Raw genomic sequence first — 54,667 nt, 5'->3', positions numbered from 1 at the left:
AACTGGTGAACAGGAAGCACTTCCTCCACCCCGCGCTCTCGCTGGCCGAACACGAGTCGACCGAACACCTGTTCGTCAGGCGCGTCGACGCGGTCGACGATCGGGCGCTCGATCGGTTCGTCGACCTCGGCGAGCGGCTGGCCGACGACTGGATCGAGCCCGACGAGGAGCACTTCTCGACGGAGTTCACCTTCGTCGCGGTCGCTCCGTCGATCCCCGACGAAATCCGCGACCGCGTCGCCGGATACGACGGTCGAACCCTGCTGAAGTGGGGGTATCACGGCCACTACGAGATCAACCTGGCCGTCGTCGCGCCCGACGCCGAGGAACTGGTCGCGAGCGAGAACGCCGACGTCGCGACCGCCTTCCGACTCTGGGATCCGATCGAGACCGACGAGAGGGGGCTCCTCGGACTGCTTTCTCGGCGGCTGCAGCTGTAGCCCCGATCGTCGGCTTCGGTACTCGAGCGCGCGGCGAGGTGAAGCGAGACGGGCGAAACGGCCGCTGATCGAGTACACTTCTCCTGGTCTCGAGTCGCCGGAAAAGGAGCGTCCGCCGCGAAATCGCCGACCGCGGTCGCGGTCGGACTCAGTCGTCGTCCGAGATGGCGTCGGCTGCGACCCCGTCGCCCGTGCGACGGGCCGTCCGCATGTTATCGTAGCCGATCTTGAACAGCGACAGCGCCAGCCCGATGAGGACCGCGATGATGGCGATCTGCACGACGGCCGACGCCTGGCCGAGCAGCGTCGTCTCGGCGTCGGCGGTGATGCCGAGCAGCCGACCGCCGAGGATCTGGTAGAGGCCGGTCCAGGTGAGGCCGATGACGGTGATAAAGCCCATCAGCGCCATCGGGCCGCCCGTGGAGATCAGCTGCTTGGACTCGCTCCAGTTGGCCAGCCAGACGGTGCCGGTCAGCAGCGCCAGCGACGCCAGCAGCTGGTTCGCGCCGCCGAACAGCGTCCAGAGGTCCTCCCAGCGGCCGCTGCCGAGCAGGAAGAACGCGACGACCGCGATGATCGACGTGTTGACGTAGCGGTTGGCCGCGTACTCCTCGACCGGCGTCTCCGGCGTGCCGACGATCTCCTCTAACATGTACCGGCCCAGTCGAACGGCCGTGTCCATGCTCGTCAGCAGGAAGCTCGCGAGCACGAGCGCCATGAACGGTGCGGCGAACTCGAACGGAATGCCGAGGGCGGTGAGGATGGCGCCGCCGCCGGTCGCGAAGTTCGGCAGTGCGAGTCCGATCCCGCCGCTACTGGCCGGGATCGCGACGACCGTCACTGCACACAGCGCGACCGCCGCCAGGAGCCCCTCCGCGAGCATGCCGCCGTAGCCGATCAGTCTGGCGTCGGTCTCCTTGTTCAACTGCTTGGCCGTCGTCCCCGAGGACACCAGCGAGTGGAAGCCGCTGATCGTCCCGCACGCGATGGTCAGGAACAACAGCGGGAACAGCGGCATGAGCGGAAGCATCTCGGCGAGCGGACCGCCCTGTCCGAGGAAGCCGTACCAGGCTCCCGTCGTGATGTCGAGCGTCAGTTGCGCGCCGGTCTCGGGGTGGACGGCGTCGGTACCCATCCCGGTGATGAGCGTGCCGACGATGACCGCGAGCAGGCTCCCGCCGACCCCCGCGTACAGGAGGAACGACGAGAGGTAGTCTCGAGGCTGCAACAGCATCCACACCGGCAGGATGCTCGCCGCCGCGCCGTAGACGAGCATCACCAGTACCCACGCACCGATGTTCGCGCTCCCGAGCAGCGACGGGACGAAAAACGGCGTCGACTCGAACAGCACGGTCGTCCCGGCTGGGTAGTCGCCGGGGACGATCGCGAGCGGGTACTGGATACCGACCCAGACCGACGCGAAGACGCCACCGACGAAGACGACCGTCCCGACCGAGAACGGGAGGTTCAGCTGGTAGAGCCAGACCCCGAAGACGAACGCGAGCGTGACGTAGAGGAGGCTCGCGGTCGCCGCCGACGGGTAGGCGTTCAGCACGACGCCGATGACCAGCGCGAACACCGCGACGACGAGAATCGTCAGCAGGAACGCGAACCACAGCAGCATGTCCTTGCCGCGCTCCCCGACGTACTCGCCGATGATGTAACCGATCGACTTCCCCTCGTGTCGGAGGCTGCTCGACAGCGAGACGAAGTCGTGTACCGCACCCAACAGCGGATTACCGATCGCGACCCACAGCACGGCCGGGACCCAACCCCAGACCAGCGCGGCCGTGATCGGGCCGACGACGGGTGCGCCGCCCGCGATACTCGAGTAGTGATGCCCCAGTAGTACCGGCTTCTTCGCCGGGACGTACTCCTGACCGTCTTGGTACTTGTGTGCCGGCGTCTCTCGACTGTCGTCTAACCCCACGAACTGCGAGAGATACCGTCCGTACGCGACGTACGAGACGGAAAACGTCACCAGCACCAGTGCCACGATCCATATTACACCTGCCATGGTACCCTCTCTCTAGCCCGGGAGGGACGGGAAGAACATAAATATAATTCATTGTGGATCGCGGTAGGTCTGTGTATTATGACAGATCGATCCCGTAACGACGGGATAACGGAAAGTTCCGGTTCGGGAGGCGTTCTGTCAGCGTCGATAACGAAACGGTAAGCGCAGCGGCCGAATACGACCGGGCGCCGTCACTCGGTTTCGACGGCGATCTCGAGGTCGCTCGCGACGTCCTCGAGCAGGCTCCCGCGCACTTCCTCGACGCGCGTCTCGATCGTCGCCACGACGGGCGGTTCGAACTCCCGTTCGATGCGCTCGAGGCGGTCGCGCTCGGTCTCGACGCGTTCACGGAGATACCGGGCGCCGCGGCCCTCCTCGTGGGGTTCCGGCTCGGGCGTCAGCCGGTTGACGACCAGTCCGCGCACCGGCAGGTCGGCCTCGGCTAACGTCTCGAGCGAGCGGGCCGTCTCCCGGATCGAGAGTTCGTCCGGGTTCATCACCAGGTAGAAGGCGGCGTCCTCGCGTAACACCTCGCCGGCGAACTCGAAGCGCTCCTTGCGTCCCTGCAGGCGCGCGAGGATCGGATCGCCCTCCATCACGCGGCGGGGTTCCTGGTTCCCGATCGCGGCCTTCTCGTAGAGGTCGATGCTGCGCTCGCGTTTGTCCATCAAGCGATCGATCCAGCGCTCGAGCAGGTCCGGCAAGGCGAGCAGCCGCAGCGTCGAGCCGGTCGGCGAGGTGTCGAAGACGACTCGATCGTAGTCGTCTGCCGTGCGCATCACCTCGACGAAGCGGTCGAACAGCGCGGCCTCGTAGGCCCCCGGCGTCTGGTGGGCCATCTCGAGTTGCAGTTCGACCTCGTTGACCATCGCCGCCGAGAGCTGGGCGTTCAGTTGCCGGCGCAGCTCCTGGAGGTGATCCTGGACCTCCCGTTCGGGATCGATCTCCATCGCCGAGAGCCCGTCGTACCCCTCGACGGGACGCGGGTCGTCGCCGAACTCCTGGTCGAAGACGTCGGCCGTGCTGTGGGCCGGGTCCGTCGAGACCACGAGCGTCTCCAGCCCCGCGTCGATACACTCGAGCGCGTAGGCGCTCGAGACGGTCGTCTTGCCGACGCCGCCCTTGCCGCCGAAGAACGTGAAGGTCGTCATTGGCTCAGAAGTGATACTGGTGGCCCTTGCGTTCGATGACGGACTGGCGGTCCCACATGCGGCGCTCCCAGGCCTCGTACTCGTCCTCGAGGTAGGGAAGCAGTTCGGCCGTGTAGTAGGAGACGGGACTGGGGATCCCGAATGCGTCGGGGAAGCAGGCGAGCATGAACGCGTCCTCCGTGTCCTCGGCTTCGGCCTCGATCTTCTCGTAGGCGGGGTGGGTGAACATCCCGTGGTAGAGCCCGCGGAGCCACTCTTCGACGGTGGCCCGGAACGCGGCGATCCGCTCGGCGAGTGTCATCGTCGGTCATGCTCGGGCCCGGAGACAAAAAGCTGTCGCGGCGGGCGATTGCGCGCGAACGAGACCGGCGAACGCATCCCGACCGCCGGGCCCGCGACAGCGATGTATTTCGTTAGGTGAATGTCTGCCAAACAATTACATAGATCGGCGTGAAACGACAGATCGCCCGTTGCCCGCTCCGACGGAGTCACGGCTCTCCGGTCACTTGCGCCGTGAAAACGGGAGCGGGTGGTGTGTCTTACTGCGACGCAGCTCCCGTAATAAACAGTCGAAACTGGACGCTAATAATGGCATCGAATCGAGATGAATCGCCGGGATCGAACGGCGCCGATACGACGGTTCTTGGCCCTCGAGTCACAATAACACCCTATGCACTCGGATTCGAACGGCGTTCCCGTCACCGTGCTCTCGGGGGGACTCGGCGCGGGGAAGACGACGCTGCTGAACCACCTCCTGCGAACGGTAGACGACCGCGACCTGGCCGTGCTCGTCAACGACATGGGCGACGTGAACGTCGACGCCGAACTCGTCGCCGAGGGATCGGACCTCGACGTCGAGGGCGGCGTCGCCGAGCTCTCGAACGGCTGTATCTGCTGTGAGCTGCGGGACGACCTCGAGACGGCGGTCGTCCGACTGGCCCGCGAGCGCGAGTTCGACCACCTGCTCGTCGAGGCTTCGGGGATCTCCGAGCCGGAACCGGTCGCGCGGCTCTTTACGACCAGTTCGCGGGTCGCCGCCAGCTACGACCTCGACGCGCTCGTGACCGTCCTCGACACCCGGCTCTTCCTCGATACCTTCGCCGGCGAGGACGTGCCGGAGCGCCGCGGTCGACGCGACTCGGCGGACGACGACGCCGACGACACGCGTCCCCTCTCGGATCTACTGATCGAGCAACTCGAGGTCGCGAACCTCGTCGTGCTCAACAAGACCGATCTCTGCGAGCCCGCGGAACTCGAGGAGGCCGAGGCGCTCGTCCGGGCGCTCCGACCCGAGGCCGAGACGATCCGGACGGAATTCAGCGCGGTTGATCCCGACCGCCTCCTCGGCGTCGGGCTGTTCGATCCCGGCCGCATGGCGGAGGCGGCGGGCTGGCAGCGCGCGCTGGCCGACGACGGGGCCGAATCCGATCCCGTGCACGGTCACGGCGGCGACCGCGGACACGGCGGGCACGACGACCACCACCGCCACCGCCATCCCGACGAGGTCTACGGCGTCGACTCGTTCGTCTACCGAGCGCGCCGTCCCTTCCACCCCGAGCGGTTCGCCGCGGTGTTACGCGACCTCCCCGACGGCATCGTGCGCTCGAAGGGCGTCGCGTGGATCGCCGGCCGGGACGTCAAAGTCGACGTCGCGCAGGCGGGCCCGTCCGTCCGCGCGAGCGTCCGCGGGCCCTGGATCGCCGCGCTCCCGGAGGTTCGCCGCGACCTGTACCGCTCGAACCGGCCCGATCTGGAGTGGCACGACGAGCACGGCGACCGCCGGACGGAACTGGTCTTCATCGGCACCGACACGCGGGAAGCGAGGCTCCGGTCGGCCCTCGAGGACTGTCTGGTCACCGACGCGGAGTGGGAGCGAGCGGACGCCCTCGAGAACCCGTTCCCGGACGAGGAGGAGGAAGCGGTCGCGCTGCGCGAGCCCTGAGCAGTCGGCCGCGGCCGCTGGGTGCGGAACGCCTGAGTCAGTCGAACGCGTCCGCGAGCGCCTCGAGCAGCCGCGAACACTCGCCCTTCCGCTTCCAGGCGGCGATCCGGTCGCCGAAGGGCAGCGGGGCCGACAGCGAGACCGACGAGCGGACCGCGACTCGAGTGCCGTCAGCGGCGTCCTCGAGTTCGATCCACGTTTCCATGTGGGAGAACGGGCCCTGCTCGCCCTCCTGGGTGTAGTAGATCGCGCCGTCGCGGTCCTCGAACCGCAGCGGGAGGGCCATTCCGGGGCCGCTGGCGAGGACGACTACCGCGTCGTCCCGGTCCTCGACCGCCTCGACGTCGAAACTCCCCTCCGCGCGGACGATCGTCGGCGGATCGAGCCACTCCGAGAGCTCCGCGGGCGTCGCGTCGACGACTCGAGAGACCGTCACCTCGCGCATACCAGCCACGTTCGCGCCGACTGGGATAAATACTGGTGACGGCGGCCGAGGCGGCGCCGCGGTGGCCGTCCTGCCGCGCAGGCGCCGTCGCGACGACGGGCCTCGCCGGAGGAAACGACTAAGTGAGCGTCGCCCCCGTGTTCGGGCATGTCCGCCGGCTCCGACGACGAACGGGACGGGTTCGAGGAAGGTCTCGAGTCCTCCCGCGGCGATCCGCGCGTGCTGCTCGCGTTGAACGCCGTGCTGTCGACGCTGTTCGCCGTGCTGATCGTCTGGGGGGCGTCGATCGTGGGAACCCTCGAGTTCGGCCCCGCGACGGTCGTCCCCGCCGCGATCGGGCTGTTCGTGCTCGCCCTCGTGATGACGCGGCCCTGAGCGCGACGACTCCCGCGGGTCGTCGTCGAGGCGACAAGTTCTCGTCGTCGGGCCCCAATCTCGAAACGAATGACTGCGCGGACCGCGCTCTCCTATCGACCCGCGAAACCCGAACTCGCCGTCTTCGTCTCGGGGATCACGAGCATGGGGATCGAAATCCTCGCCCTCCGGATCGTCGCGCCGCAGTTCGGGAGCCACATCTACACCGTCGGCGGCATCATGACGGTCTGTCTCGCGGCCCTGAGCCTGGGTTACTGGCAGGGCGGCAAGCGGGCGTCCGACGCGACCAACCGGGAGATGACCTGGCTGTTACTCGGAACGGCGGTCTACATGGCGGTCGTCATCTACGCCAGCGACATGCTGTTGAGCCAGACCGCCGCGCTGGCGTTACCGGCGCGGTACGCGGCTCTCCCGTCCTCGATCATCCTGTTCGGGCCGCCGACCTACCTGCTCGGCTTCATCAGCCCCTACGCGGCCGAACTCTCCAGAAAGGAGGGCACCGGCGAGGCGTCGGGGCACGTCTACGCGCTGGGGACGATCGGCAGCATCCTCGGCTCGGCCGCGACGACGTTCGTCCTCATCCCCGCGCTGACCGTCGACACCATCGGTCTCGTCTTCGGCATCACCCTCGTCGCGACGGCGGTGGCCATCGAGGCGCCGTCGCTGCCCCGGAAGCCGACCTTCGCGAGCGTCGGCATCGCGGTCCTGCTCGTCGTCGCGACCGGCGCCGGGCCGGTCGCGCTCGACCACCGCGGCGACGTCGTCTACCACACTCAGACCGCCTACCAGGAACTCGAGGTCGTCGACGACGGCGACGTTCGGACGATGTACTTAGACGGCGCCCGCCACAGCGCGATGGACCTGGAGGAGCCCGAGCGCCACGTCTTCGAGTACACGAAGTACTTCCACCTGCCGATGCTGCTGACCGACGACGTCGAAGACGTCGATAACGTGTTGTTCATCGGCGGGGGCGGGTACACCGGACCGAAGGACTTCGAGCGGCGCTACGACGTCGACGTGGACGTCGTCGAGATCGATCCCGAAGTGACCGAGACCGCCGAGGAGCACTTCGGCCTCGAGCACGGCGAGAACATGACGACCCACACCATCGACGGCCGACAGTACCTCCAGAACACCAACGAGACCTACGACGTGATCGTCCTCGACGCCTACAAGAAGGATCAGGTCCCCTTCCACCTGACCACCGTCGAGTTCATGGAACTCGCCTCCGATCGGCTGGCCGACGACGGGGTCTTCCACGCCAACGTCATCGCCGCGCCGAGCGGCGCCGCCGGCGAGTTCTACCGCGCTCAGTGGAAGACGATGGACGAGGCCTTCGCCGACACGTACGCGTTCCGGACCTCGAACACGGACGAGATCCAGAACATCGAAATCGCGGCGACCAACGCCGAGACCGACTTCTCCGAGTCGGACCTCGCCGAGCGAAACGACGAGCGCGACCTCGGGATCGACCTCGCCGACGAGGTCGACCACTACATGGACGAGCCGGACACCTCGGACGCGCCCGTCCTCCGGGACGACCGCGGCGAGGTCGACAGCCTGCTCGATCCGATGCTCGGCCAGCGCTACGTCATCGAGGAGACCGAGGACGACTCGAGCGCCGGCGGCGATGGCGGCGAACCGGCCGCACCCGCAGTCGCGCTCGGCACGGCCCCGCTCGTGGTCGCGGCCGCGCCGAAGAAGCGAACGCCGGTCGAACGGTAGCTACCCGTTCCTCACGCCGGTCGCTGATAGTCCGGATCGAACAACTGCACCGAACCGGGCTCCGGGTCGCCCTCGGTGAGGTTGTACCGCGAGAAGTCCTCGAGCCCTGCCTCGCGCAATAGTTCCTCGTCGTAGACCGCGTTCCCGGTGAACGACGCGGGATCCCGGGAGAGGATCTCGAGGACCGCATCGGCGACGATATCCGGACTGCGCCAGTCGTCTTCGGTCCCCATCCCGAAGTGTCGGGTCGCGCGCGTATCGATCGCCGTGACGGGCCAGAAGGCGTTACAGCCGACGTCGTCGGCCGCGAGTTCGCTCGCCATCGAGAGCGTGAGGAAGGTCATGCCGAGCTTCGACCACGCGTAGGGCGCCAGCTCCGGCGCGCGATCGATCGTCACCGGCGGCGCGTTCGCGAGCAGCCACGAGTCGTCGGCCTCGCGGAGGTGGTCCGCGAACGCCCGCGAGACGAGGTACGTCCCGCGCACGTTGACGTCGGTCAGGAGGTCGAACCGCTTCGCCGGGAGTTCCGCGACGGCCGCGAACTGAATCGCGCTCGCGTTGTTGACGACGATCTCGACGGTTCCGAACTCGTCGATGGCCCGCTCCGCGGCCGCCTCGACGGCCGCCTCGTCGCGGACGTCCAACTGGATCGGCAGCGCCTCGACGCCGCGCTCCCGGACCTCGCGGGCCGTCCGTTCGATCGTCCCCTCGAGGTCGCTCTCCGCGTAGTCGTCGTCCGCCTCGCTCGTTTTGCCGGTCGAGACGATATTGCAGCCGCGCTCGGCCAGCGCGAGCGCGATCGCCTTGCCGATACCGCGGGTCGTGCCCGTGATGAACGCCGTCTTGCCGGAGAGATCGGGTCGATCGAGAGCCATGTGCTACCGTTGCTCGAGCGCGTGATAAATCCCGGCGACGGCCCGGAGTCCGGGTCGGTTCGGACGGTCTCTCACTCCTCCCGCTGGCCGCCGGTGACGACGACCGGGCGGTCGCTGGTCAGGATCACCGACTGGGTGAGGCTCCCGAATACGGCCTTTCCAACGGGCGATCGCTTCCGGCCGCCGAGGACGATGGCGTCGGCGTCGCGCTCGTCGGCCGCCTCGAGGACGTCGTCCGCTTCGATCTCGCCGCTGCCCTCGAGGACGGTGACGTCGACGCCGGCCGCCTCGAGACGCTCTCGCGCGCGCCGGACGGACGCGACCCGCGAAGCGGACTTGTAGCGTTCGATCTCCTCCGGGAGGTCCTCGCTCTCGTCCGTGAAGACGAACAGGATCGAGGCCGCGACGGACTCGGCGGCGTCGGGGAGCGACGCGACGTACTCGGCCTGCGCGATCGCTCGGCTCTCGTTCGTGTCGACGGGCATCAGAACGCGGTACATGGCCGATTATTCACTCGACTGAGTGATAAAACCGACTTCACCCGTCGCGGGTCCGGAAGCGTTCCGGCGCCGAGCGACCGCTCCGTGAGCGAATCGACCGCTAAAAACGATGGTCACTGAGCGTCCACTGCGAACCGATCGCGGCCTACTCCTCCTCGTCTTCGCCGTCGTCGGCTTCCGCCTCGCTTTCCTCGTCTTCGTCGGCCTCCTCCTCGCCTTCGACCTCGATCTCCGCCTCGACCTCGATCGTCAGTCCGTCCGTCTCGAACTCGCCCTCGAACTCGCGGCGGTCCTCGGCCTCGAGTTCGAGTTCCTCGCTGTCGACTTCGACCTCTACCTCGACATCGACGGTGACGTCGGAATCGTCCATACGCGACCCTTCGTTCGAGACACCTAAAGTGGTGTCGCGGATTTTCGCCGCCAGAAATCGTCGAGGTCGGCGGCGGCGCGGCCGCGCCGCGGGATATCGTTATGTGGCCGGAGACAGAGGCTCGAGGTATGGCAGGAGACGCCGTAGAGCGCGCCGTTCTCGAGCGAGCGCCCGACGATCGGATCCGAGTGCTCGACGCCGACGGGACGATCGTCGCGCCGGAACTGGAACCCGACCTCGCCGACGAGACGCTGCGGTCGATATACCGGGATATGCGCTTCTCCCGGCGGTTCGACGAGCGGATGATCAGCCTCCAGCGGCAGGGTCGGCTGGGAACTTACGCCTCGCTCGCGGGCCAGGAGGGCTCGCAGATCGGCTCGACGTACGCGCTCGCGGACGACGACATGCTCTCCTTCCAGTACCGGGAACACGGGGCCGTCGTCTCGCGGGACCTCCCGTGGGAATACCTGCTGTACTGGATGGGCCACGAGGACGGCAACGCGGCGCTGGCCGAGATCGACGTCTTCCCGCTGAACATCTCGATCGGCGGCCACCTCCCCCACGCGGTCGGCTGGTCGTGGGCCGCGAAGCTGAACGGCGACGAGCGCGCGAGCGTCGTCCACTTCGGCGACGGGGCCACCTCGGAGGGCGATTTCCACGAGGCGATGAACTTCGCGGGCGTCTTCGACACCCCCACGGTATTCTTCTGTAACAACAACCAGTGGGCCATCTCGATCGCGCGGGAGAACCAGACCGCGAGCGCTACCATCGCCCAGAAGGCCGCCGCCTACGGGTTCGAGGGCGTGCAGGTCGACGGGATGGATCCGCTGGCGAGCTACGTCGTCACGCGGGCCGCGCGAGAGAAGGCGATCGCGGCTCGTTCCGGCGACGACGGCCGGCCGCGGCCGACGCTGATCGAGGCCGTCCAGTACCGCTACGGCGCGCACACGACCGCCGACGATCCCTCGGCCTACCGCGACGAGGCCGAAGTCGAGCGCTGGCGCGAGCGAGACCCCATCGACCGGTTCGAGACCTACCTCCGGAACCGCGGCGTCCTCGACGACGACGGGATCGAGACGATCGACGCCGAGATCGAGGCCACCCTCGAGGAACTGGTCGATCGCGCCGAATCCGCCGAGGCCGATCCGCGCGACCTGTTCGAGCACACGTACGCCGACCCGACGCCGCGACTCGAGGCCCAGCGCGAGGAGCTCGAGGCCCTCCGCGAACGACACGGCGACGGTGAATTACTCGATTACGAGTAACGATCGCACCATAAAGCCGGAACTGGGACAGGACAACGGCTACCGGGACGTCGTCCCCATCCGCGAGTACCATGCAACTCGAGCAGCCGACGCAGGTCGAGCAGTCGACGCAGGAGTCGGGCTGGAGCGGGACGGTTCCCAGCGCGGTCGACGCCCGGATCCTCGGCCTCGTCGTCGTCGTGGGCGGACTGGCCGCGTCAGTGAACATCCCCTACGGCGGCGTGCCGACGGCCCTCGCCGCGTTCGCCGTGCTGGTCGGCGGCGGCGTCGGCGCCCACGTGCTCGGCGAGCGACGACTCCGCCGGATCACCGACGGCCTCGTCGAGCGGTGGGTCGACGCCGGCGCCCACATCGAGGACGTCACCCGGTCGTCCGACGGCATGCGAACCGAGTGGACGGTCCACACCCCCGACGGCGAGATCCGTATCGGCGGCCTCGCGCTGGTCCCGATCAGCCGCTTCTCGGTCGAGTGGCAGGGCGTCGGCGACACCATGGACGCGAGCGAAGCGGAGGAGAACCTCGACGCCCTCGCGAAGGGGCTCTACGCCGAGTTCTTCGACATCGGTTCGGCGACCCAACGCTCGTAGTTCGGCTCGCGGCTCGCGGCTCGCGACCTCGTTCTCGGCTCTCGTGCGCGACGACCCATACGGTAAACTATCGGGGCGACGAGGACACCGTATGCGACTCGATGGCGTTCGCGTGCTCGACTGCTCGCGGCTGCTGCCCGGCCCCTACGCGACGCAGCTGCTGGCCGACTGCGGCGCCGAGGTGGTGAAGGTGGAGGACACCGACGCCGGCGACTACGCTCGAGCGATGGAGCCCGTCACGGCCGACGGCGTCGGCGCGATTTTCGAGACGGTCAACCGCGGCAAGCGCAGCGTCGCGATCGACCTGAAAACCGACGGCGGGCGGACGGCGTTCTACCGACTCGTCGAGGACGCCGACGTCGTCCTCGAGGGGTTCCGGCCGGGCGTCGTCGACCGACTGGGGATCGACTACGAGACGCTGGCCGAGCACAACGACGAACTGATCTACTGCTCGCTCACCGGCTACGGCCAGGACGGCCCGTGGGCGGATCGGGTCGGCCACGACTTAAACTACGTCGCGCTGGCCGGCCTGCTCGATCTGACGCGGGAGTCGCCCGAGGAGAAGCCGCAGGTGCCCGGCTACCCGATCGGCGACATGGCCGGGGGACTGTTCGCCGCGTTCGCTATCGTCGGGGCGTTGCTCTCGAGGGAACTGGGAAGCTCTGGCGGCGAGTACGTCGACGTCGCGATGGCCGACGTCGTCGCCTCGTTCGCCCAGCCGATCGCCTACCAGGCCGCGACCGGCGATCCCGACGAGCCGCGACCCGGCGAGACGCCGTTGACGGGCGCCTATCCGTGGTACGACTGCTACGAGACCGCCGACGGGGACTGGGTGACGCTCGCGGCCCTCGAACCGGGGTTCTGGCGGGCGTTCTGCGAGGCCGTCGACCGAGACGACCTCGCCGACGAGCACGGGACGGATGATCCGGCCGTGCGCACCGCCCTCGAGGCCGAACTCCGCGATCTCTTCCGCGAGCGAACCCGCGACGAGTGGGAGGCGGCCCTCGAGGGCGTCGACGCGGCGGTCGCCGGCGTCTACTCGCCCGCCGAGATGCTCGAGCACCCCCAGTTCCGTGCGCGAGATCTCGTCGAGCGTCCGGATAGCGCCCCGCCGCGGATCGGGTTTCCGGCCCGGTTCGACGACGAAACCGCAGCGACAACGGAGCGTGCGGACCTCGACGAGCGCGTCCCGACGCAGGGCGAACACACGCGCCGGTATCTCGCCGAGGCGGGCTATAGCGACGCGGAGATCGATGCGCTCTATGATGCCGGCGCCGTCCGGTGAACCGGGACCGACGGGCGGAATCGGACCGGACGGCGGGACGAATCCCGCTCTCGGCCGGGCATCGTAACGGGAGAGCTATGTAGCAATATAGTCCATCATAGGTTTGTATTGTCCAATACTTTGGCAATTTAGAACACAAAACAGCACAATACTAGGGGATAGAGTGCATATATGCGAAGTGATTATGTGGCGGGTCGTGGTAGCGACGTGTAAGCGATGATCGACGTTCCACTCGAACGCGTACTGACTCGGTCCGGTCGAACGATCCGGCCCGAAGCGCCCGTCACCGAGGCCGCGAAGCGACTCCGCGATCCGGACGTACCGGCGCTCGTCGTCCTCGAGGACGAGACCGTCGTCGGAATCGTCACCGAATCGGACGTCGTCGCCTTCGTCGCCGAGACGCTCGAACCGCGCTCTGTCGGGGCGGTCATGTCGTCGCCGGTCACCACGATTTCGCGACGCGAATCGCTGGTCGCCGCCGCGGAAACGATGCGCGCCGACGGCGTGAAACACCTCCCGGTCGTCAGCGACGGCGCCTACTGCGGCCTCGTCTCCGCGTCGACGCTCGCGCCGTACCTCTCGCGGCGCCGACTCGAGATCGACCGGGAGGACGACCCGATTCGCATCGACGCCGAGGACGGACGGGAAATCCCGGCCGGCGAGTAACGGGCCCTCGCCGCCGGCTCGTCCGGACCGTCGTGCGGCCGGCGCTCAGTCGAACAGTTCCTCGTGACGACCGGCCAGGTTCGTGTACTCGCCCGACGAGAACTCCTCGAAGATCGCCTCGGCGTCGACGCCCGTCTCCTCGAGCGGCGTGATCTCGGCGGGAACGCCGCGGGCGAACGACTCGGGCGGGATGTCGTACTCGTCGGGGATCACCGTCCCGGCGGCGACGACGCTCCCCGCGCCGACGGTCGACTCCGTGTTGACCGTCGCGTTGAATCCGATCAGCGTCCCCTCCTCGACGGTCGCCTCGTTGAGCACCGCGCCGTGACCGATCATGACGCGGTCCGCGAGCCTCGAAGCGTGAATCGTCGCGTTGTCGCCGATGTGGGCCTGTTCGCCGACGCGAACGGGTCCGATGTCGCCCCTGAGAACGACGCCCGGCCAGACGCTCGCCTCGGCGTCGATCCGGACGTCGCCGACCAGCGTCGCCTCCCGACTCACCGCCGCCGCGTCGTCGACCGTCGGTTGCGTCCCCTCGAACGCGTAGGTTCGACTGTCAACCATGGTGAACGGACCACGAAGGCCCTCATAATTCTCAATGGCTCCCACCGTGACACTCAGTTTCGCGTGATGGTTGCCGGAACGCAGAGCCACTCATTGACGAGCCGTTTGTGGTATTATTCACCATCAGAACCCATTCAGTGGCTTGCAAGCCCGTCACTTATCCCCGAACGGTACTGACTACCGAGTGACCAATGAGTCAATCGGAATCCCCCATTCGAGCGATGTTCGACGCCCAGCGAACCGCGATCAAAGGAAGCCAGCAGCTGTTCACGCAGGGGCTGTCCGCCCAGTCCGCCGTCGATAAGATGGCGTTGACCGGACTGAACGGCCAGGCGTCGCTCCAGCGCCAGCAACTCGAGCTCGCGCAGGCGGCGACCCACAGCTACGTCGACGCGACGACCGCGATGCTCCCCGGCGAGGGGTCCGCGGACGCCCACCGGAGCGTCGACGAGGCGTTCGCACAGCTGAAAACGACCCACGCTGAGTTCTACGACGCCCTCGAGCGCGAACTCGAGCGGGACGCCGACGTCGCGGACGAGTTCTCCGAGGAGTTCGTCGACGCGCTCGAGGACGGCACCGAACAGTTCCTCGAGCTCTCCCGCTCGGTCGAGGAGCAGACGGTCCAGAACGTCGACGAGCTCTCGAGCCAGCTCAGCGAGCAACTCGAGCGGACCCGAGAGCTGCAGGATCAGCTCGAGGAGCAACTCGAGCGCCAGAGCGACGACGTCGCGGACCTGCTCGACCGGCAGGCCGAACAGATCGAGCAGGTCCAGCAGCAACTCGAGGAGCAGGCCGAAGAAGTGACCCAGCAGCTTCGGGATCGGCAGGCCACGGCGGAGACGAAGATCGAGACCGACCCGGAGCACACGCTCGAATCCGTCGCGGGAATCGACGCCGACGTCCGCGAGCGACTCGCCGACGCCGGCATCGCGACGGTCGACGACCTCGTTCGCGCCGACGCCGAGACCGTCGCCGAGGCCGCCGACGTCTCGGAAAGCGACGCCGAGGAGTGGATCGACCAGGCCGAAGCCTGAGCAACGTTTTCCGCGACGGGACCGTTCGTCCACGCATGCTCGTTCTCGGCGACGCCCACGCGTCCGAGCCGGACCGCCGCGAGACGCTTCTGGAACTGTACCGAGCCGTCGATCCCGCCGCCGTGTTACAGCTCGGCGACCTCGAGTACTACGACCTCCCGGCGCCGACGTGGTTCGTCGCGGGCAACAACGAGGACCTCGACGTTATCGAGGCGCTGCGCGCCGGCGAGGAACCGTCCGAGGCCGACGGCGTCCACCTGCTCGCGAGTACCGTCGCGGACGTCGACGGGCTCCGCGTGGCCGGCCTCTCGGGGAACTACGCGCCGACGAAGTACGACCGTCCCCGCGACGAACTCGAGGGAGACCGCCGCCGGCACTTCACCCGCGACGACGTCGAGCGAGCGGCCGAACTGGACGACGTCGACGTCCTGCTCACCCACGAGGCACCGACCGGACTCCTCTCCTACGGCTACGATCCCGGCTGCGAACACGTCGACGCCCTGCTCGAGGCCCTCTCGCCGTCGCTCTGTCTGGTCGGCCACCACGAGCGCCACCGCGAGGCCGAAATCGCCGGCGTCGACGTGGTGAGCCTCGCCCCCGCCTGGGAGCGATACTACACGCTCGAGGGCGATGTCGACGAAGGTGGACTCCGACTCGAGGGCCACGATCACGCGTTCGGCCCCGACGCGTCCGACTGACCGCGGCGCGGTCGCGATACGACCCGCTCCGCGAGCCCGCGGCTCGAGCGCGGGAGCAAGTTACGGACCGAAACAAAACGACGAGAGCGAGAGAGAGAACGGTAGCGAGTCTGCGCCGACCGCTCGAGCGACCTCAGAACGTCTCGAGGTAGCGGTCGAGTTCCCACTGGGAGACGTCGACGAGGTACTCCTCGAACTCCTGGCTCTTGGCTTCGACGAACTTCGGCGCGACGTGCTCGCCCAGCGCGCTGTAGATGGCCTCGTCCTCCTCGAGGGCCTGGACGGCCTCGCCGAGGTTCGACGGGAGCGTCTCGATGCCGTACTCCTCGCGCTTCTGTTCGTCGAACTCGTAGATGTTCTCCCGGACCGGGTCGGGACACTCGAGATCCTTCTCGATGCCGTCGAGACCCGCGTGGATCATGACGGCGAAGGCGAGGTACGGATTACACGAGGGGTCCGGCGAGCGCAGTTCGACGCGCGAGGCCGCCGGCGTGCGGGCCGCGGGCTTGCGGATCAGCGCCGAGCGGTTGCGGTCCGACCAGGCGACGTAGACCGGCGCCTCGTAGCCCGGCACCAGGCGCTTGTAGCTGTTGACCGTCGGGTTCGCGACCGCCGTGATCGCCGGCGCGTGCTCTAAGATACCCGCGAGGAACGAGTGGGCCTCGTCGCTGAGGTTGAACTCGTCGTCCTCGTCGTGGAACGCGTTCTCGCCGTCCTCGAACAGCGAGAAGTGCGTGTGCATCCCCGAGCCGTTGATCTTCGGGATCGGCTTGGGCATGAACGTCGCGTGGAGGTCGTGCTGGGCCGCGATGGCGCGGACGACGGTGCGGAACGTGGCGACGTTGTCCGCGGTCGCGAGCGCGTCGTCGTACTCGAAGTTGATCTCGTGTTGCCCTTCGGCGACCTCGTGGTGGCTGGCCTCGATCTCGAAGCCCATGTCCTCGAGACCGTAGATGATGTCTCGGCGAACGTCGCTCGCGAGGTCTTTCGGCGCGAGATCGAAGTAGCCGCCGGCGTCGTTAGTCTTGGTCGTCGCGCGGCCCTCCTCGTCTTCCTCGAACAGGAAGAACTCCGGTTCGGGCGCGGCGTTGACCTCGTAGCCGAGGTCCTCGGCGCGCTCGAGCGCGTTCTTGAGGACGCGGCGCGGGTCGCCCTCGAAGGGCTCGCCCGTCGAGGTGTTGTAGACGTCACAGATCATCCGGGCCGCGGCACTGCCCTCCTTCTGGCGCCACGGGAGGATCGCGAAGGTGTCGGGGTCGGGGACCAGGCGCATGTCCGACTCCTGAATGCGGACGAAGCCTTCGATCGAGGAGCCGTCGAAGTAGATACCCTCGCTGAAGGCCTTCTCGGCCTGGCGAGCGGGAACGGAGACGTTCTTTACCGTCCCGAGAATGTCAGTAAACTGAAGACGGAGGAAATCGACGTCTTTCTCCTCGATCTCGTCTAATACCGCCTGTTCGGCCTCGGTGATGTTTCCGCTTGTCATATTTCTCGTCGTCCTACCCAAGTAACTCTGCTACTAAAACCCTACTGCTCTAAGCAAATCTTCTCTCCCACCGACGGAACTGACTGTTCGTAAAGTTCTAATGGGACTAGCGAGTGGGTGTGCGTGATGACGTACGAAAATCTCGATGCAAAACTAGTGAATGAACTTCTGGGTAACGGGCGGGCGAGCCTCCGCAGCCTCGGCGAGGAACTCGACGTTTCGGTGACGACAGTTTCGAACCATCTCTCCGATCTCGAGGACGAGGGCGTGATCGAAGGCTACACGCCGCGGGTCGATTACGACGCGGTCGGGTACGACGTCACGGCCGTCGTTCAGCTGCAGGTCGAGGGGAACGCGCTTCCCGACGTCACCGACGCGCTCCGGGATCACCCGCAGATGACCTCGGTCTACGAGGTGACCGGCGACTACGACGTTATCGCCGTCGGCAAGTTCACCGACACCGACGGCATGAACGACGAGATCAAGGAACTGCTGTCCAACCCGGATATCAAGGCCTCAAACACGAGCGTCGTTCTCAACGCGGTCAGCGAGAACGAGCAGTTCGAACTCGAAATCGACGAGAGCTAATTCGAACGGAAGCGAGCGACTCGGACAATTCTCCGTCGGTCAGCAGCCCGTACCCGAAGGTCCTGCCGTCGGCGCCGCACTCGCAGCGTTTGCGACCGAGCCGACCCGGTCAGTCGTCCCCGTCAATCAGTGCTTCGGCGGCCGTTTCGCGATCCCCGGCCTGGGCCGCCCACAGCATCGCGTACCGACCGTTCGCCGCCAGGAGCTCCTCGTGATCACCGCGTTCGACGATTTCGCCGTCCTCGACGACGAGGAACGAGCCCGCGATGGCGGCGATCGAGAACCAGAACTGGGCCATCTGCGTGGTCGGCAGCCAGGCGTTGGGCACGATCGACAACTCGAACGCACCGTCGCCGGTGAAGATCGCGTCGATAGCAGTACCCAGCAACAGCGGCGGGACGAGACTCGCCATCCGGGCGACGAAGTTGGCGAGCATCCCCGCGGTGAACCAGCCCAACCGATCGGGCGCGTATTCCTGAGAGAGTCGCCACAGCGGTCGCTCGACGTGCTCGCGGTAGGCGTCGAACGGCGTCTCGTCCTCGGTGGTACTCACTGGCGAGGAGATTTCGGTTCGAAACGGAAAGCGGCCATTATTTCGGCAACGGATGGCATCGACCGCCGGATCGGTACCGGTTGCGTCGCGGCTACCGGTAGTACAGCAACACCAGTCCGACGGCGAGGAGCATGAGCCCCCACCACAGCGAGTCGCCGGGGAGCGCCTTCAGGACGAGCGTGACGATACCGGAGGTAAACAGCGACCAGCCGAAGGTCGTTTGCGACGACATAGTCGCCGTACAAGCCCCATGACAAAAGGTCGCCGGCTTGCCACGAAACGGGATCGGAAAGCAGTCCTGCCGGTCGAGAGCGCTCGAACTCGAGAGAAAAAACCGCTCACCGCGAGCGGATTGCGGCCCGTTGATCCACCCCTAGCCGAGCATCGGCGAGTGAGCGGAGCGCGGCGCCACGCGCCGCGGAAAGGCGAACGGGCGCTTTGCGTCCGTGAGCGGTTCGGAGAACCCGAACGATGCCGTTCACCGAGCGCGGCACGTGGTGCCGCGCTCGGGCCGACGAGCGACCAACGGGAGCGAGGAGTGCTTTTGATCGACCTTTTACCGAACGTCGGCGAGACGTGCGCCAGCTATGCTGGCGCCGGATCGCCAGAGTGTGGTTCGAAAGGCGCGAAGCGCTTTCGTCATCACGAGAGAGCGAAGCTCTCTCGAACGACAGCGTAAAAGGTCGGTTTACATCATGCCGCCCATGCCGCCGCCCATGCCGCCCATGCCGCCGGCACCGCCGGGCGCGCCGCCCTCTTCGTCGCCGCCCTTGTCGGTCGACAGGTCGCCGGCGGAGATGATGTCGTCGATTTTGAGGACCAGGTTCGCGGCCTCGGCAGCGGAGGTGACGGCCTGCTCCTTGGCGTGGGCCGGTTCGACGACGCCGGCCTCGAAGGTGTCCTCGACGTCGCCGGTGAAGACGTTCAGACCGGCTTCGACGTCGCCGTCGTCGTGGGCCGCACGCAGGTCGACGAGCGTGTCGATGGAGTCGAGGCCGGCGTTCTCGGCGAGCACGCGCGGGACGAGCTCGAGCGAGTCGGCGAAGGCCTCGACGGCCAGCTGTTCGCGGCCGGAGACGGAGTCGGCGTAGTCGCGCAGGCGCGAGGCGAGTTCGACCTCGATGGCGCCGCCGCCGGCGAGGACGCGGCCGTCGGAGACGGTCTGGGCGACGACGTCGAGCGCGTCGTTGACGCCGCGCTCGAGTTCGTCGACGACGTGGTCGGTCGAGCCGCGCAGCAGGAGCGTGACGCCGTGGGCGTCCTCGCCCTCGACGTAGAACAGCTCGTCGGCGTCGTCGCGGGTGACGTCGCCGAAGCCGAGGTCGTCCTCGGTCGCGCTCTCGAGGTCGGAGACGACGTTCGCGCCGACGACTTCCGAGAGGAACTCGAGGTCGGACTTCTTGGCGCGGCGGACGGCGAGGATGCCCTCCTTAGCGAGGTAGTGCTGGGCGAGGTCGTCGATGCCCTTCTGGCAGAAGACGACGTCGGCGCCGAGGTCGGCGATCGTGTCGACCTTCTCGCGGAGCTGTTTCTCCTCGCGGTCGAGGAACTTCTGGAGCTGGTCGGGGTCGGTGACGGAGACCTCGGTGTCGACGTCGGTCTCTTCGACCTCGATAGCCTCGTTGAGCAGCAGGATGTCGGCGTCGGTGGCCTCGGTGGGCATGTTGTCGTGGACGGGGTCCTTGTCCACGATGCCGCCCTCGAGCAGGTCGGACTCGCCGGCGCTACGGCCGGTCTGGGTCTCGATGTTGAGGAACTCGAGGTCGACGACGTTGTTGCCCTCGTCGTCCTCGACGGTGACCTGCTTGACCGCGTCGATGATGAGCTGCGAGAGGTGCTCCTTGTTGACCTCGGTGCCCTTGCCGGTCATCGAGGTTTCGGCGACCGAGCGCAGGAGCTCCTCGTCGTCGGTGTCGACGTCCTGAGCGATGTCGTCGATCTCCTCGCGGGCCTGCTCGGAGGCCATGTGGAAGCCCTTGATGATCGCCGTCGGGTGGATCTCCTGCTCGAGGAGGTCCTCGGCGTTCTTGAGGAGTTCGCCGGCGATCGCGACGGCCGTCGTGGTGCCGTCGCCAGCCTCGTCCTCCTGGGTCTCGGCGACTTCGATGATCATCTCGGCCGTCGGGTTGTCGATGTCCATCTCCTGGAGGATGGTGACGCCGTCGTTCGTGATGGTGACCGAGCCCATCGAGTCGACGAGCATCTTGTCCATCCCTTTCGGACCGAGTGTGGAACGGACGGCCTCGGCGACCGCACGGGCCGCGCTGATGTTGTAATCCTGCGCGTCCTTGTCCTTGACGCGCTGGGAATCCTCGCTCATTACGATCATCGGCTGACCCTGCTGCATTCGCTGGCTCATAGTCAGCCGAATCATTGATTGTGATTCTACATAAACGTTACGCTATTCAACGCTCGTGACGATCGTCAGCAAACGAATTGAGCGGGGCAAAACCACCGTAGTGCGCGGTGTTCGGCGGCTATCCTCGTGAGGAGTTAACATTCCAAGAGGCGACTCACGAGGTGGGTGCATCCGCCATATTTAAGTAAATTCGATTTGCGCGACGGGGTGGTCCGTTCCGGAAGGGCCGATGGGGCGCCAACGTATCGAGCGAGCGGCGACGCACTGGCGACTCGACGCCGGACGAACCATCACCGATACGACACGGCTCGAATCCGACCACGGGGGACTCGAGGGATCGATGGCGGAAGGACTCGAGTCATCGACGGCGAGGATAACAGTTATCCCGATGTCAGTGAATCGTCCAGTATGGAGCTCTCGAACGGACGGGTTCTCGTCACGGGCGGCGCCGGATTCATCGGATCGCATCTGACCGAACGACTGCTGGCCGACGGCGTCGACGTCACGATCGTCGACGATCTGTCGAACGGCGACGCCGCTCGCGTTCCCGAGGACGCGACGTTCGTCGACGCGGACCTGACGGAGCCCGGCGTTCTCGACGGTCGCCTCGACGACGTCGATCTCGTCTTCCACCTCGCGGCGTCGAAGCACGTCGACACCGACCGCCCGCACGGCCAGTTCGACGACAACACGCGGATGACCCGCAACATCCTCGAGTCGATGGCCGACGCCGGCGTCGCGGAGATCGCCTACACCTCCTCCTCGACGGTCTACGGCGAGGCACCGCGGCCGACGCCCGAGGACTACGCTCCCCTCGAGCCGATCAGCGCCTACGGGGCGAGCAAACTCGCGGACGAAGGACTGCTCTCCGCGCGGGCCCACAGCCACGACCTGACCGTCTGGAACTTCCGCTTCGCGAACGTCGTCGGGCCGCGCCTGCGCGGGGCCGTCATCCCCGATTTCATCGAAAAGCTGCAGGACGATCCCGAGACGCTGACGATCCTGGGCGACGGGCGACAGGAGAAGTCCTACCTCGACGTCGAGGACTGCCTCGACGCGATGCTCCACGTCGTCGAACACGCCGACGACGCGATGAACACCTACAACCTCGGGACGCGGACGACGACCTCGGTCGACCGGATCGCCGCCATCGTCGCCGACGAGATGGACCTCGAGCCCGAGTTCGAGTACACCGGCGGCGAGCGCGGCTGGACCGGCGACGTACCGAAGATGCGCCTCTCGATCGAGAAGCTCTCGGCGCTGGGCTGGGAGCCGACGCGCTCGAGCGACGAGGCCGTCCGGCGGGCGACCCGGGAGATTCTCGCGGAACTGAACTGAACGCCGCACCGCGCGGCTCGCGTCGGTACGTATTCAGGCACCACTATTAGGGGGCAGCTAGCTGCTAAGACGGCTATGACTGCCCAGCGGTGCGGACACGTCACGAGTAGTAGCGGGGTCGACGAGGCCGGCGCGGTCTGTTGCTGGCGGCCCACGTGGGACGATACCGATCGGTGTCTCTGGCACACCGAACGTACCGTTCCGGCGGAGGAATACGAGCGAAACCCGCCGGAGCCGGGGGAACGGCTCGACGGGGCGAATCTCGAGGGGACGATGTTGAGCGGGACGTCGTTCCTCGCGGGACGGTCGCTCGTCGCCGCGGACTTCACCGACGCGGTCCTCGACGGCGCCGACCTCTCGGAGGCGGATCTCCGCCGCGCCAGGTTTCAAGACGTCGACGCACACGGCGCGTCGTTCCGAGGCGCGAACCTCCACGACGCCGTGTTCACCTTCGCCGACCTCCGGGGCGCGGACTTTCGAGAGGCGAGACTGTACCGCGCGGGGCTGACCGACGTCCGACTCAACCTCGAGACGGCGTTCGGCGAGCGGTCGGTGTACGAGGACGAACTGGGACGGGCGTCGAACGAAGACCTCCTGGAACTGTCCGAATCCGCACAGTGGCTCTACCGCGAGCTACAACGCCTCTACGGGGAAAACGCGCTTTCGGAGCAGGCACAGACCTACTACCTTCGCGAGATGGATCTCCGGCGCCGCCTGGCCTGGCGGGGCCGAAACTACTTGCAGGCGATCACGCTCGCGGGGTCGCGGTGGGTCATGCGCTACGGGACGAGTCCGTGGCGCGTCGTCGCGACCTCGCTGCTCCTGATCGTCGTCTGTGCGGGGCTGTTCCCACTGACCGGCGGCATCCGCGAGGTCGGAACCGACACGGCGATCACCTACGAGATCGACGATCCGGCGGACACCCCCGGTCCCGTCCTCGTTCGAACGTTTCTCAAGAGCCTCTACTTCAGCGTCATCACCTTCGCCACGCTCGGCTACGGCGACATCCAGCCGGTCGGCGGATGGGCCCGTGCCGTCGCCAGCATCGAGACCCTGCTCGGATCGCTGCTGATGGCGCTGTTGGTCTTCGTCCTCACGCGGAGCGTCCACTACTGAACGCGCAGGGAGAACGAGCGGGAGAACGCCAGCGGTTCGGAGGGTCAACCGGTCTCGAGCGGTTCGACCAGCGACGGCTCGTCGACCGACGGATCGTTGACCGCCCGCGAGACCGGGTACGCGCGCATTTCGTCGGACGGGTGTGGCTCGAGGAGGTCGCCGGGGTCGTCGGCCGTCAGCCACTCCCGTTCGGCTCCCGGCTCGAGGATCACCGCCATCCGGTGGTGGAGATCCGCGACGAGGTCGTTGGGCTCGGTCGTCACGATGGTGAAGGTCTCGAGCGGGCCGTCGGAACCGTCGTCTTCGCTCTCCTCGAGCCCGCCGCCGAACGCCTCGAGGCCGGCCTGGGTCGTCTCCGCCTCGGGCTCCCAGCGTTCCCACAGCCCCGCCAGCGCGAACACGCGGTCGTCCTCGAAGCTGACTCTGTAGGGCCGTTTTCCCTCCTCGGTCTCGACCCACTCGTAGAAGCCGTCGGCCGGGACGATGCAGCGACGGCGCTCGTAGGCCTCGCGGAACGCCGGCTTCTCGTCGATCGTCTCCGCCCGCGCGTTGATGAGCCCGCCGCTGTCGTCTTCGGCCCACGACGGCACCAGTCCCCACTCGAGTCGCCGGAACGTCTCCGGGTCGTCGTTCGCGATCACCGGCAGGCGCTGGCCCGGCGCCATGTTGTACCGCGGTTCGAACCCGTCACCGCCGTCCGCGAACCGGGCGTCGAACCGCTCCTCGAGTACCCCCCGCTCGACCATCAGCGTGTAGCGACCGCACATACCTCGACCGTCGGACCGTCGGGATAAATCGTTGTTCGTCGCCGGTCGAGAATGTCGATCCCGAATACTGGACTGTAGACGGGTCCCGGGCCAGTTTTCGGGGCTCGAGACGGCCGCTCGAGTCGCGACCCGCGAGGAGTACCGGACCGCTCGCGGGGCGGTATGGGCCTCATACTATCGACGAACCGGCCGGTAAGGGCCCCGTTACGATATCCGATCCCGGCGCAGGTCACGACGGGGTCACGATGACGGATCCATACGAAATGGTGGTGTGTCAAAGCGGCAATCTCGAACTCCGCGATCCGGACGACCCCGACTGCTGGATTGCGACCGACTCGCCGGCGACAGTGACGCGGTAACCCGTTTCGCCTCCACGATACCGGTACCGCTCATCATTTTTCGACGATGCAATTGTACTGACCACCTGGTAGTATACTTCACAGAACGCCAAGACTGGGATGCCGACTGCCCCGTTCGGGGCTTGTCAGTGAACGCGACCGGACCGAGACCAACGTCAGTCGGCCGGGATAAACCCGCGATTCGGCTGGACGGTTCCTGACTTTAGGGCGAGTCGACTGTCGCCCGTCCGCCGAGACGACTGTTGGCCCCGACGGACGTATCGCCATCCGATGTTTTTCGCACCGACGTAATCGGCATTCGCCGTTGCGCCGCAATTCTCGCATTCGAACGTAGCCTGTCGTACGCGGTTTTCCGCACTGGTATGTCCGCATTCCGGACACCGCTGACTCGTGTACTCCGGGGAGACGAATGCAACCTGAATCCCTTCGGATTCGGCCTTGTACTCGAGCAGATCGACGAGTTTCCGGTGGGCCCACTGGTGAAATTCTTTGGCAGGTGGTGCCCGTTCACGGATATGCGTCAGGTTCTCGACGGCGATAACGGTACAGTCGTAATCGATCGCCTCCCTAAGGATATTGTTGACAATCTCGTGGAGCGTCTGTCGAACGCACCGGTGTTCCCGTCCGCTTAGTCGCTGAATGGTTTGATGTGCTGACCGCGTCCCGGTTCGTTGGAGCCCGCTTCGGATACGGTCGAACTCGCGATGACGATGTCGCAGTTCCCGTCCCGAGGCGAAGTACGCGGTGCTGGTAGTCGCGATGTTGACGATTCCGAGATCAACGCCGAGAACTGTCCTGTCCTCGTCGCCGGGTTTCGTTTCATCGCGCGACTCGGGTTTCGGTTTGCGAAAGCCGAGATGGAGATACCAGTCGCCATTGCGTTTCGAGAGCGTCGACTCGGTCAACTCCCACCTTTCGTCATCCAGATACTGGCGCTGATAACCGGTTTCGTCGTCAGGAAGCGCGAGATCACACCGGATTCGAGCACCGGTACCTGCCGTCGCCAACGACACGGAATCGTCGTCGAACAACGTCATCGTCCGCGCGTCGTAGGTCAGCGTATCGCTGGTGAACATCGGCCGAGACGTATCGTAGTCCTCGTCGAGGCCCTCAATCTCTTCGACGCCCGCGAGTGCGGCCGCGGCCTGGTGGATCGCGAGAATTGCGTGTTGACTCCCGAGACGGGTTCGGTCCCGTACGTCGTCGTATGCAAGACTCTGGAGACGCGTTTTCCGCGTCTCACCGACGTTCCATCCGATGTAACTCGCGATGTTACAAGCGGTCTTCCACTCACTGAGTGTCTGCTCGAGCATCTCCTGTTGCTCGTCGGAAAGGATCGGCCGGGTGATTGCGGTCCGTCTCAGGTAGCCTTCGCCTGCCACATATCATAATCACCTCCATACAGGTATTAAATTTGTTATTTCCATAGTTGACTCGAAGAGAGTTATTGAATGGTTCCAATGGTAATAGAGAAAATAGTCACCACTTGGGCATAATTGTCTAGTGCAATTGTCGGAATGTCAAGAAGCGCCAGGACAGGGATTTGAACCCTGAATCCCAAAGGGAACACGCTTTCCAGGCGTGCGCCTTACCGTTCGGCCATCCTGGCTCGTCTCCACCTAACCGCGTCCGTCGTTTAACTCTTACTTTTGCCGTCGCCGCCGTGTGCCTCGGTTTCACTCCCCGCACGGCGCGCCGCCCAGACGGCCACGCGGTGCTCGAGGCAGTAGGCCGTTCCCGCGGTGACCGCGCCGACGAGGACGGCGATGACGACCGCCCGACCGAACGTCACGAGCGGGTCGACGACCAGCGCGTAGCCCTGCACGAGCGCCAGGAACGCCATCCAGCCGACGGCGCCCCACAGGAGCGCCGAGACGATCCGGGGACGGGACCGGACGATCGAGGGCAGCGCCGGAGCCATTACTCGAGGGAGGCGACGGCTTCGATTTCGACGCCGACGCCCTTGGGGAGGGCGGCGACCTCGACCGCGCTGCGGGCGGGCGGCTGGTCGTCGAAGTAGTTAGCGTAGGTCTCGTTCATCGCGTCGAAGTCGTCGATGTCGTCGAGGTAGACGGTGACCTTGAGGACGTCGGCGGCGGACGCGCCCGCTTCGTCGAGGACGGCGTCGAGGTTGTAGAGGGCCTGTTCGGTCTGGGCCGCGATGGGTTCGTCGTCGAGCAGTTCGCCGTCGGCCGTCAGCGGGATCTGGCCGGCGGTAAAGAGCAGCGAATCGTTGCTGGTCGCCTGGCTGTAGGCGCCGACCGCGGCGGGCGCGTCGTCGGTTTCGATGATCCGTTTCATGGTCGACGACTCGAGCCGAGGCGGCTTAAAAGCGGCCGAAGTGCGGTCGAGCGCTCGGCGGCCGCAGTGACCGACACGAGCGCAGTACGAGCGTCGAGCGCGTCGAATCGCGGTCAGGAATCCGGCTCGAGAGCCTGGACGCTCACCGAGATGAAGTAGACGAACATGAACAGGAAGAAGCCGACGGTGAGCGGAACGAGCCGGTGATCGATAACGGCGAGGTCCAGGAGCGCCGAGAGCGCGATCCCGAGCACGTAGACTAGCATAACGAAGACGCCGATCGCGTAGTAGAACCGGAGATCGGATTCGAAGTATTCCTGAATACCCATATCGCGTTATTGCCGACTGGTGGGAAAAGCGTAGTGAACTGACCGGACGCGATTCGTAGTTCGAGCGAACGAGCGACCGCGCCGAGCCGATCAGGCGAGCACGTCGACCTCGTAGCCGGCCCCGCGCAGGTCGGAGAGGAACGCGTCGACGTGGTCGGGGCCGCGCATCTCGAGTTCGATCTCGACTTCCGTATCGCTCATCTCGACGTCGCGGGAGGTCCGATCGTGGTGGATGGCGTAGATGTTCGCCTGGTGGGCGGTGAAGATATCGAGGAGATCCTCGAGCGCGCCCGGGCGGTCCTTCAGAACGGTGCGGATCTTCAGGTAGCGCCCGGTCTCGACGAGGCCGCGGACGATGACGTTGGTCAGCGTGTTGAGGTCGATGTTGCCGCCACAGAGCGCGGGGACGATGACTTCGCCCTCGTCGTAGTCGAACTTCTCGAAGAGGACCGCGGCGAGGGGCACCGCGCCCGCGCCCTCGACGACCGTCTTCGAGCGCTCGAGGAGGTAGACCAGGGCGACGGCGATCTCGGGGTCGGAGACGGTGACGACCTCGTCGACGTACTCCTGGATGTAGGGAAAGGTCTGCTCGCCGACGCTGCGGGTCGCGATGCCGTCGGCGATGGTGTCGACCTCGTCGATCGAGACCCGCTCGCCCTTCTCGAGCGAGGTGGCGGCGCTCGAGGCGCCCGCGGCCTGGACGCCGATGACCCGGACGTCCGGGTTCTGTTCCTTGATCGCGGTCGCGATGCCGCTGATGAGGCCGCCGCCGCCGATGGGGACGACGACGGTCTCGACGTCGGGGCAGTCCTCGACGATCTCGAGGCCGATCGTCCCCTGCCCCGCCATGACGTACTCGTCGTCGAACGCGTGGACGTAGGTTCGGCCCTCCTCGCGTTCGATCTCGTGGGCGCGCTCGGCGGCTTCGTTGTAGTCGCGACCCGACAGCACGACCTCGGCGCCGTAGTTTCTGGTCGCCTTGACCTTCGAGATCGGGGCGTGTTCGGGCATGACGATCTTCGAGTCGACGCCCGACCGCGTGGCCGCGAGCGCGACCCCCTGGGCGTGGTTGCCCGCGCTGGCGGTGACGACGCCCGCGTCCTTCTGGGCGTCCGAGAGCGTCGCGATTCGGTTGGTCGCCCCGCGGATCTTGAACGCGCCCGTCCGCTGGAAGTTCTCCAGTTTCAGGTGTACCTCGGCGCCGGTCATCGACGAATAGGTGTGGGACCGCTCGAGCGGCGTGTGTCTGGACGTTTCCCGCACCCGTTCGCGAGCCTCGAGAATATCGTCGAGTTCGAGCATACGCCCGACTATGGGGCGGGTACTGTAAGACTGTCGGGGACGACTCGCCGGACGGCCCGGCGCTCACGGCGACCCCAACAGGACAGTGTTGCCGGATCGGCAACACGACAGGGAATACAGGGAATGCACGGCGTGTGACGTGCGAGTGTAGAACGGGACGCGGTGCATATAAAGCTCATGGCTCCGGGGTAAAAGTGAAATCGCCACACAGAAGCGGGGAGACGCCCGTGTCTGACGGTTGGCAGACGACCGTCATTCGCGTCTTCTTACCACGGTAGTATCCGGCACGACGGCGGAGCGAACCGCGTCGCGAAACGGACGGTCGTCCGGCCAGCCGTCGGCGGTGTCGACGCCGAGTCGATCCGGTTGCCCGACGTAGATCCAGACGCGGCGGTCGTCCGGTCCCGAAACCGCAACCCGAACGTACAGCCCGCGATCGACGCCCTCGTAGCGATCGAGCCGCTCGAGCGCGGGCTCGTCGACCGAGAGGAGTCGGCCATCGGCGCTGCCGCCCGGAACGAGCGTCGGGTACCGTCCGTCGACGCGGTGGAGCCCCTCGAGCGTCGCCGGTCCGACGAACTCGTACTCGCCGGGACCGTCCTCGAGCAGCGACGCGACCCGTTCGGGATCGGTCAGCGTCCCGTAAACGAAGACCAGCACGCGTCGGCGTACGCGCCCGACGGTCTTGCCCGTACTGGTTGGTCTCGTGCTGCTGGGACCGGTATCGGTGTCGTCGAAACGAACTCGCGACGCCGAAAAAACTGACTCGCTCGAGCGGCCGCGTTACCGCTCGTCGACCGGGACGAACTCCTGATCCGTCGGGCCGGTGTATCGCGAGAGCGGACGGATGAGGCGGTTGTCCTCCTGGTACTCGAGGACGTGACCGACCCAACCGCCGGCGCGGCTCATCGCGAAGATGGGCGTGTACATGTCGATCGGGATGCCGAGCTGGTAGTAGACCGAGCCGGAGTAGAAGTCGACGTTCGGGGCGATCCCCTTCTCGGCCAGCCCCTTCTCCTGGGAGAGGTACTCCTCGATCGTGGTGGTGATGTCGTACCACTTCGAGTCGCCGCTCTCGGCGAGTTCCTTGCTGCGCTCTTGCAGGATCTTCGCGCGGGGGTCCTTGACGTTGTAGACGCGGTGTCCGAAGCCGGGAATGCGCCGGCCTTCGTCGGTCGCCTGCTCGACCCAGTCGAGGGGGTCGAGGTTGCTCTCGTCGATCTCCATCAGAACCTCCATGACGTCCTGATTCGCGCCGCCGTGAAGCGGTCCGGAAAGGGCACTGACACCGCCGGTCACGGCACTGTAGATGTCGGCCATCGTCGAGCCGATCACCATCGACGTAAACGTCGAGGCGTTCAGGCCGTGGTCCGCGTGCAGGATCAGCGCCTGGTCGAAGGTTTCGGCGTGGACGTCGCTCGGCTCCTCGCCGGTCAGCATGTACAGGAAGTTCGCGGCCAGCCCCAGGTCAGGGTGGGGATCGACCGGCTCCTCGCCGAGCCGGTAACGCTCGAAGGCCGCCAGCGCGGTCGGGATCTTGGCGGTGATGCGCCGCCCCTTGCGCATCGTCGCCTCGAGATCCTCGGGGTCGGCGTCGGTCTCGGGCTCGTAGGCCGAGAACATCGAAACCGCGGTTCGGAGCGCGGCCATCGGCCGTTCGTCGGCCGTCGCGAGCCGCTCCATGGCGTCGAGAACGTCGTCGTGGACCTCGCGTTCCTCGGAGAGCGCCGCGGCGAACGACTCGAGTTCGTCCGCGGTCGGGAGTTCGCCGTGCCAGAGGAGATAGAGGACTTCCTCGTAGCTCGCGCCGCGAGCGAGATCCTCGATCGAGTACCCTCGATAGATCAGTCGACCGGCGTCACCATCGATCGAGCTGAGCCCTGACTCTGCGACAAGGACTCCCTCCAGTCCTTTTTTGAGATCGTCAGCCATAGTCGATATTCCGCACCCCATTGGAAAAGTATTGTCGTTTGTTCGCCGTCACAGCCAAATGCGTGTGATGTCTCCGTTTCGTTCCGTGCGTGTGGTCAATCGAACCCGTTATAAGAAGCGCTAATTCGACGTTCGGTCACCAACCACTATATGGGACGAATTATTTTACATTATTTTTCGAGCAGTGCGTCGAGCAGCTTCGTCTGGGCGGCGGCCAGATGCTCGGTGAACGTCGATCGAGCGATCCCCAGTTCCTCTGCGACGTCCGTCGCGTTCGCGCCTTTCGGGTAGTCGAAGTAGCCCATTTCGTGGGCCGTCTCGATGATCTCGCGCTGGCGCGTCGTCAGGAGGTCGCGGTCGACGAGCACCGGATCCGACGACTCGTCGTCGTGGTCCTGCGTGAGTTCCTCGACCAGGACGCTCTCGAACCGGTCCCGAAGATCGTCGACGATGTCGGCGATCTCCGTCAGCTCGAGGGTTCGAAACGTCAACTCGAGCGCGCCGTCCTGTGCGCGGACCGAGGAGACGGGCGTCCCGGTTCCCTCGACGATTTCGCACGCGCAGCCGGCCTCGCTCTCGCGTTCGAACCGGTAGATCTCCTCGCGGTCGTTCGCCTGAATCGGCGTCAGGTCGGTCGCGGTACCGTCGTCGATCGACTCCGTCCCGGCGTCGGCGGCGATACCGAACTCTTCGACGACCGTGCCGTCGGTCGACGCCCGCGATCGCGTCACGGAGGTGATCGGCTCGTCGGTGGACGCCGACACGTCCGCGATCGGGCACTCCCCGGGGTCTTTGACGACGACTGTGGCTCGAAACCCGGTCATGGAAACGGATTACACACTGCGGGTAATAACCCGTCACCGGAATTCCCGCCGGATGAAAACACCGAAAGCCCCTGCGCCGCTCGTCCAGTGGGTCGAGCGGCGCAGCCCCTTTCAGTCCCATCCGAAAGCCCCGACCCGCTGGCGCAGGCGCCAGCGGGTCGCCCCTTTCAGTCCCGCCCGGCCGCGGTGGCCGCTCGGCCGGCCGAAACGGGGAAACAGACCGGTCGGCCGTCAGAGTGATCTGGACCGGCCGGCCGGGACGGAGAGTCGATTCGCCGACCGATTCGGACGGAGCCGAACGGGAAATCGACTCGAGCGAAATCGGCGGCAGCAGAAGCGAGCACGTCGCGAGACGAGCGTTCGTCGGTCGAGCGCGATCCGCTCCCCGAACGAAGGGAGCGAGCGACTCAACACCACTCCTCGTACTGGTGAACCCGCGCCGGGTTCAGCGGCTGCGGTTCCCGATCGGTGCCGTCGTAGGCCTCGCGGTGCGCTTCGTAGCTGATGCCGACCGAGCCCTCGGGATCGTACGCCCGCGGGAGGGTCGACTCCGCGCGGCGCCGGTTCCAGTCGGCGAGTCGCTCGAGCGTGTCCGGTCGGTCGATCGCCGTCGTCTCGAGGCCGTCAGCGGCGCTCTCCCACGCGTTGCGGCCGGTCTCAGTACGAACGACGACCGTCGTCTCACCGTCTTCGGTGCCGACGTTGCCGGCGCTGATATCGGCCCCGGCGCCGACGAAGTCCGCACACTCCGAACAGCCCCGCAGGCCCGCGGCGTCGAACTCGTCGACGTCCGCCTCGAGCAACACGTCGCCGGACTCGTCGAAGGCGTAAAGCACGCCGGCGGTGATGTCGAGCTTGTCGACTCGTTCCGGATCGACGTCGAAGCGCTCGAGGCGCGAGACCAGCCGCCCGTGCTCGAAGCTCCGGGTACACATCAGCGCGACCGTCAGCGCGATCGGATCGGCCGGCTCGTGGTCGTAGCGGTCGAGCGCGGTCGCGCCCTGGATCACGCAGGGCGTCCCGACGAGCGCGAGGTCCGTCTCGGCGGGATCGAGTCCCTCCTCGGCCAGCAGATCGTCGATTCGTCCCAGCCCCATCGTCTGGTTGTAGATGCTGCCGCCGGCCTCGAGGAGGTCCTCGCGGGAGGTCGCGAGGAACGGCTCCCCGCGCAGCGGACCCGAATCGCTCTCGCGGGCGACGACCGCGCCGTCGAGGTCGCCGGATTCGATCAGTTCGGCCAGTAGGGCGGTCACGGCGCCGCCGTCCTGTCCGGCCGCCGCCGCGTCGCCGTCCGCTCGCGCGGCGTAGGTCGCGGGCTCCTCGAGGGCGCGCTCCTCGACGGCCAACTCGAGGTGGCGTTCGTACCGCAGGCCGCTGCGGGGACAGAAATCCCAGCAGCGCGAGCAGCCGGTGCACATCTTGACCAGCGTGGGGCGGTGCTCCGCCTCGTCGATGCCGATCGAGTCGGACGGACAGGCCGCGACGCAGGAGGCACACTGGATACAGCGGTCGGCCTCGATGACGGCTTCGTCCAGATCGCGGAACCAGATCTTCCCCGGCGGTTCGGTCACGTCGTCGTTCAGCTCTCGCGGGTCGCCGCCGGCGCCCTTGGGTTCGGGGCCGGTCGAGTCGGGTTCCGGAATCGACGGACGGTTGTCCGCGACCATTCAGCTCACCTCCGTGCCGACGACGGGCGGCTCGGCCGGCGGACGCTCCGCGACGATCTCGCGCAGTTCCGCGTCGGATTTCCGGTCGGTCCAGTCGGCGAACGATTCGCCCGCCTCGCGGTCGCCCTCGTAGGCCAGCATCATCTCTCGAATCACGTCCGGCACGTCGTCGATCGGGATCTTCCCGACGAGCCAGTCGATGAACTCGTCGTCGCCGAGGTCCCCGCCCAGCCCGAGGTCGGCCGCGCGACCGGACTCGTAGTCGTCGCGGTAGACCTCGCCGCGAAGGCCGAAATCGCCGACCTGGGGCTGCGCACAGGAGGCCGAGCAGCCCGACATGTGAACGCGGATCGCGTCGTGGTCGTCCGCGATACCGACTTCCTCGGCCCAGTCGTCGAGTTCGCGGGCCCACCTGATCGCGCGGTTCTTCGTCTCGATGATCCCGTAGTTGCAGAACTCCCGTCCGGTGCAGGTGACGATCCCGCGCGCGAAGGGACCTGGATCGGGGCCGTAGCGTTCGACGACCGGTTCCTCGAGGAACGTCTCGAGGGCGTCGTCCGCGAGGTGGGGGACGAGCACGTTCTGGTTCGGCGTCAGGCGGAGTTCGCCGTCGCCGAGGGCTTCGGCGAGTCGCGCCAGTTCCGCGAACTCGTCGCCGCCCATCCGCCCCGTCGGGACGTTCAACCCCACGTAGGAGCGACCGTCGTCCTGCTCGTGGACGCCGACGTGGTCGCCGCGGTAGTCGGTCGTCAGCGTCTCGTCGGGGGAGACGAACTCGAAGTCGGCGGAGGACTCGAGTTCCTCCCTGAACCGCTCGGGGCCGAGTTCCTCGACGAGAAAGCGCAGGCGGTTGACGGCGGTGTCGAGGTAGCTGCCCCGGTCCATGAACAGGTCGGCCATCGCGGCCACGAGGTCGTCGACCTGATCGGGTTCGACGAAGAGATCGACGTCGCTGGCGATCCGCGGGCCGTCCGAGAGGCCGCCGCCCACCCGGGCGACGAACCCGTCGCGATCGTCCTTCACCGCCGGCGTCAGTCCGAGGTCCTGGATCCCCGACCGGGCGCAGTCCTCGTGGCAGCCGGTGACGCTGACCTTGAACTTCCGCGGCAGGTTGGCGTAGTGGTGGTCGCCGAGGAACCGCTCGCTGACGCGTTCGACCGTCGGCCGGACGTCGATCGTCTCGTCGGCGTCGATCCCCGCGGCGGGACAGCCGACGACGTTGCGCACCGAGTTGCCGCAGGCCTGCATCGTCTCGAGGCCGACCGCCTCGTACCGATCCCAGATTTCGTCGATATCCGATATCCGGATCCAGTGCATCTGGACGTCCTGCCGGGTCGTCACGTCGAGGTAACCGTCGCCGAAGACGGGATTCTGGTCGGGCCCGCCGTACGCCTCGGGCGCCCGGGCGAACTCGTCGGCGACCTCGCCGATGACGCGGGCCTGTTCCGCGGTGAGGATCCCGCCGGGCGCCCGCGTGCGGAGCATGAAGTAGCCCCGCTGTTTCTGGTGGTAGAGGCCGATCAGCTTCAGCCGATTGAGGACGTCTTCGCCGAGTTCCGCGACCATCGCGTCGAATCCGCCGGCGTCGGCGTACGCGCGGACCTGCCGCTTGAGATCGACGGGGTCCCACTCGGGTGCCTCCGCGCGCACCCAGTCGGTCAGGCTCCCCTCGTAGAACGCGACGTTCTCGTAGCCGAGGTGTCGGAGGACGACGTAGGTGTGGCTCAACCGCCGCGCGGTGTTACAGTAGAGGACGATCCGATCATCCGGCTCGATGCCCCGGTCGGCGAGCAGCGCCTCGAGTTCGTCCTCGGGCTTCAGTCGGTCGGTGTCGTCCTCGAGCAGGGCCTCCCAGCCGAGTTGCACCGCGCCGGGGATGTGCGACTGGTCGTACTCGGCGGTGGTCCGGGTGTCGACGACGACGGCGTCGCCCTCGACGGCCGCCTCGACGTCCTCGCGGTCGACGATCGGGGCGTCGTCGCGCCTGACGGCCTCGTACGTCGTCTCCAGTTGCGAATCCGAGTTCGATTCCGACTCAAGCTCGGTCGTCTCGAGGTCGGCGTCCGTCTCAGCGAGCCACGCCTCGAGACCGCCGTCGAACAGGTAGAGGTCGCCCTCGTGGCCGTAGACGGTCGCGGTGAGCAGGAATCGGGCCGCGTTGACGCCGCGTTCGTCGTCGACGGCGACGATAGCGTCGTCGCGCTCGATTCCCGCCTCGCTCATGCGGTCGGCGAAAGCCTGTGCGCCGGGCAGTTTCCCCTCGGCGACGCTGCTCGGATCGCGGAAGGTCTCGGTCGGGACGTTGACCGCGCCCGGTACGTGGCCCAATTCCTCGTACTCGCGCTCCTCGCGGACGTCGACGACCGTCACCGAGTCGCGGCGGTCTGCGAGCCACGACGGAGAGACGACGCGCGGCGCGTCGCTCACGGTCGCACACCTCCGGCGTCCGCTCGTCGCTTCGGTCGTCCGGACGACGCGGCTGGCGGGCGACGTCTTCGATCGCCCCGCCTCGAGTCCGGGCACCGTCCCGGACCGGGTGGGGTCGGTAGTCGCGTACTCATGCTGTGGCCGGGAATTGGCTCGAGACCCCCTTTCAACTACGTCTCAGGGTAAGCCGTACCGCGGCTCCGGAACCACGGCAGCGACGCGTCGCCACTCGTGACAGCTCCGTTACCCATCGTACGTCCGGCCTTTATTCGACCGCAGCGACGGGATCGATGGCAGGGGACTCGAGACCGGCGGTCGTCGCTCGCCGCTTTCGTCACTGGGTACGGCAACAAAATCCGGAAAATAGCGCCGGCTCGCGGAGTCGTACCGTGTCGTGTGAGATCACGGAACACTGGTCGGCCTGTTCGAACCGATACGGTTCTCCCGACGCCGGTTCGACGGAAGGAACGCCCGCCCTCGAGTACGAACGAGATGGACCGCAGAACAGTCGAATCGCCGATTCAGACCCGCTGGCCCAGTTTCTCGCGGCTGATGTGGACGCCGGTCGGCGTGATGATGATCTGATCGTCGCCCTTCCGGACGATGTCGCCGTCGACCTCCTGGGCGACCTGCCGGAGTTCGTCGACGATGTGTTCGACGGTGCTGTCCGAGGTTCGCAGACGCGTGATGTCCGCGATGACGATGTCGCCGTCGTAGACGGCGTCTTTGATATCGATGGCGTCGGCCTGGTCGTTGACTTCGGCGATGTGTACCTGCATGGCCGCCTCGGCCGAACTCGCCGACGCGTCGTCGAGATCCAGTTCGACGTAGTCCTCGGCCGTCCGAGACTGACCGCCGCCGAGGATTTTGCTCATAAGTCCCATTGGCGTAACCCACCGCGGCCGCCAGTATAGTTCTTACGTCAGACACAGTCACGACTTCGAATGAGTCGGGCCCGAAAATGAGCAACCGAGTCTCGAGGCGCTACCGAGGGTTCCGTCAGAAAACCCGGCGAATCCGCGGACGAACCGGGATCGACCACCGCCCGACGAGACCGGCGCGTGATTTTTGTCCGCGAGCGATGATCCACGAACGATGACCTTCAGCATCTGCGCCCACGAGGCCTACGAGACGCCGGACGGCGACAGCCACCACCGATTCGGCGTCGCCGTGACGACACGTCTACCCGGCGTCGGCGCGCTCTGTCCGTTCGTCAGCGACCGCGGCGCCGTCGCGACCCAGAGCCTGGTCAACGTCGAACTCGGCGACCGCGGACTCGCGTACGTCGAGGACGGGCTCGCGGTCGATGATGCCCTCGAGGCGCTGCTCAACGCCGACGAGGGCGCCCCGCAGCGACAGCTCCACGGCGTCGATCGCGAGGGGACGTTCGCCTTCACCGGCGCGGAGTGCGTCGAGCGCTCCGGGCACCTCGAGCGCGACAATTTCACCGTCGCCGGCAACATGCTGACCGGCGAGGACGTCCTCGAAGCGGCCGCGGCCAACTACGCGGCCAACGCCGTCCACGAGACGACCGACCCCGCGACGGGGCCGGAGGCGGTTCGGGACGACGCCGAGACCGATCCGCTCGCGAAGCGGTTGATCGACGCCCTCGCGGCGGGCGATCTCGAGGGCGGCGACAAGCGCGAGGAGCTGTCGGTCCAGAGCGCGGCGGTCGTCGTCGAGACGACCGAGCGCCACGACTGGGAGCCGGCGTACAACGACCTGCGGATCGACGCCAGCGAGACCCCGATCGCCGACCTGCGCGAGACCTACGACCTCGCGATGGCCGGCTACGAATCCACGCTAGCGCGGTACAGCGACGCCTTCGAGGCGGACTCGCTCGAGTCCGTCGATAACTAGGCACCGGACGCGAAGCAACTAGTTTGGTATAGCTATATTTGATTTATGTCGGTCCCGTCGTTCGGCGTTACGCACCCGACAGTGACGGGAGGATCAGGAAGCAGGTCTCGTAGAAACGAACTACCCGCTCGAGACGCTGCAGCGTTCGTCGCGGACACGTACGGGGAAGACGCCCGGCTTCCATCCAGCGGGAGGGCGACATCGAGGAGGAGGACTACGCACTGGTCACCGTCTCTCTCGACGGCGACGTCGACGAGACCGCGCGAACCGCGGGCGAACTCATCGATCAGGGTCTTCGGACGACCCTGACGCAGTACGGCACGTCGGTACGGCGCTGCTCGAGATCGACGGGCGACATCGACGACGAGTGGAACGGGCTAGAACACGGTGCCCCTCGGGACGCACAGTCTCCGTCGCGTAATCGACCGCTCGCGAGCGTTCAGCAGTAACGGGATTCCGTTTCTTCAGCCTCGAAGAGAAACGGAAGTCGGTTACTGGTAAGTCTCAAAAGGGTTCCGACTGTACCGGGTATAGATGGCGTATTCGTTCCGGTCTGGGACCGGTTCCGCGCTCGAGTTCTCGACGAGCGAGCTGACGGGCGCGCTAGGTGATTCGGTTACGGTGTTGCCGCTGTTGGTCGCCCTCGCGGCGACGACGAGCGTCTCGCTGCCCCACGTGCTGGTCGGCTTCGGCGTCTTCCAGATCGTCTGGGGGCTCTACTACGGGCTGCCGCTGTCCGTCGAGCCGATGAAGGCCCTGATCGGGCTGGCGATCGTCGGGACGCTCACCTACGCGGAACTCGCCGCCGCCGGCCTGGTGGCGGGAGGGATACTGCTCGCGGTGGGGAAACTGGGGCTCGTCGGCCGGCTCCAGCGAGTCGTCGGCGAACCCGTGATTCGCGGCGTCCAGTTCGCCGTCGCCCTGCTCCTCCTCGAGGCGGCCGTCGATCTCTCCGCGGGGAACCTCCCGGTCGCGATCGGCGGACTGGCCGTCGTCGGCCTGTTCGCGCTGGTCGGCTACCGGCAGGCCAGCGTGCTGGTCGTGCTCGGACTCGGCGCTCTCGCGGCCGTCGCGACGACGGGGCTCCCGACGCCGCGGATGCCCGCCCTCGCCGTCTTTCCGGCGGGCGGGCCGACGCTGTCGAGCGCCGCGCTCGAGGGGACCGTCGCGCAGTTGGGGATGACGGTCGGGAACGCGGCGATCGCGACCGCCTTGCTCTGCGGCGACCTCTACGACCGAGATATCTCGCCGGACGCGCTCTCGACGAGCATGGGCGTGACCTGTCTGGCGGCGATTCCCCTCGGCGGCGTGCCGATGTGCCACGGCAGCGGCGGACTCGCGGGAAAGTACGCCTTCGGCGCTCGCACCGGCGGTGCGAACGTGCTGCTCGGGGTCGGCTACCTCGCGCTGGCGCTCGTGGCCACGGGAGCCTTGCTGGCCGCGTTTCCGCTCGCCGTCCTCGGCGTCCTGCTCGTCGTCGTTTCGCTCGAGTTGGCTCGAGCGGCGTTCGAACCGGTTTCGGGTGGGCGATCGCTGGCGTTCGTGCTGGGCGTCGGCGCCGTCGGCCTGTTCGTCAACGTCGGCGTCGCGTTCGTCCTCGGCGCCGTCCTCTCCTGGGTACTGGCTCGAGCGGAGTGACCGGTCGCTCGAAGCTGGCGCCTCTCCGCACTGTCTCTCCTGTTTTCGACGGTAGTGAACCGAATCTCCGCAAAATCGCAGCGAGAACGACGCTCGAGCGGTGTAGCGGCGGCTGTCGGCTGGGTTCGTCACTTCCCCGGTTTCAACGAGGTAAATCACATACTGCGATATCAAATCCGTCGAACTCGAGAGACGCGGGGCTTTTCTCTTCGGGCCGCGAAGGTTCGCCGATGCCAGCGAGCTGGGCCGAACTCTTCGATCGAGGCGCGGATTACGACGTGGATCTCGAGGCCGTGCGAACGGCGGCCGACGAACTGTCGGCCGAGACGGAGACCGACTCGGGGACGGAGGCCGGCGAGGATGCCTGAGCGACCGAACCCGACCCGCGTCGTCGCGGCTCCCGAAGTGCTCGCGGCCGACCTGCTCGTCGGCGGCGACGCCCGAGACGCCCTCGATCACGTCCGTCGTCACTCCTGGGTCGAGCTCGTCGCGAGCGACCGGTTGCTCGAGGAGACCGAACGGCTCGTGACCGACCTCGCCGACGCGGCCCTCGCGGCCGACCATCGAGAGCGACTCGAGGCCGAACGAGTCGCCGTCGATCAGCCGGCGGACGACCACCCGGCGCTCGCCTCGGCCTACCGAGGCGGGGCCGCACACCTGCTCTCGTACGACGAGGGGCTGGGATCGGCGCAGGCGGGCCTCTCCCTGCAGCCTCGCGTCTCGGTCAGCGTCCGCCCACCGGACGCGTTCGCGCGGCTGTTCGACCCCGAGAGCCTCTACGAGGCCGTCGAGGGCGGCGACTACCCCGGACCGGATCGGGACCCGCGAGCGGCGGAATAACACGCGAGAAGAGTATCGCGGCGCGGCTGCTCGAGCCGAGATGTTTATCCCGACCCAGCCGTGAGTATGGAGGGGTCAATGAACGATCTCCGCACCGGATTGAGTTACGGGGACGTCCTCCTCGTGCCGAACCGCTCGCCAGTCGATAGCCGCAGCGACGTGGATCTCTCGACGCATCTCACGCCCTCGGTCGAGCTCGAGACGCCGCTGGTCTCGGCCGCCATGGACACCGTCACCGAGGCCGAACTGGCGATCGCGCTCTCGCGCGCCGGCGGCTTCGGCGTCCTCCACCGCTTCCTCACGCCGACGGAGCAGTCCGAACAGGTCGCGCGCGTGAAAGACGCCGGCGAGCAGGTCGGCGCCGCGATCGGGATCGACGAGGACTACGTCGGGCGCAGCGCCGCGCTGGTCGAGGCCGGCGTCGACGCGCTCGTCGTCGACGTCGCCCACGGCCACATGGAGCGAACCATCGACGCCGTCGAACGGCTCCGCGAGGAGTTCCCCGAGACGGATCTCGTCGCCGGCAACGTCGCGACGCCCGCGGGCGTCGAGGATCTGGCGGCCGCCGGCGCCGACTGCGTGAAGGTCGGCATCGGACCCGGCTCCCACTGCACCACGCGGAAGGTCGCCGGGGCGGGCGTCCCGCAGCTGACCGCCGTCGACGACTGCGCGGAGGCGGCCGAGGCCCTCGAGGTCACCGTCTGCGCCGACGGCGGCATCCGAACCTCCGGCGACGCGGTGAAGGCGCTGATGGCGGGCGCCGACACCGTGATGATGGGCAGCCTCTTCGCGGGTACCGAGGAAGCCCCCGGCGCGGTCGTCGAGGTCGACGGCACGCGGTACAAGCGCTCGCGCGGCATGGCGACGACGACCGCCGCGGAGAAGCGCGACGACAAGGAGGAGAACGTCCGCGCCGACGAGGGCGTCGAGGCGCTGACTCCCTACAAGGGGCCGGTCGCCGACGTCGTCGAGGAGTTCTGCGCGGGCATCCAGTCGGGGCTCTCCTACTGCGGCGGCCACACGATCCCCGCGGCCCGCGAGAAGGCGGAGTTCATCCGCGTCGCGGCCAGCGCGAAGGAACGCGAGGGCTACCACGCCGACCACGACTGGGAAGGCGTCGACGTCGACAGCACGGCGAAGGCCGGCGGCGGTTCGGGGTCCGAGGACGGGAGCGCGAACGCGGCCGCGGAAGGCGACGACTGACGGCCGTCGATCGCCGGTCGCTTCGGCGCTCGCGTTCGGACTCGAGCGGAGACGGTCGGCCGCGACTCAGACGGGTTTTCTCGCTTCGATCCGCGCGGACGCGACCGGCAGGTCCGCGGTCCACTCGCCCTCGAGGGTGATCGAGCCGTCGACGAAGCCGGCGTCGTCGAGCAGCGTCTCCAGTTCGTCGACCGTCGCGGCCCCGCCGACGCAGGCGTCGACGGCGTCGGGGTTCTCGCGGATCTCCCGCGGGAGCGGCTCGGTCGCGACGAGGTCCGAAATCGCGAGCGTGCCGCCGGGCCGAAGGGCTCTGTACACCTCCGCGAACACCTGCACCTTGTCCGGCGAGAGGTTGACGACGCAGTTCGAGACGATCGTATCGACGGTCGCGTCGGCGACCGGGAGGTGTTCGATCTCGCCCAGTCGGAACTCGACGTTCTCGAGTTCGCTGTCCGAAGCGTTTTCGCGAGCGCGCTCGAGCATCTCAGGGGTCATGTCGACGCCGATGACCCGTCCCCCGGAGCCGACCTCGCGGGCCGCGAGGAAGCAGTCGAACCCGCCGCCGGAGCCGAGGTCGAGGACCGTCTCACCGGCCTCGAGGTTCGAGATCGAGACCGGGTTGCCACAGCCGAGCCCGAGGTTCGACTCCTCGGGGGCGGTCTCGAGGTCGTCCGGTTCGTAGCCGAGCGACAGCGCCCGGGACGGATCGTCCTCGAGTTCGAACTCGCCGTTCGAAGCGTCGCAGCAACCGGTCTCGGTTTCCGAGGGGGCGCAGCACTCCGTTTCGGTGTCGTCGTCGGCCGCGGAGTCGTCACAGCAATCGGCGTCGGTCGTCGATGCGTCGCAGCAGTCGTCGGCGGCGGACGCGACCTCGGCGTACCGCTCGCGGACGTGCGTTCGCCGGTCGCGCGGTACGTCGGTCGCGTCGTCGGTGATGGTGTCGTTTCCTGTCATGGTGGTCTCGGTTCGTATCGGTCGGCAGTCAGTCGGATTCCGGAACGTCGACGGCGGCTCCGATATCGAGCAACTCGAGCGCCGCCGTATCGGCGATCCGGTAGTAGGTCCACTTCCCCTTCTTGCGGCCCTTGATCAGGCCCGTCTCCCGGAGCCGCCGGAGGTGGGTCGCGACCGTCGACTGGGGCGCCTCGAGAGCGACCTGCAGTTCGCAGGCGCACAGCTCGCCGTCCCGGAGCGCCTCGAGGATTCGCACCCGGTGTTCGTTCGCCAGCGCGCCGAACACCGCCGCCTGCGTTGTGACCCTGTCCTCGGCCGGCCGCTGCTCCGTCAGGGCGTCGACCGTCTCCTCGACGTCGTCGCACACGCCCTCGAGGCTCCGGCAGGCCGCCTCGAGCGCGTCATCGTCAGAACTCATATTGTATTTTCTCGATCTGTTGTGGGCGAGGGCTCGCTCTCGAGAACAGAGTCTCGAGCGCTCCCTCGCCTACGAGACCTCACGTTCCGCGCCCATGTAAAGGTCTAGCGCCGAATGTCGAGAATTAGACGGCTTCGGAAAATCGGCAGAACGATTCGGATTGATGGAGTTGAATCGGAAAAGACCGATCTATCGACTCATTGGTCGCGCCCGGCGTACCACTCCGCGAACTCGGCCAGCGCGCGGCCGCGGTGGGAGATGGCGTTTTTCTCCTCGGTGCTCATCTCGGCCATCGTCTGCCCGTTGTACTCGAAGATCGGATCGTAGCCGAAGCCGCCCTCGCCGCGCGGCGCGACGAGCGTGCCGGCGACCGAGCCCTCGAACGTCTCGACTCTGACGGCTCGCGAACCGCTATCCGCTTCGCTCGCCGTCTCGTCCGAGGTGCGTGGCACCTCGCCGTCCGCGTACGCGAGCACCGTCTTGAACCGAGCGCGTCGGTTCTCCTCCTCGCTCGCGAGTCGCCAGAGTCGTTCGACGCCGACGGTGTCCTCCACGTACGCGGAGTACGGGCCCGGGAACCCCTCGAGCGCCTCGACGAACAGTCCCGCGTCGTCGACGAGCACCGGTTCGTCGCTGCCCAGTTCCTCGAAGGCCTCGCGGGCGCCGTGGGCCGCGATCGCCTCGAGCGAGTCGCTCTGGACCTCGGTGTAGTCGTAGTCGATCTGTTCGACTGGCTCGAGGTCCGCGAGGTAGTCCCGCGCCTCGCGAACCTTCCCCTCGTTGCCGGTGACGAATCGAATGGCCATACGCGATGCGGCGTTCGCGGGCGGAAAATAGCCGTCGATCGCGCGGTTTCGCGGCGCGCCGGTTCCGGACCCCGGCGGATCCTTATGTTCGAACGACACGAATTCGATCGTATGGACGTCACCGACTGGGACGATCCGACCCGGATCGACGACCTCGAGGGCGGCGGCGAGCGCCGCGTCCTCGCCTGTACGGACGAACTGATGCTGGTCCACTACTCGCTGTCGGACGGCGAGGAGGGCGAGCCCCACAGTCACGAGGAGGCGACTCAGGGCAGTTTCGTCATCGAGGGTTCGCTCGAACTCCGCGGCGCCTACTCCGAGACGGTCGAGGCCGGTGGCTCCTACGTCGTCCCGCCCGGCACGGAACACGGCGTGCGCGCCCTCGAGCCGTGTCGCGTGATCGACGCGTTCGCACCGCCGCTCGCGGAGTATTTGCCCGATTAAACGCGCGAAATCGGTCGCGGCTCGAGCCGACGGCAGCTACAACTCGAGGGCCTCGATGACGGTCCGAGGGACGTCGACGTGGCCCAGTTCGAGGGTGACCACAGTACCTCGCGACCTCGTCGCGGCGATCGGCAGCCTCGACTGCATCAGGGGCGGGGGCGACCGCTGACGGCGGTCAGCGATCGACGGTCGACGATCGGGCGTCGGCGTCCGCGAGGCGCTCGAGCGGATCCCAGCCGTCGAGGACGGTCTCGAGGGTGTACTCGGCGGCCTCCTCGTCGGTCAACTGGCGGGCCCAGTCGACGCGCTCGTCGGGCGTAAAGCCGGACCCCTCGTTCTCGTACTCGGCGTAGAAGGCGGTCTCCTCCTTGTCGGGGTCCCGCCAGTTGTGCCACCCCTCGGGCCGGACGTGCTCGCCGAGGTAGCAGTGTACGAACACCGTCTGGGCGTAGGGGCGCCAGGGGCGCCCCAAGTAGAAGGAACCGTCGGGTGCGTCGCCCGTGATCTCGCAGTTCCGGAAGAGGTAGCCGTAGTCGGTGTCCTCGGTCGTCGAGGCGGCGGTGACGTACCCCTCGTCGCCGGTACAGAAGATCTCGCAGTCCTCGAAGACGGCCGTCGACCAGCCGAAGATGAAGTCGACCCGGCCCTCGACGTAGCAGTCGCGGTAGTACTGGCGGCTGTCCTCGCCGTGAGTGTAGAGGGTGTCCTGCCAGCCCAGGAATCGGCAGTTCTCGAAGACGGCGCGGTCGCCGTCGACCCGGACGGCCACGGCCTGCCCCACGGCGCCCGCCGCGTTCTGGAACGTGAGATCCCGCGCCGTGAAGTCGTCGCCGAACAGGAAGCAACTCGAGGACTCGGTCGTTCCCATCTCCTCGCCGAAGCGGTTCTCCTTCCCGTTGTAGTCGTCGTAGGTCAGGATCGTCTCCTCGGGGTCCTCGCCGACGAGGGTCACGTTGGTCTTGGAGGTCGGCACCACCAGTTTCTCCTCGTAGGTCCCGGACTCGAGGCGGATCGTCGTCTCCGCGTCCCGGAAGTCCGGAACGGCGTCGATCGCGGCCTGTACGGAGTCGAAATCGCCGCTCCCGTCTCGAGCAACGACGAAGTCGGGGCTCTCGACCTGCATACTGCCCCACGTTGTGTCGCCGTCCGGTATAACGGTTCGGTCCGTCGACGTCTCGGGATTTCGTTCGCTACTCGAGTCGAAAGACCCCTCGCGGAGACGGATCGACGCGAAACCCGAGGTGACGACACCGCCCCGTCACATCCTCGTGTGCACGGGCGAGTTCGCGGAATCTGCGACGGCAGTAACGCAGAGCCAGGGCGTATTTCCGTCAGAGCGGAGGGATTAGACGGGAAGAATCAGAAGCACAGCGGTTCTGGTTCAGCGATTGTCCGTGTCCCGTTTCAGGCGATTTCTATGGTATAAGTACCACAACGGAACCACGACACCGAGAAGGGGAAGTCTCGCAGTTAGTGTCGGAAGCTGTCTGATCCTCGAATCCGCGTATTCTATTCGTCGAATATCGATGCGGAGAAGAAAATATCCGAGATATTGAGCGATAATCGTCAGCACCGTAATCGATAGTAACAGCTGCTCCATTTGGTACGCGATATACTACTACGAATAATAGATTATCGGAACCGAGTCCCGACGAAAAGGGACGGACGGCTAGGCGATCGTACGGCGACGGAATCGGAAACGAGCGCGCGATCAGTTGGCCGACTCGTCCTGGTCGTCGACGATGACCTCGACGGGTTCGTCCCGGCGGTCCTCGTCGGCGCCGGACTCGCTCTGCTCTTGCTGCCAGAGGAGCGCGCCGGCGACGAGGACGACGATCCACGACCGCCAGTTGGCGAGGTTCAGGGTGTAGCCGACGCCGAAAGGCTTCTCGACGAGCATCCCCTCGCCGGGCTGCCAGTACGAGGAGATCATCCGTCCGAGGCTGGGTCGATCGAAGTTGTACGGTACGCCGAGAATCTCTCCGGAAGTCGGTTTGTCTGCCATACGGGAAGATACGACCTCACCTGATAAGAGTATTTGGTGATCCTCTCCGTCAGCGGAATCGAACGCCCGAGGGGCCTCGAGAGCGCCGGCCCGTATCGCGGTTCCGCGGGGACGAGAGCCGCCGTCCTACCGCTCGAGCAACGCCCCGATCAGCTTTGACTCGGCCTTCTGGAGGTGCTCCGCGGCGGTCGCGGTCGCACAATCGAGTTCGTCGGCGACGTCTGCTCACGGCGCGAAGCGCCGTTCGCATGGTCCGCGGGACCTCCGGTCCCGCGCTATCGGTCGTCGTCGCCTCGCGGGGAACGTCGTAGTAGCCGATCTCGAGGGCGGCCTCGACGGCCTCGCGCTGGCGCTCGGAGAGGCGTCCGACGGCGCTCTTCGGGGCGACGGTCTCCCCGCCGACCGCCTCGACGGTGACACCGACGCCGTCGGGAACGCCTTCGACCGCGTTCTGGATGTCGGCGTCCGTCCCGATGATCGAGAACGTGTTGGTCCCGTCGTCGTTGCAGACGATCGGCGGGACGGTGATCAGGCTCCCCCGCGTGAAGTTCTCGAACAGGAGCCGTGCGGCGTCGGCGACCGCTCCCTCGAGAAAGCAGTGACACTCCCGATCCGCGAGCGGGAGGAGTTCGTACTCGTCGGCGTTCTCGCTGGCTTCGAGTTCCGCCTCGAGCCGTCGGTAATCGCCGCGAAGCCACAGTAGGAACGCCGTCGGCGGCGACGCGACGTTCCAGTTGATGATGTGGACCCGCTCGAGGTACGACGCGCCGCCCGCGAACCGCCGGTACAGCGGCGGCGCGTAGTCGCCGGCGGGGTCCAGGGTGATGCGAATGCGTTTCATCGATCGGTTGCTGTCGGACAGTCAACAGGCGGCGTAATAAATGCGTGCGAGATATTCGGCCACACGGATTCCACTCGGCCGCCCGTAGGACCGCGTATGCAGCGAAACGTCGGCGGACTCGATCGCATCGCACGCGGCGTGCTCGGCATCTGGCTGGTCGTGATGGCCGCGGCGGCCTACCAGGACGACAAACGCGAGCGCGCCGCGATAGCGGGCATCGCCGGGCTCGGGCTCCTCCAGAACGTCTGGATGGGCTTTTGCGGCGGGAACTACCTGCTCGGGGTCGATACGACGGACTCCTATAGCGTGGAGTAACGAGACCTCGAGTATCGAATCGGCGAACAAAGAATCAGCGACCGACGGCCTCGAGACGCCTTACTCCTGGCCGTCGTCGCTGACGTACCGGCCGCGCCCCTCGACGTCCCGCAGGCGCTCGAGCACTCGCTCCTCGCCGACCTCGCGGTAGCCCTCCCGCAGCGCCTCGCGGAGCGGGTCGGGGTCGTCGGCGGTGCCGACGAGGCTCTGGTCGAAGACGTGGATGTCCATCGCGTAGTCCTCGACGTGGTCGGTGTGGTAGCCGAGCCCGAAATCGATGAGGACGGTCCGCTCGCGGGCCTCGGCCGCCCGCTCGGTTCCGGAGGCATCGGGGTCCGCGGACCCGACGCGGACGTTCCGCGTCGTCGGATCGCCGTGGACGAACCCGGCCCGGTGTAGCCGCGCGAGGTGTCGCCCGACGTCGCGAACGCGTTCGGCGGTCAACTCGTCGCGGAGATCCCATTTGCCGACGTACTCGAGTTCCAGGCGCGCCTCCCGCGGATCGACGTCCGAGAGCACCGGCGTCGGCACCCCCTCGCGGCGCGCGAGGCTGGTCAGGCGGGCCTCGAGGGTCGTCCGCTCGCGGCGCAGTCGGTCGTCGAGTTGCGGGTGTCGGTAGGTCTTCGACTCGCGGCGTTTGGTGACGCGGCCGCGAGCGGGCTCGAGGTCGACGAGCGCTTCGGCGCCGCGAACCTGCGTCTCGCCGCCGTCCGCTCCGCGGCCGGCCGCGAGCTCCGGTTCGTCGCTGCGCCACGTGACGGGGACCTGATCGGGGCGATAGTTCGGATCGACGCGAGACTCCTCGATCGCGAGGGTGTCGCCGGCGTCGTACATCTTCGCGCCGAGCACGGCGATCATGCCGGCGTTGTCCCGGAGAAATCGGGGTTCGGGCGCGTGGAACTCGGCCCCGCGCTGGGCGCACATCTCCGCGAGCATCTCGCGGAGGCGCTCGTTCTGCCCGACGCCGCCGCCCAGCACGAGTTCGTCGCTGCCGGTCAGCGAGAGCGCGCGTTCGGCCACTTCGGTCAGCATGCCGAAGATGTTCTCCTGCAGGGAAAAGCAGATATCCTCGACCGGAACATCGTCGTCGTACCGCTGCTTGGCGGCGCTCATGATCCCCGAGAAGGAGAAGTCCATCCCCTTGACGACGTAGGGGAGGTCGACGTACTCGCCGTCCTCGGCGGCCGCCTCGACTTTCGGGCCGCCGGGGTGGGACCAGCCGACGTGGCGGGTGAACTTGTCGATCGCGTTCCCGACGCCCGTGTCCATCGTCTCGCCGAGCACGCGGTAGCGGCCGTTGCGGTAGGCCAACAGGTGGGCGTTGGCGCCGCTGGCGTTCAGACAGACCGGCGAGTCGAAGTCCGCCGTATGGCGCCCGATCTCGAGGTGGGCGACCATGTGGTTGACCCCGACGAGGGGCACCTCGAGCGCCTGCGAGAGCGCCCGGGCGGCCGTGCCGACGATCCGCAGGCAGGGGCCGAGCCCCGGCCCTCGAGAGAAGGCGACGGCATCAACGGGTGCCTCGTCGGCGGGCTCGTCGTAAGTCTCGCGGGCGTGCTCGAGGGCGGTCTCGACGACGCGGGGGATCGCGTCGTGCATGTGTTCGGCGGCCTCGCGGGGGTGGATGCCGCCGCTGTCGGGTTGGTAGGCGTCGCTCTCGATGAAGACGTCGTCGGTCGCGGAATCGTACACGGCTGCGCTGGCCGCCCAGGCGGTGCCTTCGATCCCGAGGATTCGGATGTCAGAACTCACGGATTACTACTGCGACTGCTCGGTCGGTCGGTTCGCGCGGAGAGAAGGCCGCTACTTGCTCACGGACGCAATGCGTCCGTTCGCATCTTCGAGGACTCTCGCTGCGCTCGATCCCTCGCTATTCCCACTCGGTGTACCCGCACTTGCCGCAGTGCTGGCGGTCACCGTGGTCGGCGAGGAAAGCGTCCCCGCAGCGGGGGCACTGTTCGCGCTCGGTGCTGCCGTCGTCGTCGTAGAGTTCGTGTCGTGGCATTTATGCTTCCTCCGCTTCGGCGTCCGCCTCGGCCTCGGCCTCTTCGGCGCCGATCTTGTTTCGCTCGAGCATGTGGTCCTGCTCGACGTCGCGGGCGTCGTCGGCCGTGTCGTAGACCTTGGCCTCGCCGACGGTCTTTCGCATCCCGAACTTCGTGTCGAGTTTGCGGACGACGACCTCGTCGGCGTCCTTGTTCAGTTTGGCCGCGAGACTGTCCCGGACCTGCAGGCGCTCCGGCGTCGCGTCCTCGTGGGACAGTTCGAAGGTCACGTCGGTTCGATGCAACATGGGATTCTCCGTTTCGGAGATGATGTCGACGTCCATGATATCACTCAGTTACCCTACTATCCCCGTGTCGCGACTAAAAGGATTTCGAAGCACCCCACCGTTGCCGACCGACGGGACGATCCGCGATCGACCCGCGCTCGTCGACCCCCCGAATCCGTCGGCTCGTGGTTGAATTCGGCCCGAAGCGATGAAAGAACTTACACGTCCGCCGCGCGACGGGTCGATCGATGCCCTCCAGACGACGACTGCTCGCCGGCGTCGGACTCGGCGCCGTCGGAATCGCCGGCGGCGCGAGCGTTCTTGACGTCGAGTTCGCCGCCGACACCGCGTCCGCCTCGACGAGCGGCGAGACCGACTGGCCGATGGTACGCTACGATTCCAGTGGAACCGGCTACAATCCGAGCGCGACGGGACCGAAAGACGGCGTCGAGGGCGCGTGGCAGCAGGACACGGAGTCGAACATGTACGGACTGTCGGCGCCGATTCTCGTCGGGGAGACGCTGTACGCGGTCGGTCAGCAGTCGCTCGTCGCGTTCGAACGCGACACCGGCGAAATTCGGTTCACGCGGGACGGCCAGTACTGGTCGTCACCGGCTCGAGCCCCGGCGCAAGCGTATCGAAGCGACACCCTCGCCGTCTGCGGCCGAGAGGGACTATACGGCCTGAGCGCCGGCGGCGGATACGAGGTGCTTGGCCGGTCGATCGGCACCGAACGATGGCACAATCCCGGTCAAGAGAGCCAGCGGTGGTCCAGTTCGTCGCCGCGGGAACAGTCGCCCGTCACCGCGGACGAAACGGTGTACGGGATCGTCCCGAACACCGACCGCGTCGTCGCGCTGGATGCGAGCAGCGGTCGCGTCCGGTGGGAGCGAACGGTCGGCGACGAACGGTCGACCGGATCGAATCGGCCGGCGGTCCGCGACGGGGTCGTCTACGTCTCGAGTTATCCCGGAGACGTCGTCGCCTTCGACGCCGAAACGGGCGACGTTCACTGGAGCGCAAAACCGGATCCCGGGGAAGAGACGCCGATGACCTACTACGAGTTCCACCCGCCGACGGCGACGGACGAGGGACTCGTCGTTCCCTATCGGACTGGCGTCGTGTTGCTCGATCCGGCCGACGGCAGCGTTCTGTGGGAGTACACCCACGACGGGAACGCCACCGACGGCAGCGCCGCCGTCGCCGACGGAACGGTGTTCGTCACCGACGGCGAGGAGTCGCTGCACGCGATCGACCTCGAGCGCGGCGAGCGGGAGTGGACCGCCGAGTACGTTCCCGACACGGATCCGGTCGTCGCCGACGGCGTCGTCTACCTCGGGTATCAGTTCCCAGAACTGGTCGCGATCGACGCCGAGACGGGCGAGCAACGGTGGCGCTACGAGGAGTCGATATACTTCACGCAGCCGATCGTCGGCGACGGCGTGCTGTATGTCCTCACCGACGACGGGCTGCTCGCCCTCGAGGAGGCCGAGTAACAATGACTGACGGACGCGATCATCAGTCGAATCCGCCCGAATTCCGCCGGGGGCAGCGAAACCCGCTCTCGGTCGCACTCTCTCGCCTTCGGTACGATCCCGTCCTCTTCGTCCCGTTTCTCCTCGTTGGGCTTCTCCTCGCGGTCGTCGACTGGCGCCACCGACGCGATCCGATTCCGACCCTCGAGCGGACGGGACTGAGTACGGACGGAGTCAATATTCAGATCGAGTACGTCGGCTATCCGACGGGGATCGGCCAGACGCTGCGCCCGCTCGAGTCGCTGATCGGGCTCGAACCGCACTACCTCGGCTGGGGGCTCGCCCTGTACGTCCTGCCGTTGGTCGCAGTCACCGTCGCCGGCGCCGCCACGATGGCCCGCGTGATGGATCGACCCGTTCGGATCGAAGCCGTCGCCTCGCTGTTCGGATTCGTCGTCGCGCTGGACCTGCTCCAGCGGCTGTTCGGTTCCATCGCCGTCCTCCAGGAGATGGGGCTATGGGGGTTCGTCCCCTTGGCGATCTACTTCGCGCTGTTCGTGCGGCTCTTCCTCGTTCCGGGACTGCTCGTCGCCGGGCGACCGCTGCGGCCGGCACTCCGGGAGAGCGGCCGGTTTGCGGACGGACGCGGCTGGTCTCTCTTCGCGCTGCTCCTCGCAATCGGACTCTCGGCGTGGCTGCTCTCGCTTCTCCCGGTCGTGGGGCCGGTGCTGAGCAGCGCCCTCGTCGCACCCGTTCACGCCGTCGCGATCGGTATCGTTCTCGAGCGAGACGGTGCCCTCCGGCAGTCGACTGGGTGACTCGATTAGTCCGAAAGCGCAACCAGTCCGCGCGGCGCCTGCGCCTCGAGGCCTTCTCCCCAGTCGGTATCGATAGCCGCCCAGGAGTCGCCGAAGTCCTCGCTGCGGAACAGGCCGCGGTTGTGCAGCGCGTAGACGACGCCGCCCGCGTCGGTGGTCTCGAAGACGGCGCGGACGACGCCCGCGCCCGTCGGAAGGCCGCGGCCCTCGAGTCGCTCCCAGGGCTCGTCGCCGAGCCGACGGTAGACGTGCGAGTCGGCCCGCTCGGCCGTGTGGGCCGTCCGGGCGCCGCTGGCGCTCGAGACGATGACCGCGTCGGGGTCGGCGGGGTCGACGGCCAGCCCCCAGCAGTAGGTGTGCTCGAGGCCCTCCTGCGGGCGGCGCCACGAGTCGCCGCCGTCGTCGCTCACCGCGTAGCCGTCGCCGGCGGCAGTGTAGACCCGGCCCTCGCGGTCGCCGTGGGTCGCGAGCGTGTGGTTGTCTCGGCGCGACCCCTCGGGGCGATCGCGCCACGTCTCGCCGCCGTCGGGGCTCAGAACGAACGCGCCCGCTTCGATGCCGACGTAGAGTCGGTCGGGGTCGACGGGGTCGACCTCGAGCCAGCGGACGTGGTGGGTGTGGGGTCGCGGCGGGAAGGCCCACTCGTCGGCCGACGGGAGGTCGGTCAGCCCCTCGAGGTGCGTCCAGGTGTCGCCGCCGTCGGCCGAGCGGTAGACGCGGCTCGGTTCGGTTCCGGCGTAGACCACGTCCGGATCGCGAGGGCTGATCGCCAGCGCCGTGACGGCCTCGCTGACGAAGTCCGTCTCGAGGCGTTCGAACTCTCGTTCTCCCGGCTCCGTGGCCCGTCCGCGGGAGCGATACAGACCGTCTTCGAAGGTGCCGACGAAGACTCGCTCGGGGGCCGCCCGCGAGGCCGCGAGACACTCGATCCGGTGGCCCTCGAGTCGAGTGCTCGCGTGGCTCATCCCGCCCGGTTCGGATTCGTCGCCCGCGTAACAGCGGAGCCGGTCTCGCATCGCCGCGTAGAGCGTCCTCATGTGGCTCGAAGACGACGTCTATCACCAAACAAGTCGGGGTCGGCGAACGGAGTCGCCGGCCGAGGTGTCGAGAGAATTGCCAATTGATTTATCATCGTCGTCTTCCCATCACGTACTGTTCCGACGATGTTCACCAGTGCTCGCCGCACGTCGACGTACGTCCGGGAGTACTCGGTTCCGATCGCCGGGCTCGGGTTGCTCGCGATCGTCGCCGCGTACGTCGCGACGTTCGGCGGCCCCGTCTTTCTGCTCGTCCTCGAGGCGAGCGTCCCGACGACGATCGGACTCGGCCACGTCTGGTACGGGCTGCGGACGCGGACCGACGAGGAGACGACGCGGCGGGCGGACATCGTCACCGTCGGTTCGATCACCTGCGGCGCGATGGTCGCGCTCTTCTGTGCCTGGTGTATCTACCTCCTCTCCGTCAGAATGGACTTTTCCGGCGGGTTAACCCAGCCGGTGATCAGCGCGCTGAGCACCGGGATGGCCTTCGGCGGCCTGCTCGGCCACACCTACGTCGAGTTCACCCACTACTACCGCGAGAGCGAACGGCTCTCGCGGGCGGTCGACGCCTCGATGGACGGGATCGCCGTCGTCGTCGACGACGAACACGCCTACGTCAACGACGCCTACGCCTCCCTCTACGGCGTTCACGACGCGGCGACGATCGAGGGGACCGAGTGGGCCGAGCGGTACACGAACGCCGCGCAGGCGACGATCGACCGCGAGGTGCACCCGGCCCTCGCCGAGCGAAACTACTGGCGCGGAACGTTGATCGGTCAGCGGGCCGACGGGACGACGTTTCCCCAGGACGTGACGGTCAGCGCCCTCGAGCACGGCTACGTGGTCGTCGCCCGCGACATCACCGAACAGCGCGACCGGGAGCAGCGGATTCAGGTGCTCAACCGCGTCCTCCGGCACAATCTCCGGAACGCCGCGACCGTCATCAAGGGCCACGCCAGCCTCATCAGCGAGAAACAGCCCGCCCTCGAGCGCGAGCACGTCAGACCGATCCTCGAGGAGACCACCGACCTGATCGAGACGGCCGACAAGGCCCGCGGCGTCGAACGGACGCTCGAGCGCAACGGGGACGCCGATCTGATCGATGCCACGGCGGCGGTTCGCTCGGTCGTCGACCGCGCGCGGGCGGCCTACCCCGACGCGCGGGTCCTGTCCAGAACCGACGAGTCGGGGGCGAGGGCGACCACGCCGACCGTCGACGGCAGCGTCGTCGACGCCCTGAACGAACTCGTCGACAACGCCGTCGAGCACAACTCGGCCGCAGACGAAGCGGGGACGGACGGCCCGACCGTCGAGGTCGCGGTCCGAGCCGTCGACTACGACGGCGAGCTCCGACTCGAGTTCACGGTCGCGGACGACGGCGACGGGATTCCCGAAACGGAGCGCCGGGCGGTCCTCGACGGCGCGGAGACGCAACTCGAGCACGGCTCCGGACTGGGGCTGTGGCTCGTCAACTGGATCGTCCAGAACGGCGGCGGCGACCTGCGGTTCGCCGACCGCCCCGACGGCGGGACGGTCGTGACGCTGTCGTTTCCGTACGAGTGCGCCGCCGGCCCGAGACCGGTCCTGATGGAGACCCCGTGATCCGCGCGCCGCGGCGGCGTCTCGAGCCCCGCGTAGCGCGGCGTCGGTCGGCCCGACAGTCACGGCATCGAGAGTACCACCTACATTAATATGACTCGAATTCCTACCGATCGGTCGAGTATGCCCGTCCAACCCCCCGCCCCGTCGACCCCCGACCGCCCCCTCCCCGCGGGCGAGGACCGAGTCCTCGCGACCACGTCCCAGCTGGCCGGCCGCGTCGAAGACGTCCTCGACTGTCGGCTCAACGCGGCCGTCCTCGAGGACCTCCTGCTCGAGCTCGACCGCGGCGACTTCGTCGAGTGGGTGACCGTCACCCGCAATGGCGAGTACGTCTGGGACCTGAGCGACGCCCCCGAGCGGATCGGCGACGTCGTGGCCGCGCTCGTCGTCGAGCGTCTCGAGCAGTGGCTCGAGGCGCGGACTGACGCTTGAAACTCACGTCTCCGTGACAGAGCACGAGGGCATCGACGAGATTTCGGTCCGTGACAAGACGATCGGGATCGAGACAGACAAGCGGGATCGCAGCTTCAAGGTCCCCGGAACGGTTTACTCGCTAGCTGACGAGCGCCTCGAGGAACGCCTCCCCGGTCAGGAGGAGGATGACGTTGTTGCTCGCACAGAGAGCGTACACGAGAACGGCACCGATAGCGAACAGTGCATCGTACGGTTTCGAGAGGTAGTGTCCGATCAAGACGATTCCGGCGGCGTAGATGCTTCCCGCAAGAACGACACCGGGTAACCCGATCAGCTCGTAGAAGCGGATCGTAATCGGATTGAGTTCGCTGGCGTACGGGTCGAGAAAGAGGAACACCGTAGCGACGAGGTCGGCCAGCCAGAAGATACCGAACG

At 67.0% G+C, this 54,667-nt stretch carries 58 protein-coding genes, 1 tRNA gene and 1 pseudogene (1 of these 60 running past the window's edge); 24 read left to right on the top strand and 36 right to left on the bottom strand.

The window, feature by feature from the left end:
- A protein-coding gene (locus tag HTZ84_RS00590) for a hypothetical protein (RefSeq protein WP_174678896.1) crosses the window boundary here: on the top strand, positions 1–440 show its 3' portion. Its footprint begins 202 nt before the window's first position; 440 of the gene's 642 nt are visible here — the last part of the coding sequence; its start codon lies off the left edge, out of view; it ends in the stop codon at positions 438–440.
- A gap of 148 nt (positions 441–588) precedes the next feature.
- On the opposite strand, the gene HTZ84_RS00585 is transcribed toward HTZ84_RS00590, so the two are convergent.
- The 3 genes from HTZ84_RS00585 to HTZ84_RS00575 form a co-directional block, all read right to left on the bottom strand.
- A complete protein-coding gene (locus HTZ84_RS00585; protein WP_174678895.1) occupies positions 589–2,457 on the bottom strand; it encodes a carbon starvation CstA family protein in 1,869 nt (622 codons plus the stop codon).
- A 191-nt stretch (positions 2,458–2,648) separates the two neighbouring features.
- Positions 2,649–3,608 (bottom strand): ArsA family ATPase, encoded by a 960-nt coding sequence (locus HTZ84_RS00580; RefSeq protein ID WP_174678894.1) that lies wholly within the window; start codon positions 3,606–3,608, stop codon positions 2,649–2,651.
- A 4-nt stretch (positions 3,609–3,612) separates the two neighbouring features.
- A complete protein-coding gene (locus HTZ84_RS00575; protein ID WP_174678893.1) occupies positions 3,613–3,909 on the bottom strand; it encodes a hypothetical protein in 297 nt (98 codons plus the stop codon).
- A 369-nt stretch (positions 3,910–4,278) separates the two neighbouring features.
- On the opposite strand from HTZ84_RS00575, the gene HTZ84_RS00570 reads away from it, so the two are divergent.
- Complete coding sequence (locus HTZ84_RS00570; protein WP_174678892.1) at positions 4,279–5,550, top strand: CobW family GTP-binding protein; 1,272 nt, start codon at positions 4,279–4,281, stop codon at positions 5,548–5,550.
- Between the two features lie 37 nt (positions 5,551–5,587).
- Here HTZ84_RS00570 and HTZ84_RS00565 read toward each other — a convergent pair whose 3' ends face one another.
- Positions 5,588–5,995 carry an SRPBCC family protein gene (locus HTZ84_RS00565; protein WP_174678891.1) on the bottom strand — a complete coding sequence of 136 codons (408 nt, stop codon included), beginning with the start codon at positions 5,993–5,995 and terminating at the stop codon, positions 5,588–5,590.
- 147 nt (positions 5,996–6,142) lie between these two features.
- Between HTZ84_RS00565 and HTZ84_RS00560 the strand changes: the two genes are divergently transcribed.
- Both HTZ84_RS00560 and HTZ84_RS00555 read left to right on the top strand, forming a co-directional pair.
- Positions 6,143–6,370 (top strand): hypothetical protein, encoded by a 228-nt coding sequence (locus HTZ84_RS00560; RefSeq protein ID WP_174678890.1) that lies wholly within the window; start codon positions 6,143–6,145, stop codon positions 6,368–6,370.
- A gap of 69 nt (positions 6,371–6,439) precedes the next feature.
- A complete protein-coding gene (locus tag HTZ84_RS00555; RefSeq protein WP_174678889.1) occupies positions 6,440–8,095 on the top strand; it encodes a spermidine synthase in 1,656 nt (551 codons plus the stop codon).
- Positions 8,096–8,106: 11 nt separating this feature from the next.
- Here the strand turns inward: HTZ84_RS00555 and HTZ84_RS00550 are convergent, their stop codons facing one another.
- The 3 genes from HTZ84_RS00550 to HTZ84_RS00540 all read right to left on the bottom strand — a co-directional run bounded on the left by HTZ84_RS00550 (position 8,107) and on the right by HTZ84_RS00540 (position 9,840).
- On the bottom strand, positions 8,107–8,970 hold the full coding sequence (locus tag HTZ84_RS00550; protein WP_174678888.1) for an SDR family oxidoreductase: 864 nt from the start codon (positions 8,968–8,970) through the stop codon (positions 8,107–8,109).
- 71 nt (positions 8,971–9,041) lie between these two features.
- Positions 9,042–9,470 carry a universal stress protein gene (locus tag HTZ84_RS00545; RefSeq protein WP_174678887.1) on the bottom strand — a complete coding sequence of 143 codons (429 nt, stop codon included), beginning with the start codon at positions 9,468–9,470 and terminating at the stop codon, positions 9,042–9,044.
- A 145-nt stretch (positions 9,471–9,615) separates the two neighbouring features.
- Entirely contained in the window at positions 9,616–9,840 is a 225-nt protein-coding gene (locus HTZ84_RS00540) for a hypothetical protein (RefSeq protein ID WP_174678886.1), read from the bottom strand.
- A gap of 128 nt (positions 9,841–9,968) precedes the next feature.
- Between HTZ84_RS00540 and pdhA the strand changes: the two genes are divergently transcribed.
- The 4 genes from pdhA (at position 9,969) to HTZ84_RS00520 (ending at position 13,643) form a co-directional block, all read left to right on the top strand.
- Positions 9,969–11,105: a pyruvate dehydrogenase (acetyl-transferring) E1 component subunit alpha gene (gene pdhA / locus HTZ84_RS00535; RefSeq protein WP_174678885.1), complete on the top strand. Its 1,137-nt coding sequence runs from the start codon at positions 9,969–9,971 to the stop codon at positions 11,103–11,105.
- 71 nt (positions 11,106–11,176) lie between these two features.
- Complete coding sequence (locus HTZ84_RS00530; protein WP_174678884.1) at positions 11,177–11,692, top strand: hypothetical protein; 516 nt, start codon at positions 11,177–11,179, stop codon at positions 11,690–11,692.
- Between the two features lie 91 nt (positions 11,693–11,783).
- Entirely contained in the window at positions 11,784–12,977 is a 1,194-nt protein-coding gene (locus tag HTZ84_RS00525; RefSeq protein WP_174678883.1) for a CaiB/BaiF CoA transferase family protein, read from the top strand.
- 216 nt (positions 12,978–13,193) lie between these two features.
- The gene (locus HTZ84_RS00520) at positions 13,194–13,643 is read left to right on the top strand and encodes a CBS domain-containing protein (protein WP_174678882.1); all 450 of its coding nucleotides are present in this window, start codon (positions 13,194–13,196) and stop codon (positions 13,641–13,643) included.
- A gap of 45 nt (positions 13,644–13,688) precedes the next feature.
- Here the strand turns inward: HTZ84_RS00520 and HTZ84_RS00515 are convergent, their stop codons facing one another.
- Positions 13,689–14,207: a gamma carbonic anhydrase family protein gene (locus HTZ84_RS00515; RefSeq protein ID WP_174678881.1), complete on the bottom strand. Its 519-nt coding sequence runs from the start codon at positions 14,205–14,207 to the stop codon at positions 13,689–13,691.
- Positions 14,208–14,428: 221 nt separating this feature from the next.
- Between HTZ84_RS00515 and HTZ84_RS00510 the strand changes: the two genes are divergently transcribed.
- Both HTZ84_RS00510 and HTZ84_RS00505 read left to right on the top strand, forming a co-directional pair.
- Entirely contained in the window at positions 14,429–15,241 is an 813-nt protein-coding gene (locus HTZ84_RS00510) for a helix-hairpin-helix domain-containing protein (RefSeq protein ID WP_174682503.1), read from the top strand.
- Between the two features lie 35 nt (positions 15,242–15,276).
- Complete coding sequence (locus tag HTZ84_RS00505; RefSeq protein WP_174678880.1) at positions 15,277–15,939, top strand: metallophosphoesterase family protein; 663 nt, start codon at positions 15,277–15,279, stop codon at positions 15,937–15,939.
- A gap of 133 nt (positions 15,940–16,072) precedes the next feature.
- Here the strand turns inward: HTZ84_RS00505 and glnA are convergent, their stop codons facing one another.
- Entirely contained in the window at positions 16,073–17,425 is a 1,353-nt protein-coding gene (gene glnA / locus HTZ84_RS00500) for a type I glutamate--ammonia ligase (RefSeq protein ID WP_174678879.1), read from the bottom strand.
- 126 nt (positions 17,426–17,551) lie between these two features.
- Between glnA and lrp the strand changes: the two genes are divergently transcribed.
- Positions 17,552–18,013 carry an HTH-type transcriptional regulator Lrp gene (gene lrp / locus HTZ84_RS00495; protein WP_174678878.1) on the top strand — a complete coding sequence of 154 codons (462 nt, stop codon included), beginning with the start codon at positions 17,552–17,554 and terminating at the stop codon, positions 18,011–18,013.
- 244 nt (positions 18,014–18,257) lie between these two features.
- Here lrp and HTZ84_RS00490 read toward each other — a convergent pair.
- From HTZ84_RS00490 to thsB, 3 genes and pseudogenes are all read right to left on the bottom strand, one after another.
- Positions 18,258–18,566, bottom strand: a pseudogene (locus HTZ84_RS00490) (ABC transporter ATP-binding protein); the annotation flags it as partial.
- A 91-nt stretch (positions 18,567–18,657) separates the two neighbouring features.
- Complete coding sequence (locus HTZ84_RS00485) at positions 18,658–18,798, bottom strand: hypothetical protein (protein WP_008894056.1); 141 nt, start codon at positions 18,796–18,798, stop codon at positions 18,658–18,660.
- A 456-nt stretch (positions 18,799–19,254) separates the two neighbouring features.
- Positions 19,255–20,925, bottom strand: a complete 1,671-nt coding sequence (thsB, locus tag HTZ84_RS00480) for a thermosome subunit beta (protein WP_174678877.1) — start codon at positions 20,923–20,925, stop codon at positions 19,255–19,257.
- Positions 20,926–21,333: 408 nt separating this feature from the next.
- Between thsB and HTZ84_RS00475 the strand changes: the two genes are divergently transcribed.
- Entirely contained in the window at positions 21,334–22,263 is a 930-nt protein-coding gene (locus tag HTZ84_RS00475) for an NAD-dependent epimerase/dehydratase family protein (RefSeq protein ID WP_174678876.1), read from the top strand.
- A gap of 75 nt (positions 22,264–22,338) precedes the next feature.
- A complete protein-coding gene (locus tag HTZ84_RS00470) occupies positions 22,339–23,379 on the top strand; it encodes a pentapeptide repeat-containing protein (RefSeq protein WP_174678875.1) in 1,041 nt (346 codons plus the stop codon).
- Positions 23,380–23,423: 44 nt separating this feature from the next.
- On the opposite strand, the gene HTZ84_RS00465 is transcribed toward HTZ84_RS00470, so the two are convergent.
- From HTZ84_RS00465 to HTZ84_RS00405, 13 genes are all read right to left on the bottom strand, one after another.
- Positions 23,424–24,146, bottom strand: coding sequence for an SOS response-associated peptidase (locus HTZ84_RS00465; RefSeq protein ID WP_174678874.1), 723 nt, complete (start codon positions 24,144–24,146; stop codon positions 23,424–23,426).
- A 514-nt stretch (positions 24,147–24,660) separates the two neighbouring features.
- On the bottom strand, positions 24,661–25,818 hold the full coding sequence (locus tag HTZ84_RS00460; protein WP_254611794.1) for an RNA-guided endonuclease InsQ/TnpB family protein: 1,158 nt from the start codon (positions 25,816–25,818) through the stop codon (positions 24,661–24,663).
- Positions 25,819–26,033: 215 nt separating this feature from the next.
- A tRNA-Ser gene (locus HTZ84_RS00455) sits at positions 26,034–26,114 on the bottom strand.
- Between the two features lie 27 nt (positions 26,115–26,141).
- Positions 26,142–26,426, bottom strand: a complete 285-nt coding sequence (locus HTZ84_RS00450) for a hypothetical protein (RefSeq protein WP_174678872.1) — start codon at positions 26,424–26,426, stop codon at positions 26,142–26,144.
- Positions 26,426–26,806 (bottom strand): Rid family detoxifying hydrolase, encoded by a 381-nt coding sequence (locus tag HTZ84_RS00445; RefSeq protein WP_174678871.1) that lies wholly within the window; start codon positions 26,804–26,806, stop codon positions 26,426–26,428. The genes HTZ84_RS00450 and HTZ84_RS00445 overlap by 1 nt, the downstream gene beginning before the upstream one ends.
- 113 nt (positions 26,807–26,919) lie before the next feature.
- The gene (locus HTZ84_RS00440) at positions 26,920–27,135 is read right to left on the bottom strand and encodes a hypothetical protein (RefSeq protein WP_174678870.1); all 216 of its coding nucleotides are present in this window, start codon (positions 27,133–27,135) and stop codon (positions 26,920–26,922) included.
- 90 nt (positions 27,136–27,225) lie between these two features.
- Positions 27,226–28,437, bottom strand: coding sequence for a threonine ammonia-lyase (gene ilvA, locus HTZ84_RS00435; RefSeq protein ID WP_174678869.1), 1,212 nt, complete (start codon positions 28,435–28,437; stop codon positions 27,226–27,228).
- A 252-nt stretch (positions 28,438–28,689) separates the two neighbouring features.
- Positions 28,690–29,097, bottom strand: coding sequence for a gamma-glutamylcyclotransferase (locus tag HTZ84_RS00430; protein ID WP_174678868.1), 408 nt, complete (start codon positions 29,095–29,097; stop codon positions 28,690–28,692).
- Between the two features lie 123 nt (positions 29,098–29,220).
- On the bottom strand, positions 29,221–30,369 hold the full coding sequence (gene citZ / locus HTZ84_RS00425) for a citrate synthase (RefSeq protein WP_174678867.1): 1,149 nt from the start codon (positions 30,367–30,369) through the stop codon (positions 29,221–29,223).
- 170 nt (positions 30,370–30,539) lie between these two features.
- The gene (locus tag HTZ84_RS00420) at positions 30,540–31,193 is read right to left on the bottom strand and encodes a helix-turn-helix domain-containing protein (protein ID WP_174678866.1); all 654 of its coding nucleotides are present in this window, start codon (positions 31,191–31,193) and stop codon (positions 30,540–30,542) included.
- Positions 31,194–31,600: 407 nt separating this feature from the next.
- Positions 31,601–32,860 carry a Coenzyme F420 hydrogenase/dehydrogenase, beta subunit C-terminal domain gene (locus tag HTZ84_RS00415; protein ID WP_174678865.1) on the bottom strand — a complete coding sequence of 420 codons (1,260 nt, stop codon included), beginning with the start codon at positions 32,858–32,860 and terminating at the stop codon, positions 31,601–31,603.
- Positions 32,861–35,287 carry a rhodanese-like domain-containing protein gene (locus HTZ84_RS00410; RefSeq protein WP_174678864.1) on the bottom strand — a complete coding sequence of 809 codons (2,427 nt, stop codon included), beginning with the start codon at positions 35,285–35,287 and terminating at the stop codon, positions 32,861–32,863. It lies immediately after the preceding gene.
- Between the two features lie 521 nt (positions 35,288–35,808).
- Positions 35,809–36,171 carry a cell division protein SepF gene (locus HTZ84_RS00405; protein WP_008894042.1) on the bottom strand — a complete coding sequence of 121 codons (363 nt, stop codon included), beginning with the start codon at positions 36,169–36,171 and terminating at the stop codon, positions 35,809–35,811.
- A 211-nt stretch (positions 36,172–36,382) separates the two neighbouring features.
- On the opposite strand from HTZ84_RS00405, the gene HTZ84_RS00400 reads away from it, so the two are divergent.
- The 5 genes from HTZ84_RS00400 (at position 36,383) to HTZ84_RS00380 (ending at position 40,828) form a co-directional block, all read left to right on the top strand.
- Positions 36,383–37,147 carry a DUF1028 domain-containing protein gene (locus tag HTZ84_RS00400; RefSeq protein ID WP_174678863.1) on the top strand — a complete coding sequence of 255 codons (765 nt, stop codon included), beginning with the start codon at positions 36,383–36,385 and terminating at the stop codon, positions 37,145–37,147.
- Positions 37,148–37,681: 534 nt separating this feature from the next.
- A complete protein-coding gene (locus tag HTZ84_RS00395; protein WP_174678862.1) occupies positions 37,682–38,785 on the top strand; it encodes a putative sulfate/molybdate transporter in 1,104 nt (367 codons plus the stop codon).
- Between the two features lie 230 nt (positions 38,786–39,015).
- On the top strand, positions 39,016–39,153 hold the full coding sequence (locus tag HTZ84_RS00390; RefSeq protein ID WP_174678861.1) for a hypothetical protein: 138 nt from the start codon (positions 39,016–39,018) through the stop codon (positions 39,151–39,153).
- Positions 39,146–39,625 carry a DUF7384 family protein gene (locus tag HTZ84_RS00385; RefSeq protein ID WP_174678860.1) on the top strand — a complete coding sequence of 160 codons (480 nt, stop codon included), beginning with the start codon at positions 39,146–39,148 and terminating at the stop codon, positions 39,623–39,625. The genes HTZ84_RS00390 and HTZ84_RS00385 overlap by 8 nt, the downstream gene beginning before the upstream one ends.
- Positions 39,626–39,703: 78 nt before the next feature.
- A complete protein-coding gene (locus tag HTZ84_RS00380) occupies positions 39,704–40,828 on the top strand; it encodes a guanosine monophosphate reductase (protein WP_174678859.1) in 1,125 nt (374 codons plus the stop codon).
- A gap of 66 nt (positions 40,829–40,894) precedes the next feature.
- Here HTZ84_RS00380 and arsM read toward each other — a convergent pair whose 3' ends face one another.
- The 3 genes from arsM to rdgB form a co-directional block, all read right to left on the bottom strand.
- Positions 40,895–41,782 (bottom strand): arsenite methyltransferase, encoded by an 888-nt coding sequence (gene arsM / locus HTZ84_RS00375; protein ID WP_174678858.1) that lies wholly within the window; start codon positions 41,780–41,782, stop codon positions 40,895–40,897.
- Between the two features lie 28 nt (positions 41,783–41,810).
- On the bottom strand, positions 41,811–42,200 hold the full coding sequence (locus HTZ84_RS00370; RefSeq protein WP_174678857.1) for an ArsR/SmtB family transcription factor: 390 nt from the start codon (positions 42,198–42,200) through the stop codon (positions 41,811–41,813).
- Between the two features lie 197 nt (positions 42,201–42,397).
- Complete coding sequence (gene rdgB / locus HTZ84_RS00365; RefSeq protein WP_174678856.1) at positions 42,398–43,006, bottom strand: RdgB/HAM1 family non-canonical purine NTP pyrophosphatase; 609 nt, start codon at positions 43,004–43,006, stop codon at positions 42,398–42,400.
- 111 nt (positions 43,007–43,117) lie between these two features.
- Here rdgB and HTZ84_RS00360 point away from each other — a divergent pair, with 111 nt between their 5' ends.
- Positions 43,118–43,450 (top strand): cupin domain-containing protein, encoded by a 333-nt coding sequence (locus tag HTZ84_RS00360; RefSeq protein ID WP_174678855.1) that lies wholly within the window; start codon positions 43,118–43,120, stop codon positions 43,448–43,450.
- A 175-nt stretch (positions 43,451–43,625) separates the two neighbouring features.
- Here the strand turns inward: HTZ84_RS00360 and HTZ84_RS00355 are convergent, their stop codons facing one another.
- From HTZ84_RS00355 to HTZ84_RS00345, 3 genes are all read right to left on the bottom strand, one after another.
- On the bottom strand, positions 43,626–44,573 hold the full coding sequence (locus tag HTZ84_RS00355) for a pectinesterase family protein (RefSeq protein WP_174678854.1): 948 nt from the start codon (positions 44,571–44,573) through the stop codon (positions 43,626–43,628).
- A 588-nt stretch (positions 44,574–45,161) separates the two neighbouring features.
- A complete protein-coding gene (locus tag HTZ84_RS00350; protein WP_008894032.1) occupies positions 45,162–45,455 on the bottom strand; it encodes a DUF5808 domain-containing protein in 294 nt (97 codons plus the stop codon).
- A 49-nt stretch (positions 45,456–45,504) separates the two neighbouring features.
- On the bottom strand, positions 45,505–46,296 hold the full coding sequence (locus HTZ84_RS00345) for a helix-turn-helix domain-containing protein (protein ID WP_254612537.1): 792 nt from the start codon (positions 46,294–46,296) through the stop codon (positions 45,505–45,507).
- A gap of 96 nt (positions 46,297–46,392) precedes the next feature.
- On the opposite strand from HTZ84_RS00345, the gene HTZ84_RS00340 reads away from it, so the two are divergent.
- Positions 46,393–46,611 (top strand): YgaP family membrane protein, encoded by a 219-nt coding sequence (locus tag HTZ84_RS00340; RefSeq protein WP_174678853.1) that lies wholly within the window; start codon positions 46,393–46,395, stop codon positions 46,609–46,611.
- Between the two features lie 60 nt (positions 46,612–46,671).
- On the opposite strand, the gene HTZ84_RS00335 is transcribed toward HTZ84_RS00340, so the two are convergent.
- From HTZ84_RS00335 to HTZ84_RS00325, 3 genes are all read right to left on the bottom strand, one after another.
- On the bottom strand, positions 46,672–48,363 hold the full coding sequence (locus tag HTZ84_RS00335; RefSeq protein ID WP_174678852.1) for a bifunctional N(6)-L-threonylcarbamoyladenine synthase/serine/threonine protein kinase: 1,692 nt from the start codon (positions 48,361–48,363) through the stop codon (positions 46,672–46,674).
- 118 nt (positions 48,364–48,481) lie between these two features.
- Entirely contained in the window at positions 48,482–48,616 is a 135-nt protein-coding gene (locus HTZ84_RS00330) for a 30S ribosomal protein S27ae (protein ID WP_126661995.1), read from the bottom strand.
- Positions 48,617–48,940: a 30S ribosomal protein S24e gene (locus tag HTZ84_RS00325; RefSeq protein WP_008894027.1), complete on the bottom strand. Its 324-nt coding sequence runs from the start codon at positions 48,938–48,940 to the stop codon at positions 48,617–48,619. It abuts the gene before it with no gap.
- A 191-nt stretch (positions 48,941–49,131) separates the two neighbouring features.
- On the opposite strand from HTZ84_RS00325, the gene HTZ84_RS00320 reads away from it, so the two are divergent.
- Entirely contained in the window at positions 49,132–50,379 is a 1,248-nt protein-coding gene (locus HTZ84_RS00320) for a PQQ-binding-like beta-propeller repeat protein (RefSeq protein ID WP_174678851.1), read from the top strand.
- A gap of 2 nt (positions 50,380–50,381) precedes the next feature.
- The gene (locus HTZ84_RS00315) at positions 50,382–51,176 is read left to right on the top strand and encodes a hypothetical protein (protein ID WP_174678850.1); all 795 of its coding nucleotides are present in this window, start codon (positions 50,382–50,384) and stop codon (positions 51,174–51,176) included.
- Positions 51,177–51,181: 5 nt separating this feature from the next.
- On the opposite strand, the gene HTZ84_RS00310 is transcribed toward HTZ84_RS00315, so the two are convergent.
- Positions 51,182–52,213, bottom strand: a complete 1,032-nt coding sequence (locus HTZ84_RS00310) for a WD40/YVTN/BNR-like repeat-containing protein (RefSeq protein ID WP_174678849.1) — start codon at positions 52,211–52,213, stop codon at positions 51,182–51,184.
- 126 nt (positions 52,214–52,339) lie between these two features.
- Between HTZ84_RS00310 and HTZ84_RS00305 the strand changes: the two genes are divergently transcribed.
- Positions 52,340–53,818, top strand: coding sequence for a sensor histidine kinase (locus HTZ84_RS00305; RefSeq protein WP_174678848.1), 1,479 nt, complete (start codon positions 52,340–52,342; stop codon positions 53,816–53,818).
- Positions 53,819–53,938: 120 nt separating this feature from the next.
- The gene (locus HTZ84_RS00300) at positions 53,939–54,250 is read left to right on the top strand and encodes a hypothetical protein (protein WP_174678847.1); all 312 of its coding nucleotides are present in this window, start codon (positions 53,939–53,941) and stop codon (positions 54,248–54,250) included.
- 121 nt (positions 54,251–54,371) lie between these two features.
- Here HTZ84_RS00300 and HTZ84_RS00295 read toward each other — a convergent pair whose 3' ends face one another.
- Entirely contained in the window at positions 54,372–54,629 is a 258-nt protein-coding gene (locus HTZ84_RS00295; RefSeq protein WP_309138843.1) for a hypothetical protein, read from the bottom strand.
- Between the last annotated feature and the right edge of the window lie 38 nt (positions 54,630–54,667).

This window comes from Haloterrigena gelatinilytica (assembly GCF_013342145.1).
Taxonomy (GTDB): Archaea; Halobacteriota; Halobacteria; order Halobacteriales; family Natrialbaceae; genus Haloterrigena; species Haloterrigena gelatinilytica.
This window is presented reverse-complemented; position numbering and strand designations above follow the sequence as displayed.

Coding starts and splice junctions, on each gene's coding strand:
- HTZ84_RS00505 (WP_174678880.1), top strand. CDS start 15,277: ATGCTCGTTCTCGGCGACGCCCACGCGTCCGAGCCGGACCGCCGCGAG.
- HTZ84_RS00555 (WP_174678889.1), top strand. CDS start 6,440: ATGACTGCGCGGACCGCGCTCTCCTATCGACCCGCGAAACCCGAACTC.
- HTZ84_RS00380 (WP_174678859.1), top strand. CDS start 39,704: ATGAACGATCTCCGCACCGGATTGAGTTACGGGGACGTCCTCCTCGTG.
- HTZ84_RS00475 (WP_174678876.1), top strand. CDS start 21,334: ATGGAGCTCTCGAACGGACGGGTTCTCGTCACGGGCGGCGCCGGATTC.
- HTZ84_RS00340 (WP_174678853.1), top strand. CDS start 46,393: ATGCAGCGAAACGTCGGCGGACTCGATCGCATCGCACGCGGCGTGCTC.
- arsM (WP_174678858.1), bottom strand. CDS start 41,782: ATGACAGGAAACGACACCATCACCGACGACGCGACCGACGTACCGCGC.
- HTZ84_RS00400 (WP_174678863.1), top strand. CDS start 36,383: ATGACCTTCAGCATCTGCGCCCACGAGGCCTACGAGACGCCGGACGGC.
- citZ (WP_174678867.1), bottom strand. CDS start 30,369: ATGGCTGACGATCTCAAAAAAGGACTGGAGGGAGTCCTTGTCGCAGAG.
- HTZ84_RS00470 (WP_174678875.1), top strand. CDS start 22,339: ATGACTGCCCAGCGGTGCGGACACGTCACGAGTAGTAGCGGGGTCGAC.
- HTZ84_RS00520 (WP_174678882.1), top strand. CDS start 13,194: ATGATCGACGTTCCACTCGAACGCGTACTGACTCGGTCCGGTCGAACG.
- HTZ84_RS00585 (WP_174678895.1), bottom strand. CDS start 2,457: ATGGCAGGTGTAATATGGATCGTGGCACTGGTGCTGGTGACGTTTTCC.
- HTZ84_RS00395 (WP_174678862.1), top strand. CDS start 37,682: ATGGCGTATTCGTTCCGGTCTGGGACCGGTTCCGCGCTCGAGTTCTCG.
- HTZ84_RS00465 (WP_174678874.1), bottom strand. CDS start 24,146: ATGTGCGGTCGCTACACGCTGATGGTCGAGCGGGGGGTACTCGAGGAG.
- HTZ84_RS00350 (WP_008894032.1), bottom strand. CDS start 45,455: ATGGCAGACAAACCGACTTCCGGAGAGATTCTCGGCGTACCGTACAAC.
- HTZ84_RS00320 (WP_174678851.1), top strand. CDS start 49,132: ATGCCCTCCAGACGACGACTGCTCGCCGGCGTCGGACTCGGCGCCGTC.
- HTZ84_RS00545 (WP_174678887.1), bottom strand. CDS start 9,470: ATGTACCGCGTTCTGATGCCCGTCGACACGAACGAGAGCCGAGCGATC.
- HTZ84_RS00300 (WP_174678847.1), top strand. CDS start 53,939: ATGCCCGTCCAACCCCCCGCCCCGTCGACCCCCGACCGCCCCCTCCCC.
- HTZ84_RS00330 (WP_126661995.1), bottom strand. CDS start 48,616: ATGCCACGACACGAACTCTACGACGACGACGGCAGCACCGAGCGCGAA.
- rdgB (WP_174678856.1), bottom strand. CDS start 43,006: ATGGCCATTCGATTCGTCACCGGCAACGAGGGGAAGGTTCGCGAGGCG.
- lrp (WP_174678878.1), top strand. CDS start 17,552: ATGACGTACGAAAATCTCGATGCAAAACTAGTGAATGAACTTCTGGGT.
- HTZ84_RS00415 (WP_174678865.1), bottom strand. CDS start 32,860: ATGGTCGCGGACAACCGTCCGTCGATTCCGGAACCCGACTCGACCGGC.
- HTZ84_RS00530 (WP_174678884.1), top strand. CDS start 11,177: ATGCAACTCGAGCAGCCGACGCAGGTCGAGCAGTCGACGCAGGAGTCG.
- HTZ84_RS00315 (WP_174678850.1), top strand. CDS start 50,382: ATGACTGACGGACGCGATCATCAGTCGAATCCGCCCGAATTCCGCCGG.
- HTZ84_RS00485 (WP_008894056.1), bottom strand. CDS start 18,798: ATGTCGTCGCAAACGACCTTCGGCTGGTCGCTGTTTACCTCCGGTATC.
- HTZ84_RS00560 (WP_174678890.1), top strand. CDS start 6,143: ATGTCCGCCGGCTCCGACGACGAACGGGACGGGTTCGAGGAAGGTCTC.
- HTZ84_RS00515 (WP_174678881.1), bottom strand. CDS start 14,207: ATGGTTGACAGTCGAACCTACGCGTTCGAGGGGACGCAACCGACGGTC.
- HTZ84_RS00385 (WP_174678860.1), top strand. CDS start 39,146: ATGCCTGAGCGACCGAACCCGACCCGCGTCGTCGCGGCTCCCGAAGTG.
- HTZ84_RS00345 (WP_254612537.1), bottom strand. CDS start 46,296: ATGAAACGCATTCGCATCACCCTGGACCCCGCCGGCGACTACGCGCCG.
- HTZ84_RS00445 (WP_174678871.1), bottom strand. CDS start 26,806: ATGAAACGGATCATCGAAACCGACGACGCGCCCGCCGCGGTCGGCGCC.
- HTZ84_RS00550 (WP_174678888.1), bottom strand. CDS start 8,970: ATGGCTCTCGATCGACCCGATCTCTCCGGCAAGACGGCGTTCATCACG.
- HTZ84_RS00370 (WP_174678857.1), bottom strand. CDS start 42,200: ATGAGTTCTGACGATGACGCGCTCGAGGCGGCCTGCCGGAGCCTCGAG.
- glnA (WP_174678879.1), bottom strand. CDS start 17,425: ATGACAAGCGGAAACATCACCGAGGCCGAACAGGCGGTATTAGACGAG.
- HTZ84_RS00360 (WP_174678855.1), top strand. CDS start 43,118: ATGGACGTCACCGACTGGGACGATCCGACCCGGATCGACGACCTCGAG.
- HTZ84_RS00310 (WP_174678849.1), bottom strand. CDS start 52,213: ATGAGGACGCTCTACGCGGCGATGCGAGACCGGCTCCGCTGTTACGCG.
- thsB (WP_174678877.1), bottom strand. CDS start 20,925: ATGAGCCAGCGAATGCAGCAGGGTCAGCCGATGATCGTAATGAGCGAG.
- HTZ84_RS00405 (WP_008894042.1), bottom strand. CDS start 36,171: ATGGGACTTATGAGCAAAATCCTCGGCGGCGGTCAGTCTCGGACGGCC.
- pdhA (WP_174678885.1), top strand. CDS start 9,969: ATGGCAGGAGACGCCGTAGAGCGCGCCGTTCTCGAGCGAGCGCCCGAC.
- HTZ84_RS00460 (WP_254611794.1), bottom strand. CDS start 25,818: ATGCTCGAGCAGACACTCAGTGAGTGGAAGACCGCTTGTAACATCGCG.
- HTZ84_RS00510 (WP_174682503.1), top strand. CDS start 14,429: ATGTTCGACGCCCAGCGAACCGCGATCAAAGGAAGCCAGCAGCTGTTC.
- HTZ84_RS00570 (WP_174678892.1), top strand. CDS start 4,279: ATGCACTCGGATTCGAACGGCGTTCCCGTCACCGTGCTCTCGGGGGGA.
- HTZ84_RS00420 (WP_174678866.1), bottom strand. CDS start 31,193: ATGACCGGGTTTCGAGCCACAGTCGTCGTCAAAGACCCCGGGGAGTGC.
- HTZ84_RS00355 (WP_174678854.1), bottom strand. CDS start 44,573: ATGCAGGTCGAGAGCCCCGACTTCGTCGTTGCTCGAGACGGGAGCGGC.
- HTZ84_RS00390 (WP_174678861.1), top strand. CDS start 39,016: ATGCCAGCGAGCTGGGCCGAACTCTTCGATCGAGGCGCGGATTACGAC.
- HTZ84_RS00450 (WP_174678872.1), bottom strand. CDS start 26,426: ATGGCTCCGGCGCTGCCCTCGATCGTCCGGTCCCGTCCCCGGATCGTC.
- HTZ84_RS00525 (WP_174678883.1), top strand. CDS start 11,784: ATGCGACTCGATGGCGTTCGCGTGCTCGACTGCTCGCGGCTGCTGCCC.
- HTZ84_RS00325 (WP_008894027.1), bottom strand. CDS start 48,940: ATGGACGTCGACATCATCTCCGAAACGGAGAATCCCATGTTGCATCGA.
- HTZ84_RS00440 (WP_174678870.1), bottom strand. CDS start 27,135: ATGGGTATTCAGGAATACTTCGAATCCGATCTCCGGTTCTACTACGCG.
- HTZ84_RS00540 (WP_174678886.1), bottom strand. CDS start 9,840: ATGGACGATTCCGACGTCACCGTCGATGTCGAGGTAGAGGTCGAAGTC.
- HTZ84_RS00580 (WP_174678894.1), bottom strand. CDS start 3,608: ATGACGACCTTCACGTTCTTCGGCGGCAAGGGCGGCGTCGGCAAGACG.
- HTZ84_RS00305 (WP_174678848.1), top strand. CDS start 52,340: ATGTTCACCAGTGCTCGCCGCACGTCGACGTACGTCCGGGAGTACTCG.
- HTZ84_RS00575 (WP_174678893.1), bottom strand. CDS start 3,909: ATGACACTCGCCGAGCGGATCGCCGCGTTCCGGGCCACCGTCGAAGAG.
- HTZ84_RS00565 (WP_174678891.1), bottom strand. CDS start 5,995: ATGCGCGAGGTGACGGTCTCTCGAGTCGTCGACGCGACGCCCGCGGAG.
- ilvA (WP_174678869.1), bottom strand. CDS start 28,437: ATGCTCGAACTCGACGATATTCTCGAGGCTCGCGAACGGGTGCGGGAA.